Raw genomic sequence first — 57,373 nt, 5'->3', positions numbered from 1 at the left:
AGATCCATGCCTGGATGAAAACTCAGATGCTGGTTGAACGGATCGATGCGGTTGCCGAACGGCGAGCCAAAGCGTGCCCCTGGCGCGGGTTGCCGGCCGGGAAAAGCCATGTACGAGGCGTAGTGCGCGAAGACGGCGTCGTCGAGCTGGTTGAGGGTTGTATCGAGGCAATCGAGTGCGTTTTGCGTGCGGCGCAGGCGCTGCGGCGCCGAGCCGGTCTGCGTGGCGCGCTGGGCATCGCAGAGCCTTGCGGGGAGTGCCGGACCGCCCTCGGCGGCGTCGGTTGCACTCGCCTGCGCGGGCGGTGACGCCGGGCGTCGGGTGTTCGTCGCGGCGCTGTCTTTCGGACGTCGTGGGGGCAATAACGGACCACCGGCGCTGTCGAGCGGCGATTCGTCGTCGTTGTCGGGCAGCGGCGGCACGTTGTGGATATCCGGACGATCGGCTGCGCGCCGCGACGCCTTCAACTGCGCTTCGAAGTCCTGCAGTTCGTTGACTTGCGTAACGAGTTGTCCCACGCGCGGTTCGAGATGGATGAGCGTTGCACTGATCTTGCCGAGCTCATCGATTTCGTAGGAGCGGCGCTCGGCCTGCGCTTTTTCTCCGGCTGCATGCGTGTTGCCCATTGCTGCGCCAATTGCAATGCCAAGCGCGAGCGCAGCGAGAACCATTGCAATGACGGCGATGATCACCATTGTGCGGACCGTGCGCGCTTCGACGAACCGGACACGCTGGTTCGACATGGTCCTTCGCGACCAGATGACGAACGCCATCAGTGCACCGGGCGCGACGCGCGCAAAGGCAAAATAACGTTCACCAAAACAGAAACACTGGCGCGTGTTCGAAGGTTGAAATTGAGATAAATGAAAGTCACGTCCATGTGAAAACGCCGCAGCGGGGCTACGGCGAGAGGCCTTATGGGCGGACGATTATGCGCCAACTATCCAAATGCGTATCTCATATATAAGGGTTGCTCAATAAACGCGAAATTCAGGGCTGCGCCGTTTCGCTCCACAGCATTTCACGGGCTTCGCCCATGAGCAGCGGACGGTTCAATTCGGCCACTGTGCGCAGGAAATCCCACACTGCCGTGATGCGTTTCAGTTTGCGCAAATCCTCGCGGCAGGAAAGATAAAACGCACGCGTGACGACGATGTCATCGGCGAGTACCGGTTCGAGACGCGGGTCCTGTGCGGCCATGAAACACGGCAGGATGGCGAGCGCGCGGTCCTGCAATGCAGCGTGATATTGCGCGATCACGCTGGTGCTGCGCCAGTTGGAAACCGCACCCGGAATGGCACGATCGAGATAGAGGAGTTCGTAGCTGAAAGCGAGGTCGTCGATGTAGCTTGCGAAGCGGTGCGTCCTCAGATCTTCGACTCGATGCACGGGCTCATGCTGTGCGAGATATTCGCGCGTGGCGTAGAGACGCAAGCGGTAGTCGCAGAGTTTCGTGTAGACGGTCTGCCCGTGTTCGGGGCGCTCGAGTGTCACCGCGATATCCGCTTCGCGTTTGGACAAGCTCACGAAATGCGGGACCGGCAACAGGTCGATGGAGATCTGCCTGTGCGTGTCCTGAAAGCGCGCGAGTTGCGGCGCGAGAAAAAAGCAGCCGAAGCCTTCGGTGCATCCCACGCGCACGTGGCCGGACAACGCGTGCCCCGAGTTTGCGATGTGTTCCGTCGCGGACTGGACCGTGGTTTCCATGGCATCGACGTAGGCAAGCAGGCGCTGGCCTTCCGCAGTGAGGATGAATCCGCCGCTGCGGGATTTGTCGAAAAGGAGGGTGCCCAATGCGTCTTCGAGCGCGCGGACGCGGCGCGCGACGGTCGTGTAGTCCACACCAAGACGCTTCGCCGCGCCGCTCGCCCGCTGCGTCCGCGCGACTTCGAGGAAGTAACGCAGGTCGTCCCAGTTCAGGTTATGCAGGTTGTGTGCGGTCGATGGCGTGCTTTTTTGCATATCGGATGGGTGTTTCTATCGATACTTTAGAGAGATTTGCATAACTATACTGACGTTATTCAAATAAACGGAGACGACATTTCCTCTTGGCGACCTCGCGCGGGTTTTCCTGTAGCAATGGTCCGCGTCTTCCGCTTGCTTGCCCCTTCCTTCAGGAGACTCCCACATGAATACCGCTGCTGACCGCCCGGCGCTCGCCGAACACACCGCTTCCGTACGCACGGCCAAATTGCTGATCGATGGCAAGTTCGTGGAATCGACCACGAAGGAATGGCGCGACATCGTCAACCCCGCCACGCAGGAAGTGGTCGGACGCGTACCGTTCGCGACGAAAGACGAAGTCGATGCCGCAGTGGCATCGGCGGCGAATGCGTTCAGGACGTGGCGGCTGACGTCGCTTGGCGTGCGCATGCGCGTGATGCTCAAGTTCCAGGACCTCGTGCGCCAGAACATGAAACGCATCGCGCAGACGCTGACGGCCGAGCAAGGCAAGACGCTGGCGGATGCCGAAGGCGATATCTTCCGCGGGCTCGAAGTCGTGGAGCATGCTTGTTCCATCGGCACGTTGCAGCAAGGGGAATTTTCGGAGAACGTCGCGGGCGGCGTGGATACCTACACGCTGCGCCAGCCGATAGGCGTCTGCGCCGGCATCACGCCGTTCAACTTCCCCGCCATGATCCCGCTCTGGATGTTCCCGATGGCGATCGTCTGCGGCAATACGTTCGTGCTCAAGCCATCGGAACAGGACCCGTTGTCGACCATGGAACTCGTCGAACTCGCGCTCGAAGCCGGCGTTCCGGCGGGCGTCTTGAACGTGGTCCACGGCGGCAAGGATGTGGTCGATGCCATCTGCACGCATCCCGACATCCGGGCCATATCGTTCGTCGGATCGACGCATGTGGGTACGCACGTGTACAACCTGGGCAGCCAGCATGGCAAGCGCGTGCAGGCCATGATGGGCGCGAAGAATCACGCCGTCGTCCTGCCCGATGCCAACAAGGAGCAGACCCTCAACGCACTTGCGGGCGCCGGGTTCGGCGCGGCAGGGCAACGCTGCATGGCGACGTCCGTCGTGGTGTTCGTGGGGGCGTCGAAGGACTGGTTGCCGGATCTGGTCGAGCGTGCGCGCGGATTGTCTATCAACGGCGGCACGGAGGCGAATACGGATGTCGGGCCCGTTGTTTCGCGTGCGGCGAAGGAGCGCATTCTCGGTTTGATCGAAGCAGGTGTGGGCGAGGGCGCAACGCTTTCGCTCGATGGCCGCGGCGTGGAAGTGAAGGGCTATGAGAAGGGTAACTTCATCGGCCCGACGATCTTCTCCGATGTCACCACCGACATGACCGTCTACAAGCAGGAGATCTTCGGCCCGGTGATCTGCGTGCTGGAAGCAGCCACGCTCGATGACGCCATCGCCCTCGTCAACCGCAATCCCATGGGTAACGGCGTTGGCCTCTTCACGCAAAGCGGCGCGGCGGCGCGCAAGTTCCAGAGTGAGATCGACGTGGGCCAGGTCGGCATCAATATCCCGATTCCCGTTCCGGTCCCGTACTTCAGTTTCACCGGTTCGCGCGGATCGAAACTCGGCGATCTCGGCCCGTACGGCAAGCAGGTCGTGCAGTTCTACACGCAGACGAAAACGGTCACATCGCGCTGGTTCGACGACGCCACGGTCAACGACGGCGTGAACACGACTATTTCGCTTCGCTAAGCATTTTCCGCACAGAACAATAACCAGGAGATACGCCATGGAAATCGGTTTTATCGGGCTCGGCAACATGGGTGGCCCCATGGCCGCCAACTTGCTGAAGGCGGGACATTCGCTGACGGTGTTCGATTTATCGAAGACGGCCTTGCAGGCAGCCGTCGACTCCGGCGCGCGGACTGCCGTATCGCCTCGTGAAGCGGTGCGCGAGGCCGAGGTGGTGATCACCATGCTGCCCGCGGCCGCGCACGTCAGGGCGGTCTATCTAAACGACGACGGCGTGCTCGCGGGCGTGCGCGCAGGCGTGCCGCTGGTGGACAGCAGCACGATCGATCCGGCGACCGCCCGCTCGATTGGTGAGAGCGCGGCAAAACATGGCAACCCGTTCGCCGATGCCCCCGTGTCCGGCGGCACGGTGGGCGCGCAGGCCGGTACGCTGACGTTCATGGTCGGTGCAAATGCCGAGTTGTTCGAAACGCTCAAGCCGGTGCTCGCGGGGATGGGCAAAAACATGGTGCAGTGCGGTGACACCGGCACCGGCCAGATCGCGAAAATCTGCAACAACCTCCTGCTAGGCATTTCGATGATCGGCGTGGCCGAAGCCATGAAGCTGGGCGCTTCGCTCGGAATCGATCCGAACAAGCTTGCCGGGATCATCAACACATCGACAGGTCGTTGCTGGAGCGCCGATACGTGTAATCCCTACCCTAACGTGCTGCCGAACGCGCCGTCTTCACGCGGGTATACCGGGGGATTTGGCGCAGACCTGATGCTCAAGGATCTGGGACTCGCCGTTGATGCAGCGCGTCAGGTGAAGCAACCGATCCTGCTTGGCGCGCTTGCACAACAGCTTTATCAATCAATGAGCATGCAGGGCTTGGGCGGGCTGGACTTCTCCGCGATCATCAAGCTGTACAGTAACGAGGATGCCTGACTAAACCGCAATAGTGAAAGTACGTCTGTAGGTGCTTTATTAAGCTGCGTTGCAACATGTCGAACGTCCGCGTCATATGGGACAACGACATGGGGAATACGATGATTCGCTTCTTCTGAAATTGGCCTATTCTCAAAGCACGACGTTCATGTCTCCGTCTTAATTAATAAGTAGATGACGAAGTCAGCGAAGCCGCTTTGGAATACTCATTAGGTTTAACCTAGGCCGGCAGCAATACCGGCGGCAAGCCAGGATCAAGGAGAGCCAGATGCAAACAACTCGTCATTTCCACATGGAATTGCGTCACGCAACAATGCCGACCTACGTGTTCAGTTATCTGTTCCCGTTGGTACTGGCGGTGTATGAGCTATGGCGCGTAGGGTCGTGGGTCGCAGTCCGCGGATTCAACTTCACGGACTTCAGCGCGATGAGTTATGAGTTCGCGCTCATGCTGGCCGTGTTCCTGATGCAGGTCGTGGTCGAGATCGCATTCATGGCTGCAGCCATGCTGACCAAGCATCATGATGTGGCGCATCGCGCAGGCAACTTGCTGCTCGGCATTTTCTGTTCGGTGGTCGTATTGGGTTTCGACCTCGCGTTGCAATATGCGATGTAATTCTTAAAATCGCTTTGGGTTCTCGCAGCAAAGAAAAGCCCGTTTGAACATAAGGTTCAAGCGGGCTTTTTATCGTGCTGCCGAAGTGTGCAAGCGTTTCAGCAACCCACTGCGCTCGCGAGTTCCGGCGCCTTCTCCGCGCGCGCCTCGAAGCACTTCTTGTTTGCTTCCTTGAGCGCGGTGCGCAAGCCTTCTTCAACGACCGGGTGGTAGTAGGGAAGCTTCAACATGTCTGCCACGCTCAGTTCAAGTTGCAATGCCCACGCGAGCAGATGACCCAGATGTTCGGCGGCCGGCCCGCAACCCTGCGCGCCGAGCAGCTTGCCCGTTTTCGCATCCGCATAGACATGCAGCAGGCCGCGATTTTGTCTCAGCACGCGACTGCGGCCTTGCGTTTCGAATGACATGCTGCCGGTCACTGTCATCTGTTTATCGAGGTCCTCGTAGGACGCGCCCACGATCGCCACTTGCGGCTCGCTGAAGACCAGCGAGAACGGTACCTTCCGCTTGACCGTCTGCACGTTGGGGAAATTTGCCGCGTTGTCGCCCGCGAGCTTGCCTTCGTCGGCGGCGTCGGAGAGAAAAGGCCGCGTACCGTCGCAATCGCCGGCAATGAAGATGTTGCTGTCGCCACATTGCATCGATTGTTCGTTGAAGACGGGAACACCCTTCTTGTCGAGTTCGATACCCGTGGTGTCCAGTCGCAGGTTGCCGAGCGTCGGCTTCCTGCCGGTTGCGGCCAGGACAAGATCGAAGCGCTCGGTGCGATCGCTGCCATCGAGCGATTTGAAGCGGATGGTCGGTTCGCCTTCCTGCATCGACTTCTCGTGGACGGTTGCGTCCGGGTCGAGATAGAACTCCGCCTGCAGCGCTTTGACCAGCGCATCGCGCACGGGGGTATCGGTAAGCGCGCCTACCTGGTTTTTCTGGCTGAACATGAAGACGTCCACGCCGAGCCGCGCAAACGCCTGGCCCAGTTCCAGCGCGATAGGACCTGCGCCGAATACAGCGCAACGTTTGGGCAAGGTCTTCAACTCGAAGACCTGGTCACTGGTGATGAGCCGGTCGCCGAAAATCTTGAAGTCGTCGGGAATGACGGATGCCGATCCGGTCGCGATGACCACGCTCGTGGCTTCAATGCGCGTTGCATCATCGACGATCAGTACGTTGCGTGACTCGAAACGTGCGTGTCCGCGAATCACCGTTTCCGGCGGGAACGAAGCGATTTCCTCCAGCACACCCTTGACGAAATGATCACGTTCGCTGCGCACGTAAGCGAGCACGTGATCGCCGTTCGCTTCGAGATCGTGCGTGCCTTCAATACCTCTTGCCGCCTGATCCTTGGCATCGTGCAGGCCGTTTGCTGCTGCCAGCAAGAGCTTGGATGGCATGCAGCCCACCCGCGCGCACGTGGTGCCGAAATCGGCGCCTTCTATGATCACTGCTTCCTTGCCCGCACTGCGTGCCGCACGATACGCGGCCATGCCCGACGTTCCCGCCCCAATGACGGCGACGTCCACCTTGATTTGCTTCATCAGTACCCTTTGAGTGTTTCTACGACCATTGCGGATGTTCGCCGCCGAGGCTGCGGTCTAGCTGGAACGCTGCGCTGATCAGCGCCAGATGCGTCAGTGCCTGCGGGAAATTGCCGAGCGCTTCTCCGCTGATGGCGACTTCCTCCGAATAAAGCCCCACGTGATTTGCATACGCGAGCATTTTTTCGAAGACGAGCCGGCCTTCGTCCACACGGCCTGCGCGCGCGAGCGCCTCCGCGTACCAGAACGAACAAGCGCTGAAACCGCCTTCTTCTCCGGGCAAGCCATCGAGTGAATCGCCGCGGGTGTAGCGAAAGATCAGAGGATCAACGCCGAGCTCATTGCCGATTGCATCGAGCGTCGTAAGCCAGCGCGGATCCTTCGGTCCTATGAAGCGCACGAGCGGCATCATCAGCGTGGAGGCATCGAGCGTTTTCGAATCCGGCGTCTGCACGAAACTCTTGATCTCATCGTTCCAGAAGTTCGTGTAGATGTCCTCGTGAATCGCGTCGCGTACCGCATTCCATTCCTGGAACGGAGCGGGCAGCGAGCGCTTTTGCGCAAGGCGTATCGCCCGGTCGAGGGTGACCCAGCACATCAATCTCGAGTGCAGTAACGGCCGGCCACCGTTGCGGAATTCCCAGATGCCCTGGTCTGGGTTCTGCCACTTCTGCGCGACGAAGTTGACGGTGCGCGTGACGTGTTGCCAGCCATCGTAGGAGATGGATTCGCCATACTTGTTGTAGAGGTAGATGGCGTCGAGCAACGCGCCGTACACGTCGAGCTGGGTCTGGTCGCGCGCGCCATTGCCAATCAACGGCGGCTCCGTGCCGCTGCCATAAAGGGTATCGACGGCTTCTTCGTCGGGCGGTGCTTCGCCGTCGACGGCGTACATCACGTTGAACGATCCATCGGAGTCGCATTGCTTGTTGCGCTCGGCAATCCAGTTCTTGAAGTCGCGCGCTTCGCCAACGTAGCCGAGGCGCAGCAGCGCGTAGACGGAGAACGCGGCGTCGCGAATCCACGTGTAGCGATAATCCCAGCGGCGGCCGCCGTCGGGCGTTTCCGGCATGCCAAAGGTCGGTGCGGCGATGATTGCGCCAGTCTCGCGTGAGCTGAGCAGCTTTAGCAGCAGCGCGGAGCGCATCACGACCTCGCGATAACGCCCGTGATAAGTCGATTTCGCTGACCAAGCCCGCCAAAAATCGATGGTGTCGGAAAGCGCCTGCTTGCACGGCAGTTCGCCGCGAGCGGGCTCTGTTTCGCCGCCAAAAAGGAAGCACGCCGTCTCGCCTTCCTTGAGTTCGAACTGCGCGACAGCATCGTTTCCATCGATTCCCAGCTCGATTGTCGAGTCCAGTGTCAGCGCGTCGATCCCGCCCGGGTTCTTGCCTGAGGGCGTGAAGCGGATGGTGTTCTTATCGACTCGAGCGGCTTCGTGGCTGCCACGGGCGTAGTCGAAGCGCGGCGCGCAGTGCATGCGCACGGACATGTCGCCGTACTTCGCGCGGATCACGCGAACGACGCAGTTCGACTCGCCTTTCTCGTCCTCATCGTCTTTCGATACCGGCATGAAGTCGACAAGCTCGCACACCGCATTGCCCGACATGAAGCGCGTCAGCAGCACGTTGGTCTCAGGCAGATACATCTGCCTGGTGCGCGCGATCTCGAAGGTCGGCGCAATGGTGAAGGCGCCGCCGCGCTTTTCGTCGAGCAACGCCCCAAAGATGGTCGGCGAATCGACACGCGGAAAACACATGAAATCGATCGAGCCTTCCGTGGACACGAGCGCCGTCGTGCGCATATTGCCGATCAGACCGTGCGCATCGATAGGAATGCCGTGCGAGGTCGGCGCATCCGTCTTGGCCGGGCTGTCGTCGTGAGCGTCCTGCGTGCGCGGATCAGCCATTGTCAGCGAACCCTGGATACAAGGTCATGCCGCCGTCCACGAACAACGTGGTGCCGGTCACGTAGTCGCTTTCGTCGGATGCTAGCCAGACCGCCGCATTGCCGATGTCCTCCGCTTCTCCAATGCGGCCGTAGGGTACGAGTTCGAGCAGCTTCTTGAGCGCGTCGGGGTTGTCCCAGGCCGACTTGTTGATCGGCGTCTGTATCGCGCCGGGAGCGATCGAGTTCACGCGGATCTTGTGCGGTGCGACTTCCTGTGCGAGCGATTTCATCATCATCTGGATGCCGCCCTTCGACGCCGCATAGTTGACGTGCCCCGCCCAGGGAATGACCTCATGAACCGAACTCATGCAGATGATCTTGCCCAGCGCTTTCGATACCGGCCGCGGACCGCGTCGAAGAAATTCGCGTACGGCACGTTGCGCGGTCATGAACTGGCCGGTGAGATTGAGGTTCATCACCGCGTTCCAGTCCGCAAGCGACATGTCGATGAACTTCGCGTCCTTCTGCACGCCGGAGTTGGCGACCACGATATCGACCGTGCCGAAGCGTTTGACGAGGGTATCGAACATGGCGTCGATGTCGGCTTCGTCGGAGACGTCGGCCTGGATCGCGATCGCCTGGCCACCGGCCTGTTCGATTTTGGCAGCGAGGCCTTCGGCCTCTTCACCATGTGAGTGGTAGTTGATGGCGACGCTCGCGCCAGCTTCGGCGAGCGCGAGCACGACTCCGTAACCAATGCCGGAGCTGCCGCCGGTTACGAGCGCGATTTGACCTGCAAGTCTTTGAGCCATGGCGTTCCCTGATTCGATGCGAAGCGAGTTCCGGAGGCTGGCTCGCGATGCATCCTTATGGGGCCGGCCGGAGCCGGCGATGTCATGGCCGCAAGCAAATCCCGGTCCCGGCCGTCAGGCCAGCGCGGGGTATCACTCCGCGTGAACAGCGAGCGCGGGAAACAGCTCGGTCGGGTGCGCGATTTCTTCTTGTGCCGCGACGATTTCGAGCTCGTATCGCCCGGCTTCGTAGGTGGTTTTCACAACTGCGTTGACGGCGGCCAGGGAGTGTTCGAGAGCTCCGCGTACCGAATCGCCCAGCAGCGTGCGCGCAAGGAACACCGCGCTCGTCAGGTCGCCCACACCGACCGGCTGGCGCGCGAACGGATAGAGCGGCCGCTGCGCGAACCACGCCTGGCTTTCGGTCACGGCGAGCATGTTGAAGGTGTCGGCGCGGCTGTTCCTGTCGATCAGATGTTTGACCAGCACGACCTTCGGACCGCGCGCAATGAGTTCCCGGCACGCTTCGACGGCTTCTTCCACGGTCTCGATTGTGCGGCCGGTTAGCTTCTGCAGCTCGACGTGATTCGGCGTCATGGCATCGGAGATCCCGGGCATGGTGGTGACGAGAAACTCCTGGATTCCCGGCTCCACGATGCAACCGGTCGCCGCACCCATGACCGGATCGCAATAGTAGAGCGCTTTGGGATTCACGGCCTTGACCATCCTGACGATCTCGACCACCGCCGCGGCCTGGTCGGGCGCGCCGAGATATCCGGACAGCACGGCATTGCATCGAGAAAGTACGCCGATGGCGCCGACGCCTTCGATCACGCGCGTGAGCTCGCCGGCGTCGACAGCACTGCCGGTCCAGCGCCCGTATTGGGTATGGTTGGAGAACTGCACGGTGTTGAGCGGCCAGACGTTCACGCCCATGCGGCGCATGGGGAAGACGGCTGCGCTGTTGCCTGCGTGACCAAACACGACGTGCGACTGAATACTGAGGACGTTGTTCATGATGTTTTTTTCGTCATTGGCCAATGTGGCGGATCGGTCGCGGCGCCATATGTGCCGAGGCCTGGCGCACCGCACGTCATTGTGCCGTGGCGCGTGGCTTCGTGACGCGCCGAAAAGCAGATTTTTCCTTCCTCCCGACACCTTAACACTCCGAGCAGCCTCGTTTGGCACGGTGATTGCTCACGGTGCCGGAAACCCGCGGATTTCCAAGCGTCTGACCGGCCTATCACAGCCCCATCCGCCACCACCTAGATCTTTGTCCATCCAACGCCGAAAAGCAGGTGCGAACTATTTACCTTTGCAGCAGAATCAATCCCACGCGCTGTATTTCCAAGCCATTTGAATCTTTTGGAGGAAATCCGAATTCTTTGGTTCGAATTTGATGGGACAGGTCGGGAACAATCAGAAACAGGCCGCACAGGCCGCAAAAGAGGAGGTCAGTATGGAGACGCTGAACAGAGAGAAATTGTCGCAAAGTCACACCGATTTGCAAAAAAACACGTTGGCCATCGTCCTTGCAGGCGGTCGCGGCACGCGCCTCGGCGCACTGACGAACAAACGCGTCAAACCGGCGGTGCACTTCGGCGGCAAATACAGGATCGTCGACTTTGCGTTGTCCAACTGTCTGAATTCGGGCATCCGGCGTATCGCCGTCGTGACGCAATACAAGGCGCATTCGCTGTTGCGCCACCTGCAGCGCGGCTGGGGTTTCCTCCGTGGCGAATTCAATGAATTCATCGATATCTGGCCGGCACAGCAACGTGTCGATGCAAGCTGGTATCGCGGGACGGCGGACGCCGTGTTCCAGAATCTCGACATCATTCGTTCGATCGGCCCGGAATACATAGTCGTGCTGGCGGGCGATCACATCTACAAGCAGGACTACACGCGCATGGTGCTCGACCATGTGGAGAGCGGCGCGGATTGCACGGTGGGCTGCATTGAAGTGCCGCGCATGGAAGCGACCGCGTTCGGGGTGATGCACGTCGATGCACAACGCCGCATTACCGCGTTCCTGGAAAAACCCGAAGATCCGCCCGCCATGCCCGGCAAGCCCGACATCGCGCTCGCGAGCATGGGCATCTATGTGTTCAGCGCGAAGTATCTCTACCAGTTGCTCGAGGAAAACATTCTCACGTCCGAGACGGACCACGACTTCGGCAAGGACATCCTGCCGCGCGTAGTGACGAGCGGCAGGGCGATCGCGCATCCGTTCGGCATGTCGTGCGTGACGTCGGAAACCGATCCCAACGCACCGCCGTACTGGCGCGATGTGGGCACCGTCGACGCGTACTGGGCGGCTAATCTCGACCTGGCATCGACGATACCCGCGCTCGATCTCTACGACCGGCGCTGGCCGATCTGGACCAATCAGGAACAGTTGCCACCGGGCAAGTTCGTACGCGACCTGCACGGACAGCAAGGCGCGATCAACAACCTGCTGGTGTGCGGCGGTTGCGTGATCGCGGGGTCGCAAGTGTCGCGGTCGGTGTTTTCATCGGCGGTACGGGTGAATTCGTTCTGTCACATCAATGAAGCCGTGTTGCTGCCGCAAGTCACGGTGGGGTCGAGTTGCCGGCTCAAGAAGGTGGTGATCGACCGGGGTTGCACGCTGCCGGAGGGGCTTGTGATCGGCGAGGATCCCCAGTACGACGCGGAGCGGTTCTACAGGACGGAAAGCGGTGTGGTGCTGGTCACGCAAGAGGCGTTGACACGTCTCGGACAAGCAAAGCAGTCATAGTTCGCTAAACTGCGTGCGTGAAAGACTGAGCGGACGATACCGTTCAGCGCAACCAGCCAATGGGGAACCGATGACCGTATGCGTGCTGCATGTTGCAGCGGAAATGTATCCGCTTTTGAAGACCGGCGGCCTCGCCGATGTAGTGGGCGCTTTGCCGCCGGCCCAGATGCAGCTGGGCACGGATGCCCGGGTGGTCCTGCCGGCGTTTCCCTCTGTTGTGGCGGGTTTGACGCAGATCGAGCACGTGGCGGATCTCGGTCCGGCGTTCGGACTGGGAAATGTCAGGCTCGAACGCGGCGTGCTGGAGCCGCATGCGATCGTGGTGTATATCGTGCGCGCCGATGCCTTCTACAACCGGCCCGGCAATCCGTATCTGGATGCATCGCACACTCAATATGCCGATAGCGACCGGCGTTTCGCATTGCTCGGCTGGGCGGCAGCGCGCATTGCCCACGGCGCCGATTCAACGTGGCGACCCGACGTGGTGCACGCGCACGACTGGCACGCGGGGCTCGCGCCGGCTTACTTGCGAGCGTGGGAACGCACGTCGGGCGTGCGCGTGCCGTCGGTCATCACGGTTCACAACCTCGCATATCAAGGCGTCTTCCCGGCAGCCGAATTCGGCGTGCTGCAATTGCCGGCGGATTTTTTCTCCGTCGATGGAATCGAGTTTTACGGTCACTTATCTTTCTTGAAGGCGGGGCTGTTCTACGCCGATCGCATCACGACGGTGAGTCCGACCTACGCCCGCGAAATCCAGACCCGGGTTCAGGGCGCCGGTCTCGACGGCCTGTTGCGCACCCGTACACACGACATCACCGGCATCCTGAACGGTGTCGATAAAACGGTATGGAATCCGGCCACTGATACAGCCATCAACACGCAGTATTCCGTTGAAAAGATCTCCGGCAAGGAGAAATGCAAGGCGGCGCTGCAGGAACGCATGGGCCTCGCGCGCGATCCCGACGCGCTCCTGTTTGGCGTGGTAAGCCGGTTGACGGAGCAAAAGGGCATCGATCTGTTGCTTTCGGCGCTTCCCGATATCGTCCAGCGCGGCGGTCAGCTCGTGGTGCTCGGGACCGGCGATCCGGCGCTCGAGAACGGCCTCAAGTACGCTGCGGCAGCCAATCCCCAATCGGTGGCGGTGGAACTCGGATTCGATGAAACGCTGTCTCATTCGATTATCGCGGGCAGCGATATCGTGATGGTGCCTTCACGTTTCGAACCGTGCGGACTGACGCAGCTCTATGCGCTTGCATATGGTTCGCTGCCGCTCGTGCATTGCGTGGGCGGCCTGGCGGACACGGTCGTGGATACATCGCTTGAGAATCTCGCCGATGAAATCGCCACCGGCTTCGTGTTCGAGAAGTTCGACCGGCCGTCGATTGTCGCGGCCGTCCGGCGGGCGTTTGCGTTGAAAGCGCGGAGGCCCGACTGGAAGGCCGTCGTGCATCGCGCGATGGAGCAGGACTTCGGCTGGGAAGCCTCGGCGTTGCGATATGCAGAGGTGTATCACGAACTGACGGTCTAGTCTTCCGTGCCGCGTGCGAGCGCGTGGATCGCGATCTGCACGCGGCTCGTCAGGTTGAGCTTGCGCAGCACGTTGCGAACGTGAATCTTCACGGTGCTTTCGGCCAGATCGAGTTCGCGCGCAATGTCCTTGTTGCTCGCGCCGCGTGCAACGATCCGCACAATGTCGCGCTCGCGCGGCGTCAACGCGGATGGTTCACGGGCATCGCGTGCAGGCAATTCTTCTGCCTTCTGCGGCGTCCTCATTTTCGCGATCAAACGCTGCGTCATGCTTTCCGCGATGACTGATTCGCCACCGGCGGCGCGACGGATCATGGTGGCGAGTGCATCGGCGTCCATGTTCTTGAGCAGATATCCGCACGCGCCTTCGCGCAGCGCGGACGTCAGTTCATCCACGTCTTCGGACACCGTCAGCATGATCACGGCCGTGTCGGGCAAGTCCTGCTGCAGCAACTGCAGCGTCTCGATACCCGATAACCCCGGCATGTTCAGATCGAGCAACACCACATCCGGCCGATGCTGCTTTGCGCGCTTGATTCCCTCGATGCCATCGGCGGCATCCCCCACGACCTCGAAATCCGGCTGGCGCTGCAACAGCGCATGCACGCCGGAGCGGAACAGCGTGTGGTCGTCGATCAACAGAATGCGGATGGTCATGCTGCCTGCCTTCTGCTTGCGGGCAGCAGGAGATGAACGCGTGCGCCGCCGCCCGGCCGGCTTTCGAGTCCGAGTTGCGCCCCGAGGCGTGCCGCTCGTTCGCGCATGATGTGAAAGCCGACGTGCGCTTCGCCGCGGCTCGCGATGTCGGCCGGGTCGTAACCATCGCCGTCGTCCTGCACGGTCAGATGAAAATCCTCGGCGTTCCTGATGACGACACGCACGTTCGAGGCCGATGCATGTTTGCGCACATTCGACAACGCCTCCTGCAGGATGAACAGCACCTGCAATTGCTGATCGGACGGCAACGGCAGTCCGCTTGCCTCTTCGTAATCGAGGTGCAAGGGCGTGCCCGATTGCCGCTCGAAGCGCGTGACCGTTTCCTCGATGGCATCGCGAAGACTTCCCGCACCGAACTTCGTACGGAAATTCACGAGCAGTTCGCGCACATCTTCGTAACTTTCTTCCAGGCCGCCACGCAGCAGCGGCACGATCTCGCGGATCTCGTTCAAGTCGTCGCGGGTCGCGGCGGTGTCGAGCAGATGTAATTGCATCTTCAGGAAATTGAGGCTTTGCGCAATGCTGTCGTGCAAGCCCTGCGCGACCAGATGGCGCTCCTGCGCCACCGCAAGCTGACGGGCGGCCGCCGCCAGCCGATGGTTCTGCAATGCGGTGCCAAGATGCCGTCCGAGCGTCTCGAGCAACCGCGTCTCGGACGGCAGCATGTCGCGTTCGTGACGAAAGTGCAGCGAGAACGAGCCGAGCGCAATCTGCTTCGAGACGATACCGAACGCAGTGACGGCGGCGAACCCCGCGGTGCTGCAATCGACTGCGGGCGCGCTGATCGAGGCGCGTCCCGAACGCAGGTCCCTGATCACGGCGATACCGCTTGTCGCCACCGCGCCGCAGACGCAATCACTCGCCGGCATGCAGCGTTCAACGTCGGTCATGCGCTCGGGCAATCCTTCCGAGACGACCATATGGAGATTGTCATCGTCCGGGGCGAGTATGCGGACCGAACCTGCATCGGCGTGGAACTGGCGCATCACGCGCGTCAGAAACCCGCGGCACAGCACTTCCACGTCGTGCGCGCCATGCAGGAATGCCGTCATCTCGTAGAGCGCAAGCAGTTCGCCGTTGCGTGCCGAAAGTTGCGCGGTCTTGTGCGTAACGCGCAGCGCCAAGTCCTGGTAAAGGCTTTGGAGTTCGGCCGCCATGCGATTGAAACCCTGCGCCAGATGGCCGAATTCATCGCGCGATTCGACTTGCAGGCGAGCGGTGAATTCGCGTTGTTCAATACGCGACAAACCGCGTTCCAGGCGCCTCACGGGCAGCACGAACCACGCGTAGAGCAGGTACACGATCGCCATGGTGCCAAGGCAGGCCAGTGCCGCGAGCGCGAGTTGCGAGCGCCTGAGCCACGCGGTCTTGCGCGCGTTTTCCTGCTCGATCAGACGCACGAGTGCATCGGCTTGCATGACAAAGGCGGGCAGACGGTCGAGATACAGGTGAGGGGCCATGCCGTTCTGTGCGATCGCGGGTTTCAGCGCGTCGCGCCAGGTCGCCGATACGACATTGAATTGCACGCGTATGGCAGGCGTTTCCGGTAGAAAGAGCGGGCGGACCGGATCGCCCTGGTCGAGCCGCGCGAGCGTCTGGTCGAGTTGTGCGCTTTGCGAAGCCACGTTGGCGGGACGGGCGGCGCGCATTTCGCCGAGCTGGATCGCGATGTTGCCCGCACGCATGCGCAGGCTGCCGGCGTCGTTGATCGCGGCGCCGGCGCCTTCGAGCTGCCACGACAGCCACAGCGTCCCCACGATCATCGATAAGAACAGCGCCAGCGCCACGCCCGACAATGTGACGATGCGGGTGGAAAGCCGGTAGCGCAGGGGTGTGGCGGGCGAAGCCGCGTGAAAGAGAAGGTCGGACATTGGACTGCGGGTGGAAGCCGGGTTGATGCCAGGAAAAAGCAAAGACTCCTGATTATCCGGCGTACCCGCAGCTTAAAGCGAAAGTCCGACTGTTTTACATATGAACTCCCCAATCCCCGCGACGTCCGCCAGAGGCAGAAGCGGAACATTGGGTGCGGCATGAAGACGCGGGGCGTCGTCGGTGGCGATGGCGAGGATCGCCGTATCGGAGAGATACAGCGGATCGCGACCCTCGCCCGGCCGCACGACTTCCAGACGCGGCAATGGCTCCCGCGTGAAGCCTTCCACGAGCGTGAGGTCAGCGGGACTCAGCCGCGCAATCAGATCAGTAAGCGGCGGCTCGGGACCATCGTACAACTCACGCACGATCGCGTAACGGTACGGCGAAGCGATCAGCACTTCTCCCGCGCCGGCGGCGCGAAACCGTGCGCTGTCCTTGCCGGGCGGTTCCAGATCGATCGAATGATGGCTGTGTTTCACCACGTTCACAATCAGGCCGCGCGCCTGGAACCAGGGCAGGAGCGCTTCAATCAGCGTGGTCTTGCCTTGTCCCGAACGCCCGCAGATTCCGAAGATGTGCAGCTTTGCCGCCGCTTGCGTCATATCGCTTTCCCGTCTTTCCAACCCTTGATATCCGCGCGCGCTACTGCTTCGGTGACATAGCGCTGTTCGGCAAGGTCGCGCAGTGCGAGCGACATCGCTTCGCGGATACGCAACTCGACCTGTTCGAACGGCAATATTCTGCCAGGCGATTTTTCGTGAACGCGGACAATATGAAAACCGAATTCCGTTTCCACGAGCGCAGGGCAGAGCGTGCCGGCGGGCGCGGCGAATACCGCGCGCTCGAATTCTGCCACGGTATCGCCGCGGCCGATTTCTCCGAGCGCGCCGCCATCCCGTCCCGAGGGGCAATTGGACAACGTCCGCGCAGCATCGACGAAACGCAGTTCGATGTCGGCGCCCGCTCCCAGCAACGCGTCGAGCGTTTGCTGCGCGCGTTTTCTCAGCGCCGCCAGGTCCACGCGTTCGGTCACCTGGAACAGGATGTGGCTGACCCTCGCGCGCTCGTTCACGCGCCAGCGTTCCTGATCCGCCAGGTAATGGCGCTTGCACTCTTCGTGCGTGGGCGCGGCGGTCCCGGTGATCTGATGCTCGAGCAGCGCTTCGATCAACTCCTCGTCGCTCGCAGCGGACGCGAGGTCCAGATCTGCGGCTTCATCGAGGAGCACGCGGCGCAGCACCGCCGCCGTCAGCGCCGCCTGATGTGCGTCGGGCGTCTCTGCTTCGCCGGCCAACTCGCGTTCGATATCCTGGTCTGTCAGTTCCGTGCCGTTGACTGTGATTGCCATGATGTTCCTTTCCAAACAATAAGCGCGAACAAGCGCCGATCAGCGCGGCCGAACGATCTGCCATGCGCGGCCCAGATACGTCACGGAGGCGAAGCCGCTCCAGACATGCACGAGCCGCGTGAACGGGAAGATCACGAAGAGCGTCATGCCCATGAAGAGATGCAGGCGGAACAGCAGCGGGGTGTTCGCAACGAAGCTCGGGGCGTCGCCCCGGAACGTGACCACGTGCTGCGCCCACGTCATCAGCTGAACCATCACGTGACCGTCCATATGAGCGGACGATTCTCCGATCGTCGTCAGTCCCAGCAGCAGCGTGCAAAGAATCCAGAGCAGCAGGACCTTGTCGCCCGTGCGGGTGACGGCCGAAACACGCGCGTTGGTCATGCGCTGATGAATCAGGATCAGCAGTCCCGACAGGCACAGCCATCCCATGATGCCGCCGGCGATCATCGCGACGGCTTGTTTCGTGCTGTGATCGACACCGAGAAAATCCCATACGGCGACCGGCGTCAGCAAGCCGGCGAGATGCCCGAAGAACAACCCGAGAATGCCAATGTGGAACAGGATATTGCCCAGCCGCAAATTGCCGCGATGAAGCATCTGCGAGCTGTCGGTTTTCCATGTGTACTGCTCGCGCTCGAAACGCGCGAGGCTGCCGAACAGGAAGATGGCGGCCGCGATATACGGATAAATGCCGAACAGAAATTGATTGAGCATGAGCGGGTCCCTTGAACTCAGTTGGCCGTGGCCGGTGGACGCGGATGGAAATGCACCGGCTGGGCCATCGGCGTGGACGTGGATGGAGCAAGCAGCGGTTCGACTCCGTCCGCGCCCGGGCCGAAGCGTTCGAGCGCCTCGTCCATGTCGCGAACAGGTGGAATCTCGGCGGCTTGCGGGACGACATCGGTCATTGAACGCAGGACTGTGAAGACACCGGCGTACGGGCTTTGATCGCGAGCAAGACGGTCGCCTAACGCGGCGAGGACGTGGATGGCTTCGTCGAGTAAAGCACGTGCTTCGGAGGGCTCGATGTTGCCGAGGACTTCCAGAAACAGCGGCACGTGGTCCGGCAATTCGTTCGTCGCCATTTCGAGGCCATGCCGGCGGTATTCATCGAGCAGATCGACCATGGCTTGTCCGCGGTCCCGGCTTTCGCCGTGAACGTGCTCGAACAGATGCAGCGAATGCGCCGGATTCCGGTCGAATGTCGCGACGTAGTTCTCCTGCAACTCGATCAACGGGGATGCATTGAGCAAGGCGACGAGCGGCTGTAGCGCGGCGCGGGTCGTGTCCGGGAACGCTTGCAGCTCCTGATCGATCTCGCCAAGTGCATCGAGCAATTCCTGCTCGGGGTAGTCGAGCAAGGTCGCGAGCAACGTGTAGATGGAAAGCGTGGTGTTCATGACGAGGCCTCAGCTTGCTTGCGCGACTTCGGCATGTCGGCGAATACCACGCTGCCCTGCGGTTTCTTGCCGAACAACGATCCTTCCGAGACCCCGCCCGAGCAGCCATTGCCAAACGTAAAGCCGCAACTGCCTTTGTCGTTGAAGCTGTCTTCGACGATTTCCTTATGCGATGACGGCACGACGAAACGGTCTTCGTAGTTCGCAATGGCCATCGTCTGGTACATGTCTTCGACTTGTGCGGGCGTGATGTTCAGGCCCTTCAGCAATTCCGGTTCGGCGCGGCCATGCACGACTTCAGCGCGCTTGAACGCGCGCATGGCGAGCATGCGTTCGAGAGCGGACGTGACTGGGGCTTCGTCGCCGGCGGTCAGCAGGTTGGCCAGATACTTCACCGGAATGCGCAGGCTCTTCACGTCCGGAATGATGCCGTCCATGCCGATATGACCCGCATCCGCCGCCGATTGAATCGGCGAAAGGGGCGGGATGTACCAGACCATCGGCAACGTCCGGTACTCGGGATGCAGCGGAAACGCGACCTTCCATTCAACCGCCATCTTGTAGACCGGCGACTTGCGTGCGGAATCCAGCCAGCTTTGCGCAATGCCTTGCGCGAGCGCTTCGGCCTGCACGGCGGGATCGTGCGGATCGAGGAACACATCGAGCTGCGACTGATACAGGTCCTTCTCGTTTTCAACCGCTGCCGCGTCGCCAATCTTGTCGGCGTCATAGAGCAGCACGCCGAGATAGCGAATCCGTCCCACGCACGTCTCCGAGCATACGGTCGGCTGGCCTGCTTCAAGTCGCGGATAGCAAAAGATGCACTTTTCGGCCTTGCCGCTTTTCCAGTTGAAGTAGATCTTCTTGTACGGGCACCCCGAGATGCACATGCGCCAGCCGCGGCACTTGTCCTGATCGACGAGAACAATGCCGTCGTCTTCGCGCTTATAAACAGAACCTGACGGGCACGACGCCACGCACGCCGGGTTCAGGCAGTGCTCGCACAGCCGCGGCAAATACATCATGAAGGTGTTTTCGAAGGTGGCGTACATCTCCTTCTGCACGTTCTCGAACAACGCGTCACGACCACGCGATGAAAACTCGCCGCCCAGATCGTCTTCCCAGTTCGGACCCCAGACGATCTTGTCCATCTTTTTGCCGGTGATGACTGAAACAGGGCGCGCGGTCGGCGGCGTCTCGCTCAGGCGCGCTTTCTGCAAATGCTCGTAGTCGAACGTGAACGGCTCATAGTAATCGTCGATAGCCGGCAGATTCGGGTTCGCGAACAGGTTTGCGAGCACCTTCAGCTTGCCGCCCTGGCGTGGACGCAGTCGGCCAGATGCATCGCGTATCCAGCCACCTTGCCACTTCTTCTGGTTCTCCCATTCCTTCGGATAACCGATGCCGGGTTTCGTCTCCACGTTGTTGAACCACGCGTACTCCACGCCGTCGCGCGAGGTCCACACGTTCTTGCACGTCACGGAGCACGTATGGCAACCGATGCATTTATCCAGATTCAACACCATTGCGACTTGCGCACGAATTTTCACGATGCAGCTCCTTCATGTTCCTTCAGCGGACCTTCGAGCCACGCCACTTTTTTCATCTTGCGCACGATCACGTACTCGTCGCGGTTCGATCCCACGGTGCCGTAGTAATTGAAACCGTAGGCTTGCTGCGCGTACCCGCCGATCATGTGCGTCGGCTTGAGCACCGTGCGCGTGACCGAGTTGTGGATGCCGCCGCGCATGCCGCTTGTTTCGGCCCCCGGCACGTTCACGATCTTTTCCTGCGCGTGATACATCAGGCACATGCCTCGCGGCACGCGCTGGCTCACCACGACCCGCGCTGTCAGCGTGCCGTTCACGTTGAACACTTCCACCCAGTCGTTATCGACGAGACCTGCTTCTTTTGCCTCTGCTTCAGACACCCACACGTGAGGTCCGCCGCGCGAGAGCGTCAACATGCGCAGGTTGTCCGAGTAAGTGGAGTGGATGCCCCATTTCTGGTGCGGCGTGATCCAGTTGAGCACGAGCTCATGCTCGCCGTTGGGCTTTGCGCCAAGCATGGCGGTGACGGTTTTCGTGTTGATCGCCGGCCGATACACGCACGAGCCTTCGCCGAAATCCAGCATCCAGCGATGATCCTGGTAGAACTGCTGGCGGCCCGTCAGCGTGCGCCATGGGATCAGTTCATGCACGTTCGTATAACCGGCGTTGTAGCTGACTTCCTCGGATTCGAGGCCCGACCATGTGGGCGCGGAAATGATCTTGCGCGGCTGTGCCTGGACATCGCGGAAACGGATCTTGTCGTGCTCGCGGCCAAGCGCGAGGTGCGCGTGTTCGCGTCCCGTGATCTTCGACAATGCTTCCCACGCCTTGACTGCCACATGCCCGTTGGTTTCCGGCGCGAACGTGAGGATCATCTCGGCTGCATCGATAGCCGTATCCAGACGCGGACGTCCTAGGCTCACGCCCGGTTCGGTGACGGTTTTCGTGATGTCCGCGAGCTCGCCGACTTCCTGCTTGCTATTCCAGTTGATGCCCTTGCCGCCGTTGCCTTGCGTATCGAGCAGCGGTCCGACCGACGTGAACTTGCGATACACATCCTTGTAGTTACGCTCGACGACGGTCATGGACGGTGCGGTCTTGCCCGGAATCAAGTCGCATTCGCCCGCACGCCAGTCCTTAGGTTCGAACGGTTGGCCGAGCTCGCCCGGGGTGTCGTGCATGAGCGGCGTGCAGACCAGGTCGGTGCGCGTGCCCAGATGCGCACCGCCGATTTCCGCGAACTTTTCGGCAATGCCCTTGTAGATTTCCCAGTCGCTCTTGCTTTCCCATAACGGTTGCACGGCTTCCGACAACGGATGAATGAACGGATGCATATCCGATGTATTGAGGTCGTCCTTCTCGTACCACGTTGCGGTCGGCAACACGATGTCGCCGTAGAGGCAGGTCGTGCTCATGCGGAAATCGAGCACCGTCAGAAGATCGAGTTTGCCTTCGGCGGCGGGGCGCACGTTGACTTCGCCCGGCATGATGGCGTCGTTTTCATCGGAGAAGAGGGCGAACTGTGAGATTCGTTAAGAATCAAGTAGTTACGAACTTGAAAATGTAGCCTGATGGACACGACTGCGGGACAAAAGGTGAGGAACGGGAGAACAACTAACGAGTAGGACTACCGATGAGACTGTTACGAGTAGTGATGTAGAAACAATGTCTAGCCGTGAGATTGCCGTGTTGGTCGAGAAGCGGCACGATAACGTAAAGCGGGTTATCGAGATGCTTGCAGAGAGGCGGGTTATTACACTCCCTCAAATTGAGGAAGTCTCCAATTCTGGCCTTGGACCTAAGCCGGTAATGGAGTACAGGCTAGGCAAGCGTGACAGTTACGTAAGCGCACGATTGAGCGTCTAGTGGATCGCCGGGTAATTATCCAACCGCCATTGGTGGACGAACAAGTTATCGACACTATTGTAGAACCCGCGCTGCGGGATGTACCTTTTACTGACTCGCTGGTAGCGCGTGGAGTTATTACTTCTCCCGCGTTGCGGGAAAAGCCCACTTCTGGTAGGCCTCTCATAGAGTATCTGGTAACAAAGCGGGACAGTTATGTAGTCGTCGCGCAGCTTTCCCCGGAGACTAAAATCATGCACTCGCGTTTCGGGAGGTTGTAGGTAAGGAATTCACGCATCGCACCGCTTCCTATCGCAATTGGGACCATCCGGCGGAAACCCGCCGATTGGTCTACCTCGCCCATTTGCTCAAACATCCTGACGATATCGCCTACAACTTTAGGGTGCGCCTTACCCGTGCGCTCCGCAATCTCCCGGCTGCTCATGGTCGGAACGCCCTGCCCGTTAGCAGGCTGGGGACCTGAAACCCTTACCCAGTATGGCTTTGCGGGCCGTTTTTGGGTAGCACGATGAGATTAAGATAAGAGAGAAAGAAAATTCTTATTCGCAGTAGGCTTAGGCTAGTAGTTTTAGTACCTGCCCCACAATGCGAAATTATCTAGAGCTAGGAGATAGACGATCCCGCTACCCGGATAAACTCTAGCTACTACTAGGCTAGTTCACATTATGGTATGTTCCCCACGTATTGGGGAGACCGACAACACACTATCCTCCCGAATGGCTGCATCTCCCGAAATGATGCCGACGCCCTGAGACGCCGCACTAGGGTTATCACCTACTAAACCACCTTACTATATCAATTTCCGCAACAATAGCCGTTTTCGCGCTACTTAGTACGAGTCCACAAATAGACTACTAAATATCTCCTATTATCAACGCCTTACGCGCAACTTTTCGGATGGTGGTATGCTGTGTGGGTATTGAGATAAGACGGTTGCCCTCCACCCGTTGATTGTGTTGTTTGATGTAATGGTAATAGTCCCCCGCAGTACCCCAAATCCCCAGAGCTTCACGCCGCGCACTGACCCTAACCGGGCCGGGTGCATTCCTATTTGTCTACAAACCAATTGAGAATTATCTACCATGATTAATCACAACGTACCCGAAGTACCTTACTCAGAGGACCGAGTTATTAGCACACGCGTTAATCCCGAATTCCATCGGCAACTCCGTCAAGTAGCTACCGAGATGGATTGCTCTGTAGCTGCTGTTATTAAATTGTCCGTCGAACACTTCATTGCTAAGGCTAACCACTAATGACCGTAGGCGTTCAATGCTTCGATCAAGCGGGAAATATGCTTGTTGATATCACTTCGCGTCTAGGTCGCTTTGCAGGTTCCGTTAGTCTTATCGACACTTCAAGTGGTTCCGCAACCGTTCCAGTACCGGGGACGATATGGTACGCATTCCAGCCCTCGGGAATATGGGGCCTTCCTACGATGGATTGCTTGCGGCCTAACTTTAGTGTCTCCGGTGCTACCGTTAGCTGGACTTACCCCGCAGCAGCTACTAAGCAGCCCTACATAGTTCTGGGCACCCTATTTTACGGGGTCTATTAACGCACAAGAGTAGTACCAGTAGGCCCGTTCATCTCTGATCCCGGATAGGCCGCTAGCAGTATCGATCACATAAGCAAGTTCATCGCTAGACCAGCCGAGCTTGACGATATAAACATCACGGTCATTGTTGATGCCGGGAATTTTCCCTGCCAGCAGTAATAAGGAATCCAAATGTTCAATTTTAACAAAAAGTCAGAAGTCGTAATTACGCCTATCACCGCTAGCTCGAAGCTTACCCTCGCCGATGTAATGTCTGCTGTGTCGGTAGCTCCTCCGCATCCGCCTGTGGTTTATCACTATACCGAGGATGCCGGTCAATTCCCCCCGTCCGACTTGACGCGCCGCGCGGCTATCTGGCAAGAGCGTAACGCTGCAGCATTGGCGTACGAGGGCGATAGTGTGGAGACGATTACGGCTGAATTGAACGCCATTAGCGACGCGATCAAAGTACAGAATTCGACCATCGGACGCCTGCGTGCGGAGCTTATCGCTGCGACTGGCGGGCATGCGGCTGTACTGGCTGCTGCGGCTGCACACATCGACCTGGTATTCGATCCCGCACTGGTCACGGGGCAGAATGTGGCTACGAACGAGATTGGCCGCCTGATGACACAGCAGGCGTGTGTACGGGGCCGGCTGGTTATGGCTACAGCGCATGAGACCGCAAAGGGCGAGCTTGTCGCCACTCTTAACGCGCTGCTTGGTGGCCTTAAGTAATTGGCTGTACGTATAAACTTCGCGTCCGTCGCAACTAAACAATAAGGAATACACAATGATTGATTATAAAGAGCTAGGACAGTCGTATCGGTACTCGATGACTTCGGAGCAGCGTAAAGCTGCAATCGCTGGTATCACGAAACAGACGCTAAATCATAAGGCTACGTTCTCTGTCGTGGTCGGCCCTAAGTACGCACAGAAAGCCTTGTATCTCACGCCTGAGCAATTTGCGGAATTCAATGTTGGCTTTAGCCGGACTGATACACAATGAGCGCACGGAACATTGCGGGTTACGCTAGTACGTCAGATTTGGACCGCACTGGCGATACCGTTGATGTGAGCGGAGCTACGTTTAAGCTACCTTTGCCTCTACTGCTGCAGCACGATCACAAGCAGGTCGTCGGGACAGTAACTAGCATGCAGTTAGTAGGGAATAAGCTACTGGCTAACGCTACGTTGCTTCCCGCTGGCGTAGATGCCCTCGCGGATAACACGTGGAGTAAGTTGCAGGCTAAGGCGCTTAGTTCTTTCAGCGTGGGATTTATGCCTATCGACGGACATAAGATTGATACGGGCATGCACTATAGCAAGATAGAGATTCATGAATTGTCGGTTGTGAGTGTTCCTGCCAACTCAGGGGCACAGATCATTGCGGTAGCGAGTGAGGCGAAGTCGTTGCCAGTAGCTACTACCGGTATCCCGAAGGACGCTAAGCCTACGTATAACTTTACGAAGGACCCTGCGGCTAAGCCACGCGAAAAGCTGGTACTGTCGTATCGGCGATGGGCGCATCCTGTTTAAGTAACAACGAACTCAATGCCGGGGATTGTCTCCGGCGAAACTAGTAAGGAATACATAGAATGAACGATACGAATACGAACCGTCTCCCGCTGCGTGACAATGAAACTTCTGCGGTGCTTTACTTTTCCCCGCAAGGATACGCACGGGTACGCAATATGGGTTTCCTGCATAAGCGTTCAATGTGCAACATGGCTCGACTTTTGGTAGCTACTATTCTGCGCGAGGAACAGCCAAAGTTTAAGGACGCTGAATATAGCGCGTTCGATATGACTTGGAAGCTGGCGATTACGTTGGAGACTAAGTCACTGAATCGGCTGATTGCCCGTGCTGAGAATCGGGGCGTTCCCGTCGAGTGCCTTGGCGAGTTTATCTCCAACTACACGGTGCAATCGTGAGCCGGGCTAGTCTGGTTCGCCATGCAAAGGCGCGGCACATTCCGCTTGTCGTGACCAAAGGGAAGGTCTCGTACCCTAAGTCGATTGATGATCTGCGCATTGAGCTAATGGAAAGTTTCTACGGGCCTAACCTTGGGGTTATCAAGGGTACGGCTCCTGATATCGATGCACGGATTGATTGGGCTGCAAAGACGCATGATGGTAAGTGCGGGCCTGATCTACTTAGAAGCCAGCTATGTATTCTCCTCGCTAACAAGGATCGGGCTGAGGCTAAGCGATTATCCGAAGAACGAGTAAAGGATAGTGCGGCTATTTCAGCTTTGTTAAATAGTGCTCGCCAATATTTAGTGTTGGCTAATGTCGCGCTTAACCTGCATGGGATAGCTGTAGGCTTGCGTGGTTATCCGCCGGTAGACTATCGCCCTTCGCCATTCACACTAGAGGATATCTAATGAACCTGTTCGATATCTTTCGAAACAAAGAATTCTCACTCCGCACTCTACACAATGACCTGTGCTATCTATCCTTTGATTCCGCACCGTCTCTCCGAGATATGGCTAGTGCTGTCTTTGGTAGGGACGCCATGAATTGGGCTAATTCCCAGACCGAGTACATGGATGGCGAACCGGAGTCGGAGGCGCTTATGTGGGCGGGGTTACTTGCGACACACAAGGCGCTCACTATCCTCTCGGAAGCCAAGTATGCATTCGTTCCTTTGAAGCCCTCAGAGAGAATACCTGCGTGGAATGGGCCTAGTGATGTGGGGCGATTAGCCGTAGCGAGGGCCGCACAGTTGCAGTTAGCTATCGACGTATTCCACGAAGTCACGCAGGAGATTATGAGCAAGTATCCCGATGATGTAAAAGTGAAAACTTACTTCCTCACCTTGGCTAAGGATGTACCGAAACAGGAAACTCCTGGGGCTAGATCAAAGGTAGCAGCTATCGGCAAGGCAAACGATAATGCCCGGTAAGTCAACAAGGGGGCAACGTAACATAGACTGGTTAGAGCGGCACTGTGTTGTTCCTAGCGGACCCCGTGCAGTAGTGGGGAAGCCTCTAAGGTTCGCTCCGTTCCAAAGGAAATTCCTACTAGACATTTTCGACAATCCGCACGGGACTAGTCGGGCTTATCTTAGCGTGGGACGAAAGGCAGGCAAGACGTTAGTTGCTGCGTGTGTAGTCTTACTCTACTTGTGCGGCCCGGAAGCTACCCGTAATAGCCAGATAGTCTCAGGTGCGAATAGTAAGGATCAGGCGGGACACATATACACGGCGTTGTCTAAGATGGTGGCAATGTCTCCCGCGCTAAGGTCTCGCGTTCAGTGTACCGAGCATACGAAGACTGCTAAGTGTGCGGGTACGGGTAGCGTTTATATGCCTCTAGCTGCTGACGGAAAGACAGCTATGGGATTGTCCCCAGTGCTGGTTATCCTAGATGAGATTGGGCAGATTGAGGAGGCAGATAGCCTGTTCGTGGATTCCCTCACGACCTCACAGCTTGCCTTTGGTAGCGAAGCATTGCTCATTGCTATCAGTACGCAGGCCCCCCTCGATTCCAGTCTGTTCTCTCTCTGGCTAGATGACGCTGCTAAGGGCGAGGACCCTACGGTAGTCAGTCATCTTTATGCGGCCCCCGAGGAGGCGGAGCTAGATGATCCTGCAGCTTTGATTGCAGCTAACCCAGGCATTGGTCATTACACGGACCTCGATACTCTCATGCGGTCTGCGAAGGCTGCGAAGCGTGGGCTTAACTCGAATGGGTTTCGTAACCTTAACCTGAATATGCGGGTGGATACCTCGGACCCGTGGATGCCCGTTTCTGTATGGGCGGAAACCTTCGGGGAGCTAGTGCCGTGGAAGGAATGCCAGTACGTTACCGGGGGGCTTGACCTGAGCGAGTCCGTGGACATTACCGCGTTCGTATTGGCGGGCGTTAGGCCGGATGGAACTTGGCAGGTACGGAGCTATGCATGGAAGCCCGCCGAGACGCTACAGGCCCATGCCGACCGCGACAAGAGGCCGTATGCGGAATGGGTACGGGATGGAAAGCTTCGTACTACTCCGGGACGGACCATTGACCCGGATCAGGTAGCCAAGGAGATTCATGCTATTTGCAAGGCTGCAGGTGTCGGTCGGGCGTTCTATGACCCTGCCTATTACGGGCGGTTTAAACGCGCGTGGGATGAGTTGCCGGAGTCTGGCGTGGAGTGGGAAGCCCTTAAGCAAACAATTGTGTACCTCACTGAGCCGACTAAGGCCCTGCGGGACGCACTCGTAGCAGGAACCTGTGTTCACTCCGACGACGATGTAGTTTTGACTATGTGCGTCCTCAATGCTAAGTCATACGAGGATATTAACCTGAACACTCGTCTTATTAAAAAGAAGGCGATGGGCCGAATTGATGCTGCTGCGGCTGCAGTTAATGCGGTATCGGGATTGGTTAATTACGTTAGCCCGCCCAGCTTTAATATCTGGTTCACAAACTCCGGACTTGCCGATACAGCTAACGCCCGTGCAATTATGCGGGAATTCAATCCCTTTCTCTAATGGCGATATAATGACCGAAATTATTAAGAAGCGAAGGACTCGTGCAGAAATTGCACTGGCTAAATTACCACAATGCCCAAGTGGATTATCTGGGAAGGCATATTCATTCTGGCCGATGGTAGTTAATTGTCGATTACTAGAGGACTGGACGCAATTAGATTTAGAAGTGGCGGGTAGATTATGTGAGGCGCTGGCGATGCATAAATCGGCAGTACAGAGTTTGGCAGGCCAGTCCCTTATTATCGAGACTGTAAAGAATCGCGTTACCGTATCTGCTCCCAATCCGCTAATTGCTATTGTCTCCAGTATGGCTAACGATATTCGATCTTATTATAGAGCGCTCAGTTTAAAGAGTCCTCTTATGCCGAGTAGGCTTGCGGATAGAGCAGCTAATGCGAAAGAGGTATTCGAGGACTGTGCAGACTTTCCCGTTTATAATTAATGGCGACTAATCCCGAAAGTAGATGGTATCGGGATGGTCCTAACCCGTATGACCATCACTGGCAAAAGTTTAGGGCTAACGCTATTCAATGTACTCCCTTGTGCGTAGTCTGCATGATGCAAAACCGGACTGTTCCTACTGTCGTATTCGATCACGGGATACGGGCTAAGGGGAATTCCGTGTTATTCGGGAGTAATTCTACGTGGTTTAACATGCTCGAAGGTTCGGATAAGGATAACTTTCTTATCCCCTTGTGCGTAAATTGCCATGCCACTAAGACCGGTAGTGAGAAGAAAGGATTCATCTGTAGGCCGGATGGAACCGCATTACCGGGAAGGAATTCTAGTAAATACGACCTGCTAGAGTTTGGATACGATAATCGCGGTCTCCCAATAGATATGAGGGCTGTGGTCCGTTACCTCCACACAATCTACCGTGCCGAAGTGGGCTGGGGCGTCAGCACAGGCCCGCTGCTGGCTTAGGCGAGTATTCCCGCTAGTTGGGTAGGTCTCCGACGATTCAAGCCCGTCTATGGCGTTTCTGGCCCATTTTCCATACAAGCCACTAGAACAACACGGAACTGTCGATTCGGAGCCGATGAAGCCTATGTTTATCACTACCCCCCGTCATTAGGTTAGTTCTATCAGGCCAACTTTGTAAACTTTACATTGATGCGCACAGTTTGAGTGCATGATTGAATGGTTTACATCTCATGATAGTAACGATGTAGATAATGCATTGATTGCTATTTATCTTATTCTCTTTCTTTGTCTCGCTGAGTGACGACACGATAGACCACACATACATACAGTACATAGGCCATGTGTATAGCACGAGGCATGCGCTTAGCAGGCCGAGTATATCTACTGTGATAGGGTGCTGTGTATAACAGGCCTATGTATGTACTGTATTAGGCCCATTGTATTAACCGCTCTATATCTATCACGTTATAAATAACAATTCACATTTAAGGATTAACTATGCTTGAGGCTAAGTTGGAGCTACGTACTAAGCGTACCCATAGCAACAGTGGTTATCGTATTAGACGAAAGTGTACTGCTGTGTCAGGCCAGGTATCAGTAGCTATAGAGCAAATACGCTCTAGTGGTTATTCATTCTTATCTATCAAGACCAACGATAAGGATGTTACAGTTATCCGATATAAAGATAGCAGTAATGAGATTAACGAGTTAGTAATTAATCCATAAGGAATAGCCGACTTGATTAACCTGGCTGTACGTAATCCATGCCTACGAATATCCGCATTCAAAGAGCATGATAATCATGTGGTAGATAGATGGTTTCATCTTAATCCGGTTAATTCTAAATATCATGAGATTGATAATCGACCAGATGTATATGATATCGATGGGCTGTATATAGATGATGTGGAATACGAAGATGACTAGACGTAGACCAGGCCACGGTAAGATATGTCCGGTGAGTGCGAACTATAATTTACATTGGGACCGGCTTATTCGGGCCAATGGTAAGTTTAACGATGTATCCTTAGGCCGTGCTGTAATCTTATATGCGCCAGAATATTCAGGTGTGCCTAGTCTTACGAGGAGCTATATCCACAAGGATGAGCATGAAACTGTAGTCAATCATGAAATGAGTTTCGAAGAAGCTGGCCTGATATTGCAGATGGAGGATTATAGAACTCGTGAAACTCCTCTAAAGATTTATAGCCCGCGTATCTATCGGAAAATTGCTGATATCGCACTATCGGGTGCGAGGGCGCGTCTGGTACGTGCGCGGCGAGCCAGGCATACCCACATGGCGGTTTCTTACGCTCGTTCCCGTAGGTGGTTTCCCACGTCCGAAGATGACTTACTGTTCCCTTACTAACCGTGCGTGGCCCGAGAAATACACGTTTTATTTGGGGTTCTCTAAGGGGAAAACACAAGATATAGTGGTCTGAGGCGTCAATGACACTAGATATAGTAGGTCGGAACAATTTTTTCCCATAGGCCCGTAAAGCACGACCCTTACCCAGCAAGGCTTTGCGCCTAATTAGGGCAGCATCATTTTCCTTCGTTGTATCATTTGGAGACACACACATGAGACTCAAGCCCAGCAAGAGATTCCGCTCGGTTGAACAGGCGGTTCAATACCGCATGGAGCTATACCTTGACGAGCTAGACGGAGCGCCGCCCGTGGACGTACACGCAATGGTGGTCTCGGCTATTGAGAAGCCGCTAATCAAATTGATGCTCCAGCATGCCGGAGGCAACAAGTCATTGGCCGCACAGTACCTTGGCATGGGTCGCCAAACGCTGTACGCAAAGATGACACAGCACAAGATTGAGTACCCCACTTAAAAGGAGTCACATGGTCCTCGACACCGAAGAACGAATTTTGGATTTTTCTACGCCCGCTACTACGATGGTTTCTGTCGTATGCCAGAACCCTTCCCTCGGCGCACTGAGTGCTGAAGAGTTATCCAGTATCGTGGCAGGTAAGATGAAATGCGATGTGGATAAGGTTAAGCTAAACGGGGCCGTTAAGGTTGCCGACCAGAAACGAGTATATGAAATTCTATCTAGCTGGGGATATTCTGCGGTATGGAAGACACTAAAGGATGTACGTGACCTAGTAATTAATTATGTGCCGAAATATCCTACTCCCGTTTGGATTGAGCACGATTGCATTATTGTGGACGGAGAGACGCATAAGTTTGTTTTTAACCGTACCGATATAACGGCGGAGCATAATCACTACTTGGGTATTAGCGTAGACGGTAAGGCCGTTACCTTGGGCGTGCTACTGAACGCACTAGATATTTCAGGGACGTTCTCCAAGTTGTCTAACGCCGCATATTATCGTGCCACCCAAGAGGCCCGTGAGTATCGAGACGCTCTACGGGAACAGGCCGAGGAGGTTTATGCTCCCCTCAAGGCCGTGCAGTGGGTGGAGGCCTGCAAGCAATACTTGACTGAGGCTCAAGCACGAGTTGCCGAATTTGCAGCAGCAGGCGCTTACGCTTAACGAACTAGGTGCCCCGTGCCATCCTGTCCGCTACCGTGTCACCGGTAACGTTACCGGTGACCCTATTTCTACCCTGGAAATTGGCGTTACCCCAATCCTGCGCACTCGCCACAATCGCGGCCTGCTGCCCTTCAAGTGGCAACGTTGCCACTTGACCTATCCCGGTAACTTAACTCCCGGTAGCTTGTATTTAGCCATAGCCTCTACGAGCGGCCTAAGTGGATGAAATGCTCCGCCGTAGTCTCCCGCTGCGTCTCCCTCGCTGTGGCCTTGTATCGCGTCCCTGACGCCCTTATCAATCCCGTGCTCCCGGCAGATATCTTTGAACAGGTGGCGGAATGAATGGAAAGACTTCTTGTTGTCGATAGCTGGACAGTGTGCGCGGAGATACTTCGGGAACCAGCTAGAGAACTTGGACGTTTCGCGTCCGAACTTATCCGGGACCATAGCGGGGAACAGCCGTGCTCCTTTCTGGCTGGCTACGTACTTCAAGAATCCTAAATCTAACAGTGCCTTGTGGATGGGTATCCGCCTATGAGACGCCGTGTTCTTGATACCCTGACCTTCTCCCTCGTCGGTGACGTAGATAACGGGTACGGTTCTCTCGATCCCCTTACCATCTCGATAAGTCTCCTCACGAATATCACCGGGGGATAGCTGGCCTAGTTCCTCAAGGCGTGCCCCCGTAAATAGTCCGAGCAGCGGTAGCCAGTAAGCAGCCTCGCCACATCCGGGAATAGGTCGGAGTCCTTGCGAATACACAGGACTGGCGAAGATAAGGTTAAGGTCCGCATGGCTAAATGGAGGCTTAGCTACGCCGCGTCTAGCCTTACCCTCAGTCTTGATGCCTTTAGCGGGATTGCCTATCGTAGGATCAACCCCGAACAGTGCGCTGAGTAGCGATAGCTGCTTTCTTATCGTGGCAGGAGCTAATCCCATATCAGCAAGCGACTTCTGAAAATCCAACACATGCTGTCGTGTGTAGGACCGTGCTGGATGCTTGCCCGCCACCTCGTGGAACCGAGATATAACCATATGCATGCTGGCTACCGTAGACGAGTCTGGCCGTCTAGCTTTCTGCCATACCGGAAGTATCCCTATTAGACCCGTGGAGGGCTTGCTAGGCGATTCGGCTACATGGGTAGCGGGTACGTGTGTTGGAGGCGGCTGTACGGGCTGTCCTGCGGTCCTGTTCGTGATGCGGCGTACTACCTCCTCGATATCGGCTAGTCGCTGCTCGCGTTCAGCCTTTGCAGCCACGTATCTATCGTGCTCCTGCTCCTCGCTCTCTGTCGGGTGTGCAAGCGCATACGCGCTGTCCTCCATTGCATCCGCTTCCTGCTGAGAGAAGGCAGGCCACTGCGCCCCGGTCTGAGGGGTGTGTCCAGTTTTGGATATACCCGCACGTAGGCCGTCGAATAGCTCATTGAATTCCACGTCTATCTGACTCTTACGCTTAGCTGCTTCCCGTGGATCACCTGTGCCTAGCGCCTTCTGGAATTCCTTCTTTCCACCATATGCCTCGATCAAATCGGCAGGTACGCGCCTACGGTAATGGTACCGTCCACCCCTTCGAATAACATGCTCCACGATAATCTCCTGTGCTACAACCACGCGGAACATTTTCTTCCGGAAACCCATACAGGGCATGGAATCTAGTGTACACTTGGCTTGTCGTGTGGGCAACAAAGAAGAGGGCGTTCTGCGTGCCGAGCAAATACTTCAGGAAATACTCGTGCCCCTTGCCCGAACTGCCCAGGATGTTCGAGCGCCAGACGAACATGTTGCGCGGGAAGTTGACGGGGTTGTCCGGGTCGTCGCAGGAGAACTGCAGCTTGCCTGACTTCAGGCGGTCCACCACGTAATCCACGGGCTTCATGCCGGCGTGGACGGCCGCGTCAGTGAGGTCGAGCGGGTTTGCACCGAGTTGCGGTGCGCTCGGCAACCAGCCCATGCGCTCGGACTTCGCGTTGAGATCGAGCATGGAGAGGTGCGAATACTTGCCGATGTTCGCGGTCGGCGCGAGGACTTCACTCAGGCCCACTTTCTCGTGACGCCACTGACTCGTGTGGTTGTAGAAGAACGACGTGCCGTTCATCTGGCGCGGCGGCTTCGACCAGTCGAGCGCGAATGCGAGCGGCGCCCAGCCGAACTGCGGACGCAGCTTTTCCTGGCCTACGTAGTGCGCCCAGCCGCCGCCGCTCTTGCCCACGCAACCGCACATCATCAGGAGGTTGATGATGCCGCGATAAATCATGTCGTTGTGATACCAGTGATTGAGCGCCGCGCCCACGATCACCATGCTCTTGCCCTGGGTCTGATGGGCGTTGGTCGCGAATTCACGCGCCACCTGGATCACGAGGTTGCGCGGGACGGTGGTGTGCTTTTCCTGCCATGCCGGCGTGTAGGGGACGTCGTCGTCGTAGCTCGTTGCGACGTTCGGGCCGCCAAGGCCCTGGTCCACGCCGTAGTTCGCCATCTGCAGATCGAACACGGTCGCAACGAGCGCACGCGTGCCATCGGCGAGGGTGACGCGCTTTGCCGGCACGCGCCGGCTCAGCAGCGCGTCGTGCTCGCTGCCGAAATAGGGGAAGCCGACTTCGACGACTTCGTCGTGCGCGTCGATCATGGAAAGACGCGGGTCGATGGCGCGACCGCTGCCGCCGTCCTTCAGTTCGAGGTTCCAGCGGCCGACCTTCTCGCCGTCGTTGTGCGACGCCTCGTTCCAGCGAAAACCGATCGTGCCGTTGGGCGCGACAATCTCGCCGCTGCCGGCGTCCAGCACGAGCGTCTTCCATTGCGCGTTGTTGGCTTCGTCTAGGTTATCGGCGAGATGCGATGCGCGCAGGAAGTGATCGGGGACCAGGGTTGCGCCGTTATCGCGCAACAGCACGAGCATCGGCATGTCGGTGTATTGCTTCACGTAGTCGCGGAAATACGCGGACTGGTTCGACGCGTTGGCCGCGTGAAATTCCTTCAGCACGACGTGGCCCATTGCCATTGCCAACGCTGCGTCGGTGCCTTGCGTCGGCGCGAGCCAGATATCGCCGAACTTGACCATCTCGCCGAAATCCGACGATACCGCCACGGTCTTCGTGCCCTTGTAGCGGACTTCGGAATAGAAGTGCGCGTCAGGCGTACGGGTTTGAGGAATGTTCGATCCCCACACCATCAGGTAGGTCGAGTTGTACCAGTCGGCTGATTCCGGCACGTCGGTCTGCTCGCCCCACACCTGCGGCGAAGCCGGCGGCAGATCGCAATACCAGTCGTAGAACGAGAGGCAGACGCCGCCGATCAGGCTGAGATAACGTGAACCGGCGGCGTATGACACCATCGACATTGCCGGGATTGGCGAGAAGCCGATCACGCGATCCGGCCCGAACTTGCCGATGGTGAACGCATTCGCCGCCGCGATCATTTCGTTGGCGGTATTCCAGTCGGCGCGCACGAAGCCGCCGAGTCCGCGCACGCTCTTGTAGCGTTTCGACTTGACGGGGTCCTGACTGATCGATGCCCATGCCGCGACCGGGTCCATGCTCTTGCGTGCTTCGCGCCACATGTCCATAAGACGGCCGCGGATCATCGGGTACTTCACGCGCTGCGCGGAATACACGTACCAGCTATACGATGCACCCCGCGGACATCCAGAACACCACGGCTGTCACCAGCATTGCAATGGCGTAGACCTTCGGCACGATCATCCACGTGCCGAAGCTCACGATCAGCACCGGCGCGACGAATTTGGTCAACGCAGCGCCGCTGTTGCCGGCGCCGAAGATGCCCATTGCGAGGCCCTGGCGGTCTTTGGGGAACCAGCGCGCCACGTAGGGCGTGCCGATCGAAAAACAGGCGCCTGCGAGCCCGATCAGAAGTCCCAGCGAAATGAATTGCCAGAACTGCGTGGCATGGGTGAGCAGCCAGATGGGAATGACGGTGGCGAGCATCGTCAGGAAAAAGACGATGCGGCCACCGAAGCGGTCCGTGCAGATACCGAGCGGCACGCGTGCAAGCGATCCCGACAAAACCGGCGTTGCGGCGATCAGGCCGAATTCGGTGTCGGAGAGGCCGAGCTGCGTTTTCAGCGGAATGCCGAGAATCGCGAACATCATCCAGATCGCGAAGCAGATGGTGAAAGCGAAAGTGCTCGACCACAGGACGCGCCAGGCGCGCGGATCGGCTGCCGCCAAAGCTGACGGAGTAGTCGCGGAAGTCTTGCGTGAGGCCGTCATGGTGCGTGCCTGTCGATTAAGTTTGCGTTGTAGTGGGAATCGACTGCAAGATTAGGAATTGCGCGGCGTGCCGCCCATTCGCCGATGGGATGACGCGACTTCATGTCGCTTCTCCGGCGGGACTACTTCGAAAGGAGTAAATCTGTGCCAAACCCAAATGGGACGGACCCGGGACGGACCCGACGCCGCAACTTCGCGACTACGCACCACCCGCTGGACATGAGGACAGGACATGGCTGAAGACGATTTGAAGCTGACGGTTTCACCGCAGCAGTTTTCCATCGACGTAATGCTGGAAAAGTACGCAAAGGGCGATGAAACCCGGATCGACGATATCTACCGGCGGGTCGCGCGAGGCGTGTCGCTCGCGGAACCCGAGGCGCTTCGCAAGCAGGCCGAGACGGCGTTTTTCGAGAATTTCCAGCGCGGCGCGCTGGGCGCCGGGCGCATCATGAGCGCGGCAGGGACGGGAATCCAGGCAACGCTCATCAACTGCTTCGTGCAGCCGGTGGGCGACGCGATTCAGGGCATCGACGAAAACGGCTTGCCGGGCATTTACGTGGCGTTGCTGCAGGCCGCCGAAACCATGCGGCGCGGCGGCGGCGTGGGTTACAACTTTTCCGCCATCAGGCCGAAAGGGGCGCGCGTGCACTCGACGGGTTCATCGGCGTCGGGTCCGTGCAGTTATATGGATGTATTCGATGCATCGTGCAGGACCGTGGAAAGCGCGGGCTCGCGACGCGGCGCGCAGATGGGCATTCTCGACTGCACGCACCCCGACTTGCTGGAGTTCATTGCGGCGAAGCATGTGAAGGGGCGCTGGAACAACTTCAATGTATCGGTCGCGGTGACCGACGAGTTCATGCAGGCCGTGTCCGACGACGCGTCGTGGCAGCTCGTGCATCGCGCGGAACCGTCGCCCGCGTTCAAGGCTTCCGCCGACTCACATCAGCGTGACGACGGTTTGTGGGTGTACCGCGAGGTGCAGGCGCGTGAAGTGTGGGACACGATCATGCGTTCGACTTATGACGTGGCGGAGCCCGGCGTGGTCTTCATGTCGCGCATGAACGACGACAACAACCTGCGCGCCGTGGAAACGATTCGTGCGACAAATCCGTGTGGCGAGCAGCCTTTGCCCGCGTATGGATGCTGCAATCTCGGGCCGCTGAACCTGACGCGTTTCGTGCGCGATCCGTTCGCGCAGCGGCATGGCGGCACGCCGGTCTTCGACTGGGATGCGCTTGCCAGGAGCACACGCACGCAGGTTCGTTTTCTCGATGACGTGCTCGACGTGACGCTCTGGCCGCTGCCGGAACAGGACAAGGAAGCGCAGGACAAGCGGCGCATCGGCGTTGGTTTTACAGGACTCGGCGATACGCTCGTGATGCTCGGTGTTCGCTACAACTCGAAAGAGGGACGCGAATTCGCGACGCGCGTGGCGCGGACGATGCGCGATGAGGCCTATCGTGCATCGGTTGATCTCGCGCGTGAGCGCGGCGCGTTTGCGCTCTTCAATGCAGAAAAGTACCTTGAAACAGGCACTTTTGCGTCACGTCTTCCCGATGACCTCAAGGATGAAATCCGCCGCGACGGCATCCGCAACAGCCATCTGCTTTCCATTGCGCCGACGGGGACCGTGAGCCTTGCGTTCGCGGACAACGCGTCCAACGGAATCGAACCCGCGTTCTCGTGGAGCTATACCCGCACGAAGCGCATGGCCGATGGCAGCAGGCAATCGTTCGCGGTCGAGGATCATGCGTACCGGTTGTATCGTGAGCTTGGAGGCGATGTGAAGGCGCTGCCCGACTACTTCGTCAGCGCGCTCGACATGTCCGCGCACGATCATCTGGAGATGATGGCGGCGGTTCAGCCGTTCGTGGATACATCGATTTCGAAGACTGTCAATGTCCCCGCCGATTATCCCTTCGATGCCTTCAAGGATCTCTACTTCGATGCGTGGCGTCGCGGGCTGAAAGGGCTCGCCACTTACAGGCCCAATGAAACCCTTGGCGCGGTACTCTCAGTCACCCCCGAGACGCCGGCGGTCGTTGCTTCCGATCCATCCGATGCAGCCGACTCGGAGGTGCAACTCGATCCGTTGCGCATTGCCATCGATCACCGGCCGCGCGGTGAATTGCCGGCGATCATCGAAAAAGTGGAGTACCTCACGCAAGCGGGCAAGAAGTCGCTATACGTGGCGGTGTCCTTCATGGAGATCACGGGGCGGCTTGGCGGTGAAGATGTCACCATCGAGCGGCCTATCGAGTTCTTCATTCCAACGGGTCAGCGCGATGAATCGCAGCAGTGGATCACGGCGACCATGCGCTCGTTGTCGCTTGCTGCGCGTGGCGGGTTTGTCGCACGCAACCTGCAGGACATGCGCAAGGTGTCATGGGATCGCGGCCAAGTGCGTCTGGGCGATGTAGAACATCTCGATGGACACAGGTCACCGCGCTGGCACGATTCCGAAGTCGCGGCGCTCGCGTATGCGATCCAGCAGATTTTGCATCGGCGCGGATTTCTCGATGTCGAAGGCGGACAAGTACCGTCGCGCTTGCTTGCTCAACGCCGCAAGGACTCGGCGCAGGCCACGCAGGACGTGCCCGTTTCCGCTGGTGACGACAACGACATCACGACCGTTGTAGAAGAGAACGCGGATGCTGCCAACCCTCACGCGTTGCTGCCGATCCCGGGCCGTAAATGCCCGACATGCGGCGCCAACGCGATGATTCGCAAGGACGGCTGTGACTTCTGTACTGCGTGCGGTGAAGTAGGGGCTTGCGGATAACGCCGGCCTGGTCTTTTATTGACCGCGGACTTCGTGAGTCCGCGGTCAATGCCTTCCACCCTCAACCTTCCACCTCTGCAGCAACTTCTTCCCGGGCAACCTGAGGCCTGAACGGCTTCCACAACGGCTGCGCTTCGGGCAACCAGTCATCGAGTGCGGAGAAGTCTTCCAGCGGTGCTAGATCATCCATGATCGGCTCCTGTGTGTTCAAAGCACATTCAATGCACATTCAAGGCGATTACTGGATTTGTGCCTTGCCGCTTTGCGTGACCGACCCGTTGGCAAATTCGACTATCGAACGATTGCGTTCTTCTGCGAGCGCCGCGTCACGAGCGCGTTGATCGTGCTGAGCGGCGATGGCAATACCTGCCATGCTGCGATCCGGATACGTGTTCCGGTTCAATGCGGGCAGTGTTCCGTTTGCATAAGAAGCGGCGAGTTCGGCGCGGACCTGTTCGCGGGTCATCGTGCTTTGCGACGTAGTTGCGGTTTGATAGGTTCCGGCGCGCCCGATGCCGCCATCGGCAAAGGCGGTCGTTGCAACGAGTGCGGATACGGCGGAAAGCGAGAGCGCTGCGACTGCGGTTTTCACGGTGATGCTCCTGTCGGTTCAAGCGAAGGCATGAATCAGATCGATGCCATTCGAATAGATGCACGGGCAGTCAGCGGCAAATGTGATGTGCCGCACTGCGACAGGACGAAATGTAGTCAACCGCGACTGCGGGATAAATGATGCTTAGGCGAATTGATTAATCACGAGATCCGAACAATCGCAAAGCGCCTTATTCCAAGGGGTTTTGGAGAAAAGCTATCGGTGCGATAGGGGCTTAAGCCCTTACACTGAGGATGGTTGAAAGTGCTGAATTGAATTGCCGACCGGCGCGACGTTGCAAAAGAAAGGGGTTTATTCGCCGTAAAAGCCCGCGAATAAACCCCTTCAATAAGCGCTCTTAAACGACCACTTCAGCGGTTCCAGCAACATCCGGTGTTCCGTGCTTGACGATAACCGAACGCGGTGTCGCTGTCGGCAAGCAGCGCTCTTCCGCATCTTCCTGACCGGACAACAACGGGCAACGCTCGAACAGTTCGGCGGCCCAGTCGACGAACACGCGCACTTTGGGCGACAAGTGCCGGTTATGGGGATACACGACCGAAATAGGCATGGGCAACGGCTTCCATTGCGGCAGCACTTCGACCAGCTCACCCGAACGCAGGTACGGCAGCGCCATGAATCGTGCGATCTGCACGAGCCCGACGCCCTTCACGCCGCAAGCCAGATAAGCCTCTGCATCGTTCACCGCGATGGCGCCACGCATCTTCACATCGACGGATTTCCCATTGATGACGAAATCCATATCCATCACGCGGCCGGTACGGCTGGAAAAATAATTCACCGCCGTGTGCTGCTGCAATTCCTCGATGGTATGCGGCACGCCATGCAGTTCAAGATAATCCGGGCTCGCCGCGGTCAGCCCTTGAAAAACGCCAATCCTTCTTGCAACAAGACTAGAATCCTGCAAAGTCCCCACGCGAATCACGCAGTCCACGCCTTCCTGAATCAGGTCGACCGGTTTGTCGCCGAATCCGATCATCAGCTCGATATCCGGATAACGCGTATGGAATTCACATAATTGGGGCATGACGATCATTCGTCCGATCGACCCCGGCATATCGATCCGCAATTTGCCGCGCGGACCTTTTCCTGTATTGGCGAATGAACTCTCGGTTTCTTCAATGTCCGCGAGGATCCGCACGCAGCGCTCATAGTAGGCAGCACCGTCGGGCGTGAGGTTCAAGCGTCGTGTCGTACGTTGCAGAAGACGCACGTTAAGAAACGCTTCAAGGTTTTGAATAATCGTCGTTACCGAGGCGCGAGGCATATCCAGCGTGTCTGCAGCGCGCGAAAAACTATTGGTATCGACAACTCTTGTAAACACCTGCATAGCTTGTAGCCGGTCCATTTTTCTCTCACCGTCAAATCTTTGCAGCGCATGGAATAAAGCCGCTGCGAGGATGTTGTAGGAATGGGCAGTGTCAAATTGATCGTGATTGTTCAGCGCGACCGAATTGTGTTGCCGGATTATAGGCATTTATTTCGAAAGACGTAGACCTCAGAATTCGTCCCATCGCAATCAAGGTGGGATGGCGCGGACGCGCTGAAAATAACCATGGCATCGACGCTGGATCTGGGCCTCTGCATAGAGGATGTTCGAATCGCGGGACATGCGCAACCCATAACCTTGCGCAGTTATCGCCCCGCATCGGACGGCACCGTCCTGCCGGTCGTGCTTTATTTTCATGGCGGCGGGTTTGTTCGCGGCACGCTCGACGACGCGGATATCGCAGCGACGACCATTTCCCGCGATACACCCGCTTGGGTCGTCTCGGTCGGTTATTCGCTCGCGCCGGCCTTTCCTTTTCCGGCGGCGCCCGAAGACGCATACCGCGCGGCGCAGTGGGTGGTGGCGAATGCTCGCGCACAAGGGGCCGATGCAAACCGTATTGGTGTGGCGGGACACGATGCAGGCGGCAACTTAGCCACCTGTCTTGCGGCGATTGCCCGGGACCGCGGTGACATTGCAATCCATGCGCAAGCGTTGCTCGCGCCCTTGCTGGACCCGAGCATGACGCGCATGGCCGACGAGAACAAGGTGCTGTCGCCGGACATCTGCGCGTCCGAGTGCGCGCAGTGTTACCGGGCGTATCTGCCCAATGCTTCGCAACGGCTTCATCCGTATGCAGCGCCGCTGGAATCGAGGCGTCTTGCAGGACTGCCGCCGGCATTGATCGCGAGCGCCCAGCATGACCTGTTGCATATCGAGGCCGAGAAATACGCCGGCGAACTGATCGCGGCGGGCGTGCCGACTGAAGTGACGCGCCACGTCGACGCATCGCATTACGGGCTGGTCACGGATCCCTCCGCGCTCGCCGACGTGGTCGCGTTCTTCAGGAAGCGGCTGCGGGATAGGACCGACCATGCGCAGCGGCCAGGGCACACGCGCGCCAAGCCGAAGACGCATGCAGCACACTAAAAATTTAAAACAATCTCAACGACTTTATTGGAGCATCGCATGTCCATCACTCGCAAACGAATTACCGTCGCGCTAGGGGCGACGCTGGTCGTGGCAGGCATCGGCACATACACTGCCATGCACGGTTTCGGCCTGCCGGTCAACAACGCCGAGGCCGCGGTCCAGGCCGCGCCGCCCGCAACGGAAGTGGATGTCGCCACCGTGGTCTCGAAGACCATCACCGACTACCAGAACTATTCGGGGCGCCTCGAAGCCGTCGATAAAGTCGATATCCGCCCGCTCGTTCCCGGCACGATCGTAGCCGTGCATTTCACCGACGGCGCGCTGGTCAAGAAGGGCGATCCGCTCTTCACGATCGACCCGCGTCCGTACGTGGCGGCGGTCGACCAGGCAGCGGCGCAACTTGCGGCGGCTCAGGCGCGCAACGGTTATACATCGACCGATGCGGCGCGCGCCGAGCGTTTGCTCACGGACAATGCGATCGCCAAACGCGATTACGACGAGAAGCAGAACGCCGCGCATGAGGCGGCGGCCAACCTGAAGGCGGCGCAAGCGGCGCTCGAAACCGCGAAGATCAACCTGACGTACACGCATATCGTGGCGCCTGTGTCGGGTCGCGTATCGCGTGCGGAAATGACGGTGGGCAATATTGTTTCCACCGGTTCCAGCGCGCCGTTGCTGACCACTTTGGTGTCGGTCTCGCCCATCTACGCATCGTTTGATGTCGATGAACAAACCTACCTGCGTTATCTGAGCCGCGACTCACGCTCAAGCGTGCCGGTTTCGCTCGGCCTTGCAAATGAAGATGGTTTCTCGCGCGAAGGCAAGGTGGCATCGGTCGATAACCAACTGGATACCGGCTCGGGCACTATCCGCGTGCGTGCCCGTTTCGACAACAACGACGGTTCCCTGCTGCCGGGGCTCTATGCCCGCATCAAGGTCGGCGGCGGGACGCCGCATCTGGCAGTGCTGATCGAAGATGCCGCTATCGGTACGGACCAGGACAAGAAATTCGTCATGGTCGTCGATAAAGACAGCCGCGTTCAATACCGTGAAGTCACGCTCGGCACCCAGAGCGATGGTTTGCGCGTGATCGTGAAGGGCTTGCAGCCGGGCGAACGGATCGTGGTGAACGGTCTGCAGCGCGTGCGTCCGAACGATGTCGTGAAACCCAACGCGGTAGCAATGGCGAGTGCGTCGCCGGCAACAAAACAAGCTTCATAAGACGCGCTTTATAGCCGCTTAACGGTGGCTCCTGGTGTGCGTGACAGCGGCGAGTTCCGGTACGGGACACGCTGCGGGAAACGCGCGCGCAGCCTCTCATGCTTATAAAGAAATCGTCATGAACATTTCCAAGTTTTTCATCGACCGCCCGATCTTTGCGGGCGTGCTGTCGGTGCTCATCCTGCTGGCGGGTGTCATCGCCATGTTCAAGCTGCCGATCTCCGAGTATCCGGAAGTCGTGCCGCCGTCCGTGGTCGTCCATGCGCAATATCCGGGCGCAAACCCAAAGGTGATTGCTGAAACGGTGGCGTCGCCATTGGAAGAGCAGATCAACGGCGTGGAAGACATGCTGTACATGCAGTCGCAGGCGAACAGCGACGGCAACCTGAACATCACGGTGACGTTCAAGCTCGGCACGGACCCGGACAAGGCACAGCAACTGGTGCAGAACCGCGTGTCGCAAGCGTTGCCGCGTTTGCCGGAAGACGTGACGCGTCTTGGCGTGACGACGATCAAGTCGTCGCCGACGCTCACCATGGTGGTTCACCTGAACTCGCCGAATAACCGTTACGACATGACGTATCTGCGCAACTACGCGCTGATCAACGTGAAGGACCGGCTGGAGCGGATTCAGGGTGTGGGGCAGGTTCAGCTCTGGGGCTCGGGCGATTATTCGATGCGCATCTGGCTCGATCCGCAGAAAGTCGCGCAACGCGGCATGACGGCGACCGATGTGGTGAACGCGATTCGCGAGCAGAACGTGCAGGTGGCGGCTGGTGTGATCGGTTCATCGCCGACCTTGCCGAACGTGCCGTTGCAGTTGAACGTGAACGCACAGGGGCGCTTGCAGACCGAACAGGAATTCCGCGACATCGTGCTGAAGACTTCGCCTGACGGCGCCGTCACGTACCTGCATGACGTGGCGCGCGTTGAACTGGCGGCATCGGAATATGGACTGCGCTCGTTGCTCGACAACAAGACCGCGGTCGCGATGGCGATCAACCAGCAGCCGGGCGCGAATTCGCTGCAGATCTCCGACACGGTCCGCAAGACGATGAAGGAACTGCAGGCGGACATGCCCGCGGGCGTGGAATACCAGATCGTGTATGACCCGACGCAGTTCGTGCGCTCGAGTATCGACGCGGTGATCCACACGCTGGCCGAAGCCATTGCGCTGGTCGTGCTGGTGGTGATCGTGTTCCTGCAGACGTGGCGCGCATCGATCATTCCGTTGTTGGCCGTTCCCGTTTCGATCATCGGTACGTTCTCGTTGTTGCTCGCGTTTGGATTCTCGATCAACGCGTTGTCACTCTTCGGGATGGTGCTTGCCATCGGGATCGTGGTGGACGATGCGATCGTGGTGGTGGAGAACGTCGAGCGCAATATCGAGGCCGGCTTGTCGGCGCGGGAGGCGACCTACCAGGCAATGCGAGAGGTGAGCGGGCCAATCGTCGCGATTGCGCTGACGCTGACCGCCGTGTTCGTGCCGCTCGCTTTCATGTCGGGCCTGACAGGTCAGTTCTACAAGCAGTTTGCGATGACCATCGCCATCTCGACGGTGATCTCCGCGTTCAACTCGCTGACCTTGTCGCCGGCGCTCGCAGCAATGTTGCTGAAGGGCCACGACGAACCGAAGGACTGGCTCACGCGCGGCATGGATCGCGTGTTCGGCGGATTCTTCCGGCAGTTCAACAAGGTCTTCAAACGCGGTTCGGAGAAATACGGCAAGGGCGTGACGGGTGTCATCAACCGCAAGGCCGTGATGGTCGGCATTTACGTCGTGCTGCTGGCAGGCGCGGTGATGATGGGCAAGGTTGTGCCGGGCGGCTTCGTGCCCGCGCAGGACAAGGAGTACCTGATCAGCTTTGCGCAACTGCCCAACGGTGCATCGCTGGATCGTACCGAAGCGGTGATCCGCCAGATGACGGATATCGCGCGCAAGACGCCGGGCGTGCAAAGCGCGGTGGAGTTTCCAGGTTTGTCGGTGAATGGCTTCACCAACTCGTCGAGCGCCGGTGTTGTGTTCGTAACGCTCAAGCCATTCGACGAACGCAAGGGCCGCGCGCTGTCAGCCGGTGCAATCGCGGGTTCCCTGAATCAGCAGTACGCCGTGATCAAGGGGTCGTTCATTGCCGTGTTTCCGCCGCCTCCGGTTCTGGGTCTCGGAACGCTGGGTGGTTTCAAGCTGCAACTGGAAGACCGTGGTGCCCTGGGTTATGCCGCGTTGAACGACGCCACGCAGGCGTTCATCAAACGCGCATCGCAGTCGCCTGAACTCGGCCCGACGTTCTCGAGCTATCAGATCAACGTGCCGCAATTGAACGTGGATCTGGACCGGGTAAAGGCAAAGCAACTGGGCGTGTCCGTCACCGATGTTTTCAGCACGATGCAGGTGTATCTCGGCTCGTTGTACGTGAACGACTTCAACCGCTTCGGCCGTGTGTATCAGGTGCGGGTGCAGGCGGATGCGCCGTTCCGCGCGAACACGGAAGACATCGGCTTGCTGAAGACGCGCAATGCGAACGGCGAAATGGTGCCGCTCTCGTCGCTCGTGAAGGTGACGCCGACTTACGGTCCGGAAATGGTGGTGCGCTACAACGGCTATACCTCAGCCGACATCAACGGTGGGCCGGCTCCGGGTTATTCGTCCGGTCAGGCGCAAGCCGCAGTGGAACGCATCGCAGCCGAAACGCTGCCGCGCGGCATCAAGTTCGAATGGACCGACCTGACGTATCAGCAGATCCTCGCGGGCAATGCAGCGTTGTGGGTGTTCCCGATCAGCGTGCTGCTGGTGTTCCTGGTGCTGGCTGCGCTCTATGAAAGCCTGACGCTGCCGCTCGCCGTGATCCTGATCGTGCCCATGAGCATTCTCTCGGCGCTGGTCGGTGTATGGCTCACAGGTGGCGACAACAACATCTTCACGCAGATTGGCTTGATGGTGCTAGTGGGCTTGTCGGCGAAGAACGCCATTTTGATTGTCGAGTTTGCGCGTGAGCTGGAGATGCAGGGACGCTCCATTGTGGAAGCCGCGATTGAAGCAAGCCGTCTGCGTCTGCGTCCGATCCTGATGACGTCGATTGCTTTCATCATGGGCGTGGTGCCGCTGGTGATTTCGTCGGGCGCCGGTTCCGAAATGCGTCATGCGATGGGCGTGGCGGTGTTCTTCGGCATGCTCGGTGTGACCTTGTTCGGCCTGATGCTTACGCCGGTGTTTTATGTGCTGTTGAGAAAGCTGGCTGGCGGCGAGCATCTCGTCGACAAGCACGGCCACAATCCGCACATGCGCGGTGTCAATGCTTCGCTCGAAGCATGAGAGAAATTGAAATGAAAACGCTGAATATCAAACGATGGCTGGGATTGTCGGCGCTGCTCGGGTCGTTGCTGATCGTCGCGGGCTGTTCGCTCGCACCGACCTATGCCAGGCCTGACGTGAAGGAGCCGGCTGCGTTCAAGGAAACATCGCAGACGGTGCTTGCCGCATCCGAACAAGGCACATGGAAGACGGCGCAGCCGTCGGAGCAGGTGATGCGCGGCGAATGGTGGACCGTCTTCAACGACGACACCTTGAACGATCTCGAACGCCAGGCCGCCGATGCCAACCAGAACCTGAAAGCTGCAGCGGCGCGCGTGTCGGAATCGCGCGCAATCAACCAGACGGCGCGGGCGGGCTTGTTTCCGACGCTCGATGCAGGTTTTGGCCCGACGCGCGAGCGGCTTTCGCCGGCGTCGCAATTCCTGCCGCAGAACACCAACGTGCCGTCGCAGACCTTGTGGCGCGCGCAGGCGAGTGCATCGTACGAAGTCGATCTGTTTGGGCGCGTATCGGATTCGGTGAAAGCGGCAAACGCCGATACCGCGCAAAGCGAAGCGCTATTCCGCTCGGTACAACTTGCCTTGCAAGCGGACGTTGCGCAGAACTACTTCAACTTGCGCGAACTCGATGCCGAAAACGATGTCTTCGCCCGCACGGTCGCGTTGCGGGAACAAAGCCTGAAGCTCGTGCAGCATCGCTTTGCAGAGGGCGACATCAGCGAGCTCGACGTTGCACGTTCGCGTTCCGAGCTTGCGAGCGCCAGGTCCGACGCCATGACGGTGCAGCGCATGCGGGCTGCATCGGAACATAGCCTTGCCGTGTTGCTGGGCAAGTCGGCATCGCAGTTCACCATGGCCGCCAACCCGCTGACGCCCGTCGATATCAAGATTCCACCGGGCTTGCCTTCGTCGTTGCTTGAACGCCGTCCGGATATCTCGGCAGCCGAACGCGCGATGGCGGCAGCGAATTCGCGCATCGGCGTGGCGAAGTCGGCGTTCTTCCCGTCGCTGAACATCACCGGTTCGGGTGGGTTCGAGTCGGCAACGCTCGGCGACCTGTTCAACTGGTCAAGCCGTACGTTCCTGCTCGGACCGTTCGCGGGTACGGCGCTCAATCTTCCTATCTTCGATGGCGGCCGTCGCAAGGGCAACCTCGCGAACGCACGCGCCATCTATGAAGAGGATGTGGCGAATTACCGTCAGCAGGTGCTGGTGGCGTTCCAGGAAGTGGAGGACAACCTCTCCGACCTGCGCATTCTGGAAACGCAGACGCAGACGCAAGCTGAGGCCGTGAACGCATCGAATCGCGCGGCGCAGCTTTCGCGCACGCAATACACCGAGGGCGCAATCAATTACCTCGATGTGATCGATGCCGAGCGTACCGTGCTGCAGTCGCAGCGCACAGCCGTGCAACTCGCGGGCGTGCAGGCCACGTCCACGGTGAACCTGATCCGTGCGTTGGGTGGTGGCTGGGGCGATATGCCGGTGGCATCGGCTGAGCCGGCTGTTGCCGCCTCTGACGCGTCAAACGCGAGCGTGGCATCGCGATAAAAACGCGATTGTTCAAGCCGCGCGACAAGTGTCTTCGATTACAGCGGGTTTATCCGGAGGCTCCCGATCCGTAGAATTCTGTTTATGGATACGGGAGCCGTCATGAAAGCATTAATCGAACGACAACTCTACCGGCCTGCCGTCGTACTTCCTCTGTTGGTCCTGATGCGCCTGATGGTGACGCTCGATTTCAACCTGATGCAAGTGACGTTCGTCGTGGTCATGAAGAGTTCGCAATACCTATTTCAAGTGGTATTCAGGCATCGCCATGACCGTGGCGATGCTCAGAAGCCGCAGCAGGTCCATGCCATGCATGAGAAGACCTGCCACTGCTGAACCTGCCTCAATACACTTCCGGAACGACCATGGTTTCCGGCACGGGCTGGCGCAAGTAGTCATCGTTGTAGACGCGGTCAGGCAATTCGATCGCCGGGTGTTCGATCTCGTGGTACGGCACCTGGCTCAAAAGGTGACTGATGCAATTGAGGCGAGCACGTTTCTTATCGACCGCCTGCACTACCCACCACGGCGCCTCTGGAATATGCGAGCGTGCCAGCATCACTTCCTTCGCCTGCGTATAAGCCTCCCAGCGGCGGCGGCTTTCAAGATCCATCGGACTGAGTTTCCATTGCTTGAGCGGGTCTTGGATGCGCGCCTGGAAGCGCACTTCCTGCTCGTCGTCGGTGATCGAGAACCAGTACTTCAGGATCTGCACACCGCTTCTCGCCAGCATCTTTTCGAACTCCGGCACTGAGCGAAAGAACTCTTCGTACTCGTCGTCGGTGCAAAAGTTCATCACGCGTTCCACACCCGCGCGGTTGTACCAACTCCGGTCGAACAGGACGATCTCGCCGCCCGCCGGCAAGTGCGAGACGTAACGCTGGAAATACCATTGCGTGCGCTCGCGATTGTTCGGCGCGGGCAGGGCGGCTACGCGGCACACGCGGGGATTGAGCCGCTGCGTAATGCGCTTGATCGCACCGCCCTTGCCGGCGGCGTCGCGGCCTTCGAAGATCACCACCAGCCGATGTCCGCTCGCAACCACCCAGTCCTGCAACTTTACGAGTTCGCCTTGCAGCCGGAACAGCTCGCGGAAATAAACCTTGCGCTGCTCGCGCGCTTCGGCGGAAAACGCACCTTCGCCGTCGAGAATCCGGTCGTCGACTTCCATCTCCAGTTCTTCGTCGTAGCTGTCGATCAGGTCTTCTTCGAAGCGGCGCTGTTTTTCCTGCGAATTCATGAGTAGCTCCGTTGATTTGGCATGTTGGCGGCGTTCTGGTATTGCTGGGCATCGCTGGAATCAGGACGCAATCCTGCACAATGACGATTATCCGGCCGCTTGATTTCAAGAATGTTACGGCAGCAAACGCTATTCCGGGAGGCTGATTGGTCGGATGGATCATCGGCCCCGCTTTAAAACGCCAATGCGGTAGCATCGCCCCACGTCGTTACGCCAATCAGATAACCGCGAGCCGCATGCCCGACGCATCCAGCAACATTCCAGACGGTCCCGCCCGGAGTTCAGCTTTTGAGCGTTGGGCACCGACGATCTATTTCATCGTCGGGCAACTCGGGTGGTTCGCCTGCGTGCTGAGCGCAGCGCACGATGTCCCGTGGATCGGCGTTGCCGTCACGCTGGTCCTGGTCGCCGTGCATCTGGCTCGGGTGGATCGGCGAGTGCCGGAACTCAAGCTGCTAGCGAGCGTTATCGTGATCGGCGCCGTTTGGGAAAGCGTGCCGGTCGCGGCCGGGTTGCTGGTCTACCCGAACGGTACGGTCCTTCCCGGCGCCGCACCTTACTGGATTCTCGCGTTGTGGGCACTCTTCGCCGCGCAATTCAATACGACCTTCGGTTGGCTGAAGTCGCGCATGCTGCTGGCTTCGGTGTTGGGCGCGGTTGCGGGGCCTTTATCGTTCCGGGGCGGCGCTGCGCTGGGCGCGGTCCGGTTCGCGCAGCCTTTGGCGGCGACGCTCACGCTGGCTGCCGGTTGGGCGGTTTTGCTGCCCGTGCTGATTCTTTTGTCGCGACGCTGGGATGGGGTCCACACCAATGCGTGACTGCTTGTCAAGCTGGAATAGTCCTTGCTAGGTAAAGGTCATACGACTTACGGATATTCCAGGGCTTTATCCATGACACGCCAAATCGAACACCAGCTCAGCGAATCGAGTTGGCTTCCCCAACGCGATGTTGCGACGATTGCAAGGCAGGCATGCTCCGACGCGATTCCCGTGTCTTCGACCGGCGCGCGGGGCGCCACGCCTCCCGCGACCTATTTCATATCGGTGCTTGAACTTGCCACTGGCGAGAAGCTCGGTAATAACGAACGGCTTCGCGCTATCGCCATGCTCGAAGCGCATTTCGCCGCTGGCCGGCCACGCACGCTGAACGAGGCGGTCCGGATCTGCGCGGGCGCGATCGATTCATCGACGCTTCGGCGCATGGCGCGGGGCGCCGGGGCCTGATCAGATGGACGATTTGCAGCGCAGACGCCATGTATCGTCCGCGCGGGTCAGCGCGACTGCAGAAAGCGGCTCCAGATCCATCCGATAAACCGTCGTAAGCGGTGCGTCCAGCACCACGGCAAGCACCACCTTGACTACGATGGCGTGCGTCACGATTACCGTAGTCCCGTCATCGCGCTGTCTGTCGAGCGCGCGCCGAACACGCCCCTGAAGGGCCTCCAGGCTTTCGCCGCCATGCGCAGCGCTGTCCGGTTCCGACAACCACGCGCTCAACGCGCTGGTCTCCTCGTCGTAGATCTCTTTCAAAGAACGTCCTTGCCAGCGGCCATGATCCAGGTCGCTCCACTGCGCATCGGCCGACATTTCGATGCCAAACGTCCGTCCCGTTTCCACGGCGGCATGGGACGGACTCGTGATGACACGGTCGGGCGCATAAACCGATGCAAGCGCCGAAAGACGCGGGCGCTCGAGATGCTCGATCGGATCATGAAGCGTGGGAAACATGCCGGTTTTCATGGCGTGCGTTGCCGCGTGGCAAAGCAGGATCAGTTCGTTTTTCATGGTTTCCGGATTCGCTTCAATGATGCATTGCTTTACTTTCGGTGATCACATCTTAGAATGGCAAGCTTGCAGCGCGAGGAAGCCGGTGAAAACCCGGCACGGTCGCGCCACTGTAAGCGTGCCGAGTGCGTTTTCATCCTTGAATCAAGGTAAAGAAACCATTCGACGCATGCAAGTCAGACCCCCGCTGCAGCCTTTCTATTTTCTTACGGGACGCGCTTATCCCTCGGAGCTTTCATGAATCGAGCCAATCCAACGGCGAATCTGTCCGCCATGAATCCCGCATTTGATGCACCCGTACCTATTCCGGTGCGTGAGGTGCTGCCTTGGGCGGTGTTTATCGGTCTGCTTTTGTTGATCGCAATTTATTTCGTGGGCGCGGAGCAAGGCGCAACGGCGATCTTCCAGGGCATGTATATCCACGAGTTCGTGCACGACGGTCGCCATCTGCTCGGTTTCCCCTGCCACTGAGACTGTCCATGATCAGAAATCTCCTCATACGCGGCATGATCGCGGGGCTGGTCGCGGGCCTGCTCGGTTTCGGGTTTGCAAAAACCTTCGGCGAGCCGTCGGTGGATCGTGCCATTGCATTCGAATCCCAGCAGGAACAGGCACATGAGCAGGCGGAAGCGGCCGCCGGGCATCCGCACGAACATGGCGACGATGTCGAACTGGTCAGCCGCGGCACGCAAGCGGGGCTCGGTTTGCTGACAGGCGTCTCGGTGTTCGGTACGGCGCTGGGCGGTTTGTTCTCGCTCGTGTTCGCGTTTTCGTATGCGCGGCTCGGTGCGTTGCGCGCCCGCGGAACGTCAGCATTGCTCGGCGTGTTCGGCTTTGTGACGGTTGCAATCGTGCCGTTTCTCAAGTATCCGCCGAACCCGCCGTCCGTGGGGAATCCCGAGACGATTGGCGCGAGAACGGCGCTCTTTTTCGGCATGGTCGCGATCTCACTCGTGGTGGCCGTGATCGCGGTGCGGTTTCAGCGCCGCATGCAGCCGACACACGGCAACTGGAACGCGTCGCTGATTGCGCTCGCGGGTTACATCGTGCTGATGGGGCTCGCTTACGCTGCGTTGCCATCGATCGATGAAGTACCGGCGAAGTTTTCGGCGACCTTGTTGTGGAATTTCCGCGTGGCCGCAATTGGCATTCAGGCGGTGATCTGGACCACGCTCGGTTTGTTGTTCGGCGTGCTTGCACAGCGTGAAGTGGAACGTGTGCCCGCGCGGCGTGTAGCAACGGCTTGATCGATTAAGATTCTTGGTAAGAGAAGGGCGGCTCGCGAGCCGCCCTTTTTTATGGTGCTGCTTTTCTGGCCAGCAACGCAGGGAAGAGGCCGAGCTTGTCGGCGTCGGGCAATGTCTTCCATGCCTTGATCTCTTCGCGGCTTCTGAAGCAGCCTTCGCAATAACCCGTGGTTTTATCGAGGCGGCATACGTCCGTGCAGGGTGAACCTACGGGCTGAAGCTGGCTCGCACGTTCGATCGTGAATGCGAGTTCAAGCGGCGTTTTTACAGGTGTTTCCAAAGGCATTGTCATAGCGGTTCGCCACGGAAAAGGGCGGCGGCTGCCGCCGGATTCGTCGGCCAGTAAGTGTGCATGTAGGTCGCGGTAATCGGGCCTTGCTGGTAGAAGGCTTCGCCTTCCTTGCCCGTGGTTGCGTGCGTTGCGTTCAGGACAGGTGCCATGTCGGTCGTCACTGACGAGTAATGGAATGTGTGCCCTGTACTGACGCCGTGACGGCTTTCGATGCGCTGCATAGCGAGGCGGGAAAGGCGTTTTTGCATCTTCGCGTGGCCGGGTAAGAGGCCGAGCATGGTGTGCTGTGCGCCATCTATATCGGTCAGCGATTCGAGAAGATACAGCATGCCGCCACATTCGGCGACCACCGGTTTTCCTGCTCCGACATGCGCGCGAATCGATGCCGCCGTCGTCGCGTTCGCGGCAAGGCGCGCGGCGTGGAGTTCGGGATAACCGCCCGGCAGATAAAGCGCATCGGCATTGAACGGTTCATCGGCCAACGGAGAAAAGTGCGACGGCGTTGCGCCCATCGATCTGAGCAGATCGAGATTGGCGGGGTAGACAAACGAAAACGCCGCGTCACGCGCAATGGCAATATGCAGACCTTCGAGCAGACGTGGTGGCTGTTCGCAAGGTTCCTCGGCGAATTCAACTGAAGGAGGCAACTCGCGCAACGTAGTCTCACCGATGGCGTCCGCGGCGCGATCCAGCCGTGCATCGAGGTCTTTGACTTCGGCCGCTTGCGTCAGACCGAGATGACGCCCGGGCAGCGCGACGTCGTCCATGGTCGATACATGTCCGCAATAACGCACGCCCTCGGGAATCGCTTCGCGCAGCATTTGCGCGTGCCGCTCGGACGCCACGCGGTTCGCCAGCACGCCGTAAAACGGCAGGTCGTCACGATACCGCGCGAGCCCGAACGCCACCGCGCCGAAGGTCTGCGCCATGCCATGCGCGCCGATCACGGCCAGCACCGGTACGCCGAATGTCGCGGCAAGATCGGCGCTGCTGGGGGTGCCGTCGAAGAGACCCATCACGCCTTCAATCAGGATCAGGTCGGCCGTTTGCGCGGCTTGCGCAAGCAACGCGCGGCAGCCGCGCTCGCCGACCATCCAGAGATGCAATGCATAAACGGGCGCGCCCGATGCGCGTTCGAGGATCATCGGATCGAGGAAATCCGGGCCGGTCTTGAACACGCGCACACGCCGGCCGAGCCGTCTGTGATAGCGCGCAAGCGCTGCGGTCACGGTGGTTTTACCCTGGTTCGATGCAGGCGCGCTGATGAATAAAGCAGGACAGGCGCGCATGTCAGAACTCGACGCCACGTTGCGCCTTGACCCCTTGCTCGCGATACGGATGCTTGACCGGCCGCATTTCCGTCACGAGGTCGGCCGCTTCGACCAGCGTTTCAGGGGCATGACGGCCTGTCACGACCACATGCAGCATCTCGGGCCGTGCGTTGAGCACGCCGAGGACTTCATCGAGCGGCAGGTATTCGTATTTCAACACCGTGCAGAGTTCGTCGAGCACGACCATCTGGTACTCGCCGCTTTCGATCATGGTGCGCGCCGCGTCCCAGCCCTTGCGGGCGGTGGCGATATCGGCGTCGCGATTCTGCGTGTCCCAGGTGTAGCCGTCGCCCATCGTCACGAAGTCGCAATTGGCGATCGCGCCGAGAAAATCGCGTTCCGACGTATGCAGCGCACCCTTGATGAACTGCACGACGCCAAGCCGCATGCCATGGCCGAGCACGCGCACGGCCATGCCGAATGCGGCCGTGGTCTTGCCTTTGCCCGTGCCCGTATTGACGATCAACAAGCCCTTTTCAATCGACGCCTGCGCCTGCTTTTTCTCGTGGCCTTCCTTGCGACGCTGGGTCATGCGCAGATGCGCTTCTTCGTCCGTTTTCATTACGTTCTCTCGTTGTCTTTCTGTTGATTCAGGTTGTCTTCAGCAATGGCGATAGTCACGCCATCCACTGCGATCTTGGGCCGCACGATCCGTCCGTCACGCGATGCCAGGAGCGCACACGGTTCGCAGACGCCATCGACGCCGATCAGTGTCCGGACGCGTTCCGATGCTCTCGTCTCGACTTGCGACACGCGGTCCTTCGAAAAAAATTCTATCGGCAGGTGGTGAAGGGCGGCGAATTCGAGCAAAGCGGTTTCATCCTTTTTGCCGTCAATCGATGCCAGCGCGCGCACATTCTTGATAGGCTCATTGCCAAGCGCCGCGCAAACCGCCGCATCGATCTGCCCGATGCTTACGCCACGCCGGCAGCCTATGCCGATCACCCACGCGCTCAACGTCCCGCTCCGTCCGTGCGTTCCAGACGCGCGGATAGAAGCTTGCAAATACACTGCGGATCAGATTTCATGTAAGAAGATAGACTCATTACGTCCTTCATCCGTCCCTCGCGGATGCGGCGTCCGGCGCGTCCATGACACGCCACTTGCGCTGGCCGGTATCCGGGCTTGGCGACCGCATTCGCTTGCGCCTTCCCGCTTTGGCAAGCAGTGGCAATGAAGCAAATGTGCGCACGGGTTCTGTGAAACCAATTCAAACCGGCGCGGGTCGCGTACCGTTGCGGGGACAGCACAGGTTTCTTGCATGCAGGCGCGCTGAGAATAAACGCTCTTGCATCCTGTTTCCCGTTTAACTACGCACGCAGGAAAGCGCGCGTGAGCACCAGACGCGAGCCAAAGATAGCACACGGAGGCGTGCCGGCGCTTGGGTTTCCATTGCTCGCCAACTGGCCGTAACCTTGACCGCAAGGCTTCACCGGCCTAGACTTGGCGCAGTTTTCTGGTGCTCGCGCGCGGTCTCTCTCTGTGCGCAGTTAAACGGGAAGCAGGGGGCGCCGCCGGACACTCGTGCGCGCCAACCTGCGCTGCCCCCGCAACGGTAAGCGAAAACCGCGCAGCATGACGTCGCGCGCGGCAAAGCCGGCTTCGAACACCACTGCATGCGTGCTGCGTGCGGGAAGGTGAAGCGGCATTTCGCCAGCCCGGATACCGGCCGGAACGGTTTGACATCTGGAGCAACAGGCGCCGCGGGGATGCGGTGCGGGCTCGACACTTTCATCATGCCTTGCCGGGTTTGAAGCCCAGTACGCGTTTCGATTGCGTCATTTGGAGGCTCATGGCGTTTCCGGCATCAGGCAGTCAATCGATAAAAACGGAGTGAAGGATGCAAATGCGCAAGATCCCGGTCACGGTCGTCACAGGCTTCCTCGGCAGCGGCAAGACCACGTTGATGCGGCATATCCTTGAAAATGCCAAAGGGCTACGGATCGCAGTGATCGTGAACGAGTTTGGCGAACTGGGTATCGATGGTGAGATATTGAAGGGCTGCAGCATTGGTTGCGAGGACGAAAGCACGACCGACCAGCCGAACCTCTATGAGCTTTCGAATGGTTGCCTCTGCTGCACCGTTCAGGAAGAGTTCTATCCGGTGATGGAGCAGCTCGTCGAGCGTCGCGATCAGATCGATCATGTGCTGATCGAGACCTCCGGTCTTGCCTTGCCCAAGCCGCTGGTTCAGGCGTTCAACTGGCCATCGATCAAAAATGCGTTCACCGTCGACGCCGTCGTGACGGTGGTCGATGGTCCGGCTGCTGCAAGCGGCCAGTTCGCGGCGAACCCGCAAGCCGTCGACGAACAACGCCGCGCCGATCCGAATCTCGATCACGAATCGCCGCTGCACGAGTTGTTCGAAGACCAGTTGGCGTCAGCCGATCTGGTGATTCTCAACAAGATCGACCTGATCGATGAGGCGCAGCAACGCGCCGTCGAAACGCTCATAAGCGGCGAGATTCCGGCGGGCGTGAAGATCGTTCCGGCGCAGATGGGGCAACTCGACCTGCATGCGCTGCTCGGGCTCGAAGCGGCGTCGGAGACCACGATCCATCTGCGCGTGGATCATCATGGGTCGGTAGATGACGAAGGCCACGCCGACCATCATCACGACGACTTCGATTCCGTCGTGGTCGAGGCGCGCGTGGAGTCGCGCGACGCGGCGGTCGCTGCATTGCGTGCGCTGGTCGACGCCAACACGATTTATCGTGTGAAGGGCTTCGCCGCGTTGCCGGGCACGCCGATGCGTCTTGTGGTGCAGGGCGTGGGTCAACGTTTCGATACCTACTTCGATCGCCGGTGGACACCCGCTGAAGCCGAGGTCGGAACGAGCCGCTTTGTGCTCATTGGCGAAGACCTGGATCAGCCGCGTCTGCAACAAGCGCTTCTCGACGCGCTCGCCAGCGCACCTGTGCAGGCCTGAACCGTGCATCTGCTACGCACGACGCCCGGTGGTTTTGTCGATGACGCCGCGGGCGTCATGCGCATCGACCAGACGCCTGCGCCGATCGTCGTGCTGAGTTCGGCCGATACCACGCTGTCGCTTCTTGCAGGCGTCGTGCCGAATCTCGAAGCGGGGTTTCCTGCTGTGCGCCTCGCCAATCAGGCGTTCCTGCGGCAGCCGGCATCGGTGGACTTCTACGTCGATGACGTGCTCAGGCATGCGCGCGTGATCGTGATCGATCACCTTGGCGGCGAGGCCTATTGGCCCTACGGAATCGAGAGTATCACCACGCTCGCGCGCAAGAATGGCCAGATGCTCGTGATGTTTTCCGGCGACTTGCAGGAAGACCCGAACCTCGTTGCGAAGAGCACCGCGGAGCCCGCATTGTGCGACCAGCTCTGGCGTTATCTGCGTGAGGGCGGCGCGCAAAATGCCGAGGCGTTCCTGCGCTGCATTGCGTATCGCG

The 57,373-nt window shown here is 58.7% G+C and carries 50 protein-coding genes, 4 pseudogenes and 3 riboswitches (2 of these 57 cut by a window edge); of the genes and pseudogenes, 27 read left to right on the top strand and 27 right to left on the bottom strand.

Annotated features, from left to right (window positions below; genetic code table 11):
* Together AX768_RS27280 and AX768_RS27275 are read right to left on the bottom strand one after the other, a co-directional pair.
* Nucleotides 1-773, bottom strand: partial view of a M23 family metallopeptidase gene (locus tag AX768_RS27280; protein ID WP_062003180.1) — the 5' portion only. The gene continues 313 nt to the left of window position 1, outside the view; the window shows 773 of its 1,086 coding nt (coding positions 1-773); its start codon is at nucleotides 771-773; the stop codon falls past the left edge of the window.
* Between the two features lie 217 nt (nucleotides 774-990).
* Nucleotides 991-1,962 (bottom strand): LysR family transcriptional regulator, encoded by a 972-nt coding sequence (locus AX768_RS27275; protein WP_062003179.1) that lies wholly within the window; start codon nucleotides 1,960-1,962, stop codon nucleotides 991-993.
* Nucleotides 1,963-2,128: 166 nt separating this feature from the next.
* On the opposite strand from AX768_RS27275, the gene AX768_RS27270 reads away from it, so the two are divergent.
* From AX768_RS27270 to AX768_RS27260, 3 genes are all read left to right on the top strand, one after another.
* Nucleotides 2,129-3,670 carry a CoA-acylating methylmalonate-semialdehyde dehydrogenase gene (locus AX768_RS27270; RefSeq protein ID WP_062003178.1) on the top strand — a complete coding sequence of 514 codons (1,542 nt, stop codon included), beginning with the start codon at nucleotides 2,129-2,131 and terminating at the stop codon, nucleotides 3,668-3,670.
* A gap of 37 nt (nucleotides 3,671-3,707) precedes the next feature.
* On the top strand, nucleotides 3,708-4,598 hold the full coding sequence (gene mmsB / locus AX768_RS27265; RefSeq protein ID WP_062003177.1) for a 3-hydroxyisobutyrate dehydrogenase: 891 nt from the start codon (nucleotides 3,708-3,710) through the stop codon (nucleotides 4,596-4,598).
* A 268-nt stretch (nucleotides 4,599-4,866) separates the two neighbouring features.
* Nucleotides 4,867-5,214 (top strand): hypothetical protein, encoded by a 348-nt coding sequence (locus AX768_RS27260; RefSeq protein WP_062003176.1) that lies wholly within the window; start codon nucleotides 4,867-4,869, stop codon nucleotides 5,212-5,214.
* A gap of 98 nt (nucleotides 5,215-5,312) precedes the next feature.
* Here AX768_RS27260 and AX768_RS27255 read toward each other — a convergent pair whose 3' ends face one another.
* From AX768_RS27255 to pdxY, 4 genes are all read right to left on the bottom strand, one after another.
* Nucleotides 5,313-6,749 carry a dihydrolipoyl dehydrogenase gene (locus AX768_RS27255; protein WP_062003175.1) on the bottom strand — a complete coding sequence of 479 codons (1,437 nt, stop codon included), beginning with the start codon at nucleotides 6,747-6,749 and terminating at the stop codon, nucleotides 5,313-5,315.
* Nucleotides 6,750-6,768: 19 nt separating this feature from the next.
* Nucleotides 6,769-8,553 carry a glycoside hydrolase family 15 protein gene (locus tag AX768_RS27250; protein WP_082779145.1) on the bottom strand — a complete coding sequence of 595 codons (1,785 nt, stop codon included), beginning with the start codon at nucleotides 8,551-8,553 and terminating at the stop codon, nucleotides 6,769-6,771.
* 97 nt (nucleotides 8,554-8,650) lie between these two features.
* On the bottom strand, nucleotides 8,651-9,451 hold the full coding sequence (locus AX768_RS27245; RefSeq protein WP_062003174.1) for an SDR family oxidoreductase: 801 nt from the start codon (nucleotides 9,449-9,451) through the stop codon (nucleotides 8,651-8,653).
* A 132-nt stretch (nucleotides 9,452-9,583) separates the two neighbouring features.
* Complete coding sequence (gene pdxY / locus AX768_RS27240) at nucleotides 9,584-10,447, bottom strand: pyridoxal kinase PdxY (RefSeq protein WP_062003173.1); 864 nt, start codon at nucleotides 10,445-10,447, stop codon at nucleotides 9,584-9,586.
* A gap of 442 nt (nucleotides 10,448-10,889) precedes the next feature.
* Here pdxY and glgC point away from each other — a divergent pair, with 442 nt between their 5' ends.
* Together glgC and glgA are read left to right on the top strand one after the other, a co-directional pair.
* Nucleotides 10,890-12,188 (top strand): glucose-1-phosphate adenylyltransferase, encoded by a 1,299-nt coding sequence (gene glgC / locus AX768_RS27235; protein ID WP_062003710.1) that lies wholly within the window; start codon nucleotides 10,890-10,892, stop codon nucleotides 12,186-12,188.
* 70 nt (nucleotides 12,189-12,258) lie between these two features.
* Nucleotides 12,259-13,719: a glycogen synthase GlgA gene (gene glgA / locus AX768_RS27230; protein WP_062003172.1), complete on the top strand. Its 1,461-nt coding sequence runs from the start codon at nucleotides 12,259-12,261 to the stop codon at nucleotides 13,717-13,719.
* Here glgA and AX768_RS27225 read toward each other — a convergent pair.
* From AX768_RS27225 to AX768_RS34555, 9 genes and pseudogenes are all read right to left on the bottom strand, one after another.
* Nucleotides 13,716-14,375 (bottom strand): response regulator, encoded by a 660-nt coding sequence (locus AX768_RS27225; protein ID WP_062003171.1) that lies wholly within the window; start codon nucleotides 14,373-14,375, stop codon nucleotides 13,716-13,718. The genes glgA and AX768_RS27225 overlap by 4 nt on opposite strands.
* Complete coding sequence (locus AX768_RS27220) at nucleotides 14,372-16,306, bottom strand: type IV pili methyl-accepting chemotaxis transducer N-terminal domain-containing protein (protein ID WP_062003170.1); 1,935 nt, start codon at nucleotides 16,304-16,306, stop codon at nucleotides 14,372-14,374. Before AX768_RS27220 ends, AX768_RS27225 begins: the two co-directional genes overlap by 4 nt.
* Before the next feature lie 72 nt (nucleotides 16,307-16,378).
* A complete protein-coding gene (gene mobB / locus AX768_RS27215; RefSeq protein ID WP_062003169.1) occupies nucleotides 16,379-16,909 on the bottom strand; it encodes a molybdopterin-guanine dinucleotide biosynthesis protein B in 531 nt (176 codons plus the stop codon).
* Entirely contained in the window at nucleotides 16,906-17,655 is a 750-nt protein-coding gene (locus tag AX768_RS27210) for a peptidylprolyl isomerase (protein WP_062003168.1), read from the bottom strand. Before AX768_RS27210 ends, mobB begins: the two co-directional genes overlap by 4 nt.
* A gap of 39 nt (nucleotides 17,656-17,694) precedes the next feature.
* Entirely contained in the window at nucleotides 17,695-18,372 is a 678-nt protein-coding gene (narI, locus tag AX768_RS27205) for a respiratory nitrate reductase subunit gamma (protein WP_062003167.1), read from the bottom strand.
* A 17-nt stretch (nucleotides 18,373-18,389) separates the two neighbouring features.
* Nucleotides 18,390-19,058 carry a nitrate reductase molybdenum cofactor assembly chaperone gene (narJ, locus tag AX768_RS27200; protein WP_062003166.1) on the bottom strand — a complete coding sequence of 223 codons (669 nt, stop codon included), beginning with the start codon at nucleotides 19,056-19,058 and terminating at the stop codon, nucleotides 18,390-18,392.
* Nucleotides 19,055-20,608: a nitrate reductase subunit beta gene (gene narH / locus AX768_RS27195; RefSeq protein ID WP_062003165.1), complete on the bottom strand. Its 1,554-nt coding sequence runs from the start codon at nucleotides 20,606-20,608 to the stop codon at nucleotides 19,055-19,057. The genes narJ and narH overlap by 4 nt, the downstream gene beginning before the upstream one ends.
* A pseudogene (locus tag AX768_RS27190) lies at nucleotides 20,605-22,134 on the bottom strand (molybdopterin dinucleotide binding domain-containing protein); the annotation flags it as partial. The pseudogene AX768_RS27190 and the gene narH, both read right to left, overlap by 4 nt.
* A 533-nt stretch (nucleotides 22,135-22,667) precedes the next feature.
* A complete protein-coding gene (locus AX768_RS34555; protein ID WP_062003163.1) occupies nucleotides 22,668-22,898 on the bottom strand; it encodes a Rha family transcriptional regulator in 231 nt (76 codons plus the stop codon).
* A 1,305-nt stretch (nucleotides 22,899-24,203) separates the two neighbouring features.
* On the opposite strand from AX768_RS34555, the gene AX768_RS27175 reads away from it, so the two are divergent.
* The 10 genes from AX768_RS27175 (at nucleotide 24,204) to AX768_RS27135 (ending at nucleotide 31,927) form a co-directional block, all read left to right on the top strand.
* Complete coding sequence (locus AX768_RS27175; protein WP_062003162.1) at nucleotides 24,204-24,749, top strand: hypothetical protein; 546 nt, start codon at nucleotides 24,204-24,206, stop codon at nucleotides 24,747-24,749.
* A gap of 55 nt (nucleotides 24,750-24,804) precedes the next feature.
* Complete coding sequence (locus tag AX768_RS27170; protein WP_062003161.1) at nucleotides 24,805-25,020, top strand: hypothetical protein; 216 nt, start codon at nucleotides 24,805-24,807, stop codon at nucleotides 25,018-25,020.
* Nucleotides 25,017-25,550 (top strand): HK97 family phage prohead protease, encoded by a 534-nt coding sequence (locus AX768_RS34550; protein WP_062003160.1) that lies wholly within the window; start codon nucleotides 25,017-25,019, stop codon nucleotides 25,548-25,550. The genes AX768_RS27170 and AX768_RS34550 overlap by 4 nt, the downstream gene beginning before the upstream one ends.
* 59 nt (nucleotides 25,551-25,609) lie before the next feature.
* Nucleotides 25,610-25,945, top strand: a complete 336-nt coding sequence (locus AX768_RS27160; protein ID WP_155524351.1) for a hypothetical protein — start codon at nucleotides 25,610-25,612, stop codon at nucleotides 25,943-25,945.
* Entirely contained in the window at nucleotides 25,942-26,397 is a 456-nt protein-coding gene (locus AX768_RS33040) for a hypothetical protein (RefSeq protein WP_155524350.1), read from the top strand. Before AX768_RS27160 ends, AX768_RS33040 begins: the two co-directional genes overlap by 4 nt.
* Nucleotides 26,397-26,918, top strand: a complete 522-nt coding sequence (locus tag AX768_RS27155) for a hypothetical protein (RefSeq protein ID WP_062003158.1) — start codon at nucleotides 26,397-26,399, stop codon at nucleotides 26,916-26,918. The genes AX768_RS33040 and AX768_RS27155 overlap by 1 nt, the downstream gene beginning before the upstream one ends.
* Nucleotides 26,908-28,494 (top strand): terminase TerL endonuclease subunit, encoded by a 1,587-nt coding sequence (locus tag AX768_RS27150; RefSeq protein WP_082779107.1) that lies wholly within the window; start codon nucleotides 26,908-26,910, stop codon nucleotides 28,492-28,494. Before AX768_RS27155 ends, AX768_RS27150 begins: the two co-directional genes overlap by 11 nt.
* Nucleotides 28,495-28,504: 10 nt before the next feature.
* Nucleotides 28,505-28,936 carry a hypothetical protein gene (locus AX768_RS33035; RefSeq protein ID WP_155524349.1) on the top strand — a complete coding sequence of 144 codons (432 nt, stop codon included), beginning with the start codon at nucleotides 28,505-28,507 and terminating at the stop codon, nucleotides 28,934-28,936.
* Between the two features lie 2,063 nt (nucleotides 28,937-30,999).
* The gene (locus AX768_RS27140) at nucleotides 31,000-31,260 is read left to right on the top strand and encodes a helix-turn-helix domain-containing protein (RefSeq protein WP_062003155.1); all 261 of its coding nucleotides are present in this window, start codon (nucleotides 31,000-31,002) and stop codon (nucleotides 31,258-31,260) included.
* A 10-nt stretch (nucleotides 31,261-31,270) separates the two neighbouring features.
* Nucleotides 31,271-31,927, top strand: a complete 657-nt coding sequence (locus AX768_RS27135; protein ID WP_062003154.1) for a hypothetical protein — start codon at nucleotides 31,271-31,273, stop codon at nucleotides 31,925-31,927.
* 156 nt (nucleotides 31,928-32,083) lie between these two features.
* On the opposite strand, the gene AX768_RS27130 is transcribed toward AX768_RS27135, so the two are convergent.
* The 3 genes and pseudogenes from AX768_RS27130 to AX768_RS27120 form a co-directional block, all read right to left on the bottom strand.
* Nucleotides 32,084-33,457: a site-specific integrase gene (locus tag AX768_RS27130; protein ID WP_062003153.1), complete on the bottom strand. Its 1,374-nt coding sequence runs from the start codon at nucleotides 33,455-33,457 to the stop codon at nucleotides 32,084-32,086.
* 160 nt (nucleotides 33,458-33,617) lie between these two features.
* A pseudogene (locus AX768_RS27125) lies at nucleotides 33,618-35,573 on the bottom strand (molybdopterin-dependent oxidoreductase); the annotation flags it as partial.
* Nucleotides 35,569-36,156: pseudogene (locus AX768_RS27120) on the bottom strand (MFS transporter); the annotation flags it as partial. The pseudogenes AX768_RS27120 and AX768_RS27125, both read right to left, overlap by 5 nt.
* 232 nt (nucleotides 36,157-36,388) lie before the next feature.
* Between AX768_RS27120 and AX768_RS27115 the strand changes: the two are divergent.
* On the top strand, nucleotides 36,389-38,944 hold the full coding sequence (locus AX768_RS27115) for an adenosylcobalamin-dependent ribonucleoside-diphosphate reductase (RefSeq protein ID WP_062003152.1): 2,556 nt from the start codon (nucleotides 36,389-36,391) through the stop codon (nucleotides 38,942-38,944).
* A gap of 61 nt (nucleotides 38,945-39,005) precedes the next feature.
* On the opposite strand, the gene AX768_RS34165 is transcribed toward AX768_RS27115, so the two are convergent.
* The 3 genes and pseudogenes from AX768_RS34165 to AX768_RS27105 all read right to left on the bottom strand — a co-directional run.
* Nucleotides 39,006-39,134: a hypothetical protein gene (locus tag AX768_RS34165; protein WP_256927611.1), complete on the bottom strand. Its 129-nt coding sequence runs from the start codon at nucleotides 39,132-39,134 to the stop codon at nucleotides 39,006-39,008.
* Between the two features lie 48 nt (nucleotides 39,135-39,182).
* Nucleotides 39,183-39,536 carry a DUF4148 domain-containing protein gene (locus AX768_RS27110; protein WP_062003151.1) on the bottom strand — a complete coding sequence of 118 codons (354 nt, stop codon included), beginning with the start codon at nucleotides 39,534-39,536 and terminating at the stop codon, nucleotides 39,183-39,185.
* Nucleotides 39,537-39,975: 439 nt separating this feature from the next.
* Nucleotides 39,976-40,905, bottom strand: a pseudogene (locus AX768_RS27105) (LysR family transcriptional regulator); the annotation flags it as partial.
* A 207-nt stretch (nucleotides 40,906-41,112) separates the two neighbouring features.
* Between AX768_RS27105 and AX768_RS27100 the strand changes: the two are divergent.
* The 5 genes from AX768_RS27100 to AX768_RS27080 all read left to right on the top strand — a co-directional run bounded on the left by AX768_RS27100 (nucleotide 41,113) and on the right by AX768_RS27080 (nucleotide 48,399).
* Nucleotides 41,113-41,976 carry an alpha/beta hydrolase gene (locus tag AX768_RS27100; RefSeq protein ID WP_082779105.1) on the top strand — a complete coding sequence of 288 codons (864 nt, stop codon included), beginning with the start codon at nucleotides 41,113-41,115 and terminating at the stop codon, nucleotides 41,974-41,976.
* A gap of 39 nt (nucleotides 41,977-42,015) precedes the next feature.
* Nucleotides 42,016-43,200: an efflux RND transporter periplasmic adaptor subunit gene (locus AX768_RS27095; protein ID WP_062003149.1), complete on the top strand. Its 1,185-nt coding sequence runs from the start codon at nucleotides 42,016-42,018 to the stop codon at nucleotides 43,198-43,200.
* A gap of 118 nt (nucleotides 43,201-43,318) precedes the next feature.
* The gene (locus AX768_RS27090; RefSeq protein WP_062003148.1) at nucleotides 43,319-46,513 is read left to right on the top strand and encodes an efflux RND transporter permease subunit; all 3,195 of its coding nucleotides are present in this window, start codon (nucleotides 43,319-43,321) and stop codon (nucleotides 46,511-46,513) included.
* Nucleotides 46,514-46,524: 11 nt separating this feature from the next.
* The gene (locus AX768_RS27085; protein ID WP_062003147.1) at nucleotides 46,525-48,063 is read left to right on the top strand and encodes an efflux transporter outer membrane subunit; all 1,539 of its coding nucleotides are present in this window, start codon (nucleotides 46,525-46,527) and stop codon (nucleotides 48,061-48,063) included.
* Nucleotides 48,064-48,165: 102 nt separating this feature from the next.
* Nucleotides 48,166-48,399 (top strand): hypothetical protein, encoded by a 234-nt coding sequence (locus AX768_RS27080; protein WP_144022072.1) that lies wholly within the window; start codon nucleotides 48,166-48,168, stop codon nucleotides 48,397-48,399.
* A gap of 7 nt (nucleotides 48,400-48,406) precedes the next feature.
* Here the strand turns inward: AX768_RS27080 and ppk2 are convergent, their stop codons facing one another.
* The gene (gene ppk2 / locus AX768_RS27075; protein ID WP_062003145.1) at nucleotides 48,407-49,303 is read right to left on the bottom strand and encodes a polyphosphate kinase 2; all 897 of its coding nucleotides are present in this window, start codon (nucleotides 49,301-49,303) and stop codon (nucleotides 48,407-48,409) included.
* A 236-nt stretch (nucleotides 49,304-49,539) separates the two neighbouring features.
* Here ppk2 and AX768_RS27070 point away from each other — a divergent pair, with 236 nt between their 5' ends.
* Nucleotides 49,540-50,121, top strand: coding sequence for a DUF2878 domain-containing protein (locus AX768_RS27070; protein WP_082779104.1), 582 nt, complete (start codon nucleotides 49,540-49,542; stop codon nucleotides 50,119-50,121).
* Nucleotides 50,122-50,193: 72 nt separating this feature from the next.
* Nucleotides 50,194-50,526: a hypothetical protein gene (locus AX768_RS33935; protein ID WP_231941564.1), complete on the top strand. Its 333-nt coding sequence runs from the start codon at nucleotides 50,194-50,196 to the stop codon at nucleotides 50,524-50,526.
* On the opposite strand, the gene AX768_RS27060 is transcribed toward AX768_RS33935, so the two are convergent.
* Nucleotides 50,527-51,087, bottom strand: a complete 561-nt coding sequence (locus AX768_RS27060) for a histidine phosphatase family protein (RefSeq protein ID WP_062003144.1) — start codon at nucleotides 51,085-51,087, stop codon at nucleotides 50,527-50,529.
* Nucleotides 51,088-51,139: 52 nt separating this feature from the next.
* Nucleotides 51,140-51,293, top strand: a riboswitch (cobalamin riboswitch).
* Nucleotides 51,294-51,324: 31 nt separating this feature from the next.
* On the opposite strand from AX768_RS27060, the gene AX768_RS27055 reads away from it, so the two are divergent.
* A complete protein-coding gene (locus AX768_RS27055) occupies nucleotides 51,325-51,558 on the top strand; it encodes a CbtB domain-containing protein (protein ID WP_062003143.1) in 234 nt (77 codons plus the stop codon).
* An 8-nt stretch (nucleotides 51,559-51,566) separates the two neighbouring features.
* Nucleotides 51,567-52,334: a CbtA family protein gene (locus tag AX768_RS27050; RefSeq protein ID WP_062003142.1), complete on the top strand. Its 768-nt coding sequence runs from the start codon at nucleotides 51,567-51,569 to the stop codon at nucleotides 52,332-52,334.
* 49 nt (nucleotides 52,335-52,383) lie between these two features.
* Here the strand turns inward: AX768_RS27050 and AX768_RS27045 are convergent, their stop codons facing one another.
* From AX768_RS27045 to AX768_RS27030, 4 genes are read right to left on the bottom strand one after another with little or no spacing between them, the layout of a single operon-like run.
* On the bottom strand, nucleotides 52,384-52,626 hold the full coding sequence (locus tag AX768_RS27045) for a DUF1289 domain-containing protein (protein ID WP_172812031.1): 243 nt from the start codon (nucleotides 52,624-52,626) through the stop codon (nucleotides 52,384-52,386).
* On the bottom strand, nucleotides 52,623-53,915 hold the full coding sequence (locus AX768_RS27040; RefSeq protein WP_062003141.1) for a cobyrinate a,c-diamide synthase: 1,293 nt from the start codon (nucleotides 53,913-53,915) through the stop codon (nucleotides 52,623-52,625). Before AX768_RS27040 ends, AX768_RS27045 begins: the two co-directional genes overlap by 4 nt.
* Before the next feature lies 1 nt (nucleotide 53,916).
* Nucleotides 53,917-54,519 (bottom strand): cob(I)yrinic acid a,c-diamide adenosyltransferase, encoded by a 603-nt coding sequence (cobO, locus tag AX768_RS27035; protein WP_062003140.1) that lies wholly within the window; start codon nucleotides 54,517-54,519, stop codon nucleotides 53,917-53,919.
* Nucleotides 54,519-54,914 (bottom strand): cobalamin biosynthesis protein, encoded by a 396-nt coding sequence (locus tag AX768_RS27030; protein WP_062003139.1) that lies wholly within the window; start codon nucleotides 54,912-54,914, stop codon nucleotides 54,519-54,521. Before AX768_RS27030 ends, cobO begins: the two co-directional genes overlap by 1 nt.
* Before the next feature lie 136 nt (nucleotides 54,915-55,050).
* Nucleotides 55,051-55,317, bottom strand: a riboswitch (cobalamin riboswitch).
* A gap of 82 nt (nucleotides 55,318-55,399) precedes the next feature.
* A riboswitch (cobalamin riboswitch) is annotated at nucleotides 55,400-55,645 on the top strand.
* Nucleotides 55,646-55,797: 152 nt separating this feature from the next.
* Here AX768_RS27030 and cobW point away from each other — a divergent pair.
* Both cobW and cobN read left to right on the top strand, forming a co-directional pair.
* Nucleotides 55,798-56,886, top strand: a complete 1,089-nt coding sequence (gene cobW, locus AX768_RS27025; protein WP_062003138.1) for a cobalamin biosynthesis protein CobW — start codon at nucleotides 55,798-55,800, stop codon at nucleotides 56,884-56,886.
* Between the two features lie 3 nt (nucleotides 56,887-56,889).
* Nucleotides 56,890-57,373: the beginning of a cobaltochelatase subunit CobN gene (gene cobN, locus AX768_RS27020; protein ID WP_062003137.1), read on the top strand. Its footprint extends 3,290 nt past the window's final position; the window shows 484 of its 3,774 coding nt (coding positions 1-484); it begins with the start codon at nucleotides 56,890-56,892; the stop codon falls past the right edge of the window.

Source organism: Burkholderia sp. PAMC 28687, from assembly GCF_001577465.1.
Classification (GTDB): Bacteria; Pseudomonadota; Gammaproteobacteria; order Burkholderiales; family Burkholderiaceae; genus Caballeronia.
This window is presented reverse-complemented; position numbering and strand designations above follow the sequence as displayed.

Bases quoted from the DNA above. Each gene is read 5' to 3' on its own strand.
- AX768_RS27175 (WP_062003162.1), top strand. From the start codon at position 24,204: ATGTTCAATTTTAACAAAAAGTCAGAAGTCGTAATTACGCCTATCACC.
- cobO (WP_062003140.1), bottom strand. From the start codon at position 54,519: ATGAAAACGGACGAAGAAGCGCATCTGCGCATGACCCAGCGTCGCAAG.
- AX768_RS27220 (WP_062003170.1), bottom strand. From the start codon at position 16,306: ATGTCCGACCTTCTCTTTCACGCGGCTTCGCCCGCCACACCCCTGCGC.
- AX768_RS27275 (WP_062003179.1), bottom strand. From the start codon at position 1,962: ATGCAAAAAAGCACGCCATCGACCGCACACAACCTGCATAACCTGAAC.
- AX768_RS27040 (WP_062003141.1), bottom strand. From the start codon at position 53,915: ATGCGCGCCTGTCCTGCTTTATTCATCAGCGCGCCTGCATCGAACCAG.
- mobB (WP_062003169.1), bottom strand. From the start codon at position 16,909: ATGACGCAAGCGGCGGCAAAGCTGCACATCTTCGGAATCTGCGGGCGT.
- AX768_RS27140 (WP_062003155.1), top strand. From the start codon at position 31,000: ATGAGACTCAAGCCCAGCAAGAGATTCCGCTCGGTTGAACAGGCGGTT.
- AX768_RS34555 (WP_062003163.1), bottom strand. From the start codon at position 22,898: ATGAGCAGCCGGGAGATTGCGGAGCGCACGGGTAAGGCGCACCCTAAA.
- AX768_RS27070 (WP_082779104.1), top strand. From the start codon at position 49,540: ATGCCCGACGCATCCAGCAACATTCCAGACGGTCCCGCCCGGAGTTCA.
- mmsB (WP_062003177.1), top strand. From the start codon at position 3,708: ATGGAAATCGGTTTTATCGGGCTCGGCAACATGGGTGGCCCCATGGCC.
- AX768_RS27155 (WP_062003158.1), top strand. From the start codon at position 26,397: ATGAACCTGTTCGATATCTTTCGAAACAAAGAATTCTCACTCCGCACT.
- AX768_RS27060 (WP_062003144.1), bottom strand. From the start codon at position 51,087: ATGAAAAACGAACTGATCCTGCTTTGCCACGCGGCAACGCACGCCATG.
- AX768_RS33935 (WP_231941564.1), top strand. From the start codon at position 50,194: ATGACACGCCAAATCGAACACCAGCTCAGCGAATCGAGTTGGCTTCCC.
- AX768_RS33035 (WP_155524349.1), top strand. From the start codon at position 28,505: ATGACCGAAATTATTAAGAAGCGAAGGACTCGTGCAGAAATTGCACTG.
- ppk2 (WP_062003145.1), bottom strand. From the start codon at position 49,303: ATGAATTCGCAGGAAAAACAGCGCCGCTTCGAAGAAGACCTGATCGAC.
- AX768_RS27210 (WP_062003168.1), bottom strand. From the start codon at position 17,655: ATGGCAATCACAGTCAACGGCACGGAACTGACAGACCAGGATATCGAA.
- AX768_RS27080 (WP_144022072.1), top strand. From the start codon at position 48,166: ATGAAAGCATTAATCGAACGACAACTCTACCGGCCTGCCGTCGTACTT.
- narJ (WP_062003166.1), bottom strand. From the start codon at position 19,058: ATGAACACCACGCTTTCCATCTACACGTTGCTCGCGACCTTGCTCGAC.
- glgA (WP_062003172.1), top strand. From the start codon at position 12,259: ATGACCGTATGCGTGCTGCATGTTGCAGCGGAAATGTATCCGCTTTTG.
- AX768_RS27135 (WP_062003154.1), top strand. From the start codon at position 31,271: ATGGTCCTCGACACCGAAGAACGAATTTTGGATTTTTCTACGCCCGCT.
- AX768_RS27150 (WP_082779107.1), top strand. From the start codon at position 26,908: ATGCCCGGTAAGTCAACAAGGGGGCAACGTAACATAGACTGGTTAGAG.
- AX768_RS27225 (WP_062003171.1), bottom strand. From the start codon at position 14,375: ATGACCATCCGCATTCTGTTGATCGACGACCACACGCTGTTCCGCTCC.
- pdxY (WP_062003173.1), bottom strand. From the start codon at position 10,447: ATGAACAACGTCCTCAGTATTCAGTCGCACGTCGTGTTTGGTCACGCA.
- AX768_RS27055 (WP_062003143.1), top strand. From the start codon at position 51,325: ATGAATCGAGCCAATCCAACGGCGAATCTGTCCGCCATGAATCCCGCA.
- AX768_RS27090 (WP_062003148.1), top strand. From the start codon at position 43,319: ATGAACATTTCCAAGTTTTTCATCGACCGCCCGATCTTTGCGGGCGTG.
- AX768_RS34550 (WP_062003160.1), top strand. From the start codon at position 25,017: ATGAGCGCACGGAACATTGCGGGTTACGCTAGTACGTCAGATTTGGAC.
- AX768_RS27045 (WP_172812031.1), bottom strand. From the start codon at position 52,626: ATGACAATGCCTTTGGAAACACCTGTAAAAACGCCGCTTGAACTCGCA.
- AX768_RS27260 (WP_062003176.1), top strand. From the start codon at position 4,867: ATGCAAACAACTCGTCATTTCCACATGGAATTGCGTCACGCAACAATG.
- AX768_RS27255 (WP_062003175.1), bottom strand. From the start codon at position 6,749: ATGAAGCAAATCAAGGTGGACGTCGCCGTCATTGGGGCGGGAACGTCG.
- AX768_RS27050 (WP_062003142.1), top strand. From the start codon at position 51,567: ATGATCAGAAATCTCCTCATACGCGGCATGATCGCGGGGCTGGTCGCG.
- AX768_RS27250 (WP_082779145.1), bottom strand. From the start codon at position 8,553: ATGCGCACGACGGCGCTCGTGTCCACGGAAGGCTCGATCGATTTCATG.
- AX768_RS27095 (WP_062003149.1), top strand. From the start codon at position 42,016: ATGTCCATCACTCGCAAACGAATTACCGTCGCGCTAGGGGCGACGCTG.
- AX768_RS27245 (WP_062003174.1), bottom strand. From the start codon at position 9,451: ATGGCTCAAAGACTTGCAGGTCAAATCGCGCTCGTAACCGGCGGCAGC.
- narI (WP_062003167.1), bottom strand. From the start codon at position 18,372: ATGCTCAATCAATTTCTGTTCGGCATTTATCCGTATATCGCGGCCGCC.
- AX768_RS27270 (WP_062003178.1), top strand. From the start codon at position 2,129: ATGAATACCGCTGCTGACCGCCCGGCGCTCGCCGAACACACCGCTTCC.
- AX768_RS27115 (WP_062003152.1), top strand. From the start codon at position 36,389: ATGGCTGAAGACGATTTGAAGCTGACGGTTTCACCGCAGCAGTTTTCC.
- glgC (WP_062003710.1), top strand. From the start codon at position 10,890: ATGGAGACGCTGAACAGAGAGAAATTGTCGCAAAGTCACACCGATTTG.
- AX768_RS34165 (WP_256927611.1), bottom strand. From the start codon at position 39,134: ATGGATGATCTAGCACCGCTGGAAGACTTCTCCGCACTCGATGACTGG.
- AX768_RS27100 (WP_082779105.1), top strand. From the start codon at position 41,113: ATGGCATCGACGCTGGATCTGGGCCTCTGCATAGAGGATGTTCGAATC.
- AX768_RS27160 (WP_155524351.1), top strand. From the start codon at position 25,610: ATGAACGATACGAATACGAACCGTCTCCCGCTGCGTGACAATGAAACT.
- AX768_RS27085 (WP_062003147.1), top strand. From the start codon at position 46,525: ATGAAAACGCTGAATATCAAACGATGGCTGGGATTGTCGGCGCTGCTC.
- cobW (WP_062003138.1), top strand. From the start codon at position 55,798: ATGCAAATGCGCAAGATCCCGGTCACGGTCGTCACAGGCTTCCTCGGC.
- AX768_RS27170 (WP_062003161.1), top strand. From the start codon at position 24,805: ATGATTGATTATAAAGAGCTAGGACAGTCGTATCGGTACTCGATGACT.